This is a genomic window from Janthinobacterium lyxosi (assembly GCF_051380665.1).
Lineage (GTDB): Bacteria > Pseudomonadota > Gammaproteobacteria > Burkholderiales > Burkholderiaceae_D > Janthinobacterium.
On the sequence record NZ_JBNYXM010000033.1, the window covers coordinates 1 to 53,737 of the forward strand.

The following is a 53,737-nucleotide window of genomic DNA, read 5'->3' on the forward strand; positions in this document are numbered from 1 at the left end:
GTAGGAGATGACACTACCTAATGGATCCGTCTCGCTCAGCAACCGGTGACTGGCGTCATACACATACAGCGTGAGATTGCCTTTGTCGTCCTTGCGGCTAACAAGATTGCCGAAGGCGTCGTAGGCATACGTGTGGGTGCCACCGTCTGGGGTGACTTCCTGGATCATGTGGCCGGCGGCATCGTAAAGCGCAGTGCTGAGCTGCCCCGATGGCGGCGCGGCATATACCAGATGACCGGTGTTCGATACGGTGGTTTTTTTACCCAGCGCATCCGTCACCACATCAAGCCGGTGGCTTGGGGTGTACTGATAGGTCGTCGCATTGCCATTGCCATCACGCAGCGCAATCAGACTGCCGACATTATCGTAGGTATAGGTAGTGATGCCGCCGAGCGCATCACTTTTGCTGGCCAGGCGGTTGTCCGCATCATACGCGTAGCGCGTGATGCTGCCCCGGCCATCGATTACCGCAGTGCGGTTGCCAGCGGCATCATAGGTATAGCTGGTCGTGATACCGGATGGATCGGTGACACTAAGCAGGCGGTTACCGCCGTCATAGGTGTAACGGGTCACGTTGCCCGCTGGATCGGTGGCGTTGCTGCGGTTGCCCACGCCATCGTAGGCAGTCAGGACGGTATTGCCCAGCGCATCGGTCTCAGCGATAACCCGGTTATTGATATCGTAGCTGTAAGTGGTGGCATGGCCATTGGCATCGGTGACAGAGGTACGGTTGCCGGCTGCATCATAACCATAGCTGGTGACATTGCCCAGCGCATCGGTCTGGCTGACCAGGCGGTTGGCGGCATCATATGCATAGGTGGTAATGCGGCCGCTGCCTTCACTCATCGTAGTGCGGTTGCCTACAGCATCATAGGTGTAAGTGAATACCTGGCCGGTTGGTCCGGTTTCACTAAGGCGCCGGTTGCCCGCGTCGTAGGTATAGCTGGTCGTTCCATAAGGCGATCTGCCGAGGCTAATCAAATTGCCGACGGCATCGTAACCATATGAAAATGACCCTCCACCTATTATGTCTTCGTAGAGAAGACTGCCATTCTCGGCATATTTCTTTTCGAATGTAGCCCCGTTCCCCTCGGTCATGCGATCCAAAAGCCGCGTCTGCAGGAACTGCGTCGTGCTGCCCAGCGCATCGGTCGTACTGACCAGCGCATGGTCAGAATACGTATGCTGGGTGATGTTGCCCAAGCCATCGGTTTCCGTGATGCGGTTACCCACGGTATCGTAGCCGTACATAACTACATTTCCCAAGGGATCGGTCTGGCTCACCAGACGATTGTCCGCATCGTAGCCGTAAGTGGTCACCTTGCCGTTGCCGTCGGTGGCCGTGGCCTGGTTACCGGCCGCGTCAAACGTATAGGCGACCGTCTTGCCCGATGGATCGGTGATTAGCACCAGGCGATTGCGTGCATCGTAGGCATAGCGCGTGGTATTGCCGTTCGGGTCCGTGACGCTGCTGCGGTTGCCGCGCGCATCGTAGCCATACGAAATGACATGGCCCATCGCATCGGTCTGCGACAGCAGACGGTTGTTGGCGTCGTAGGCAAAGGTGGTAACGTGGCCATTGGCGTCGGTCAGCGTGGTGCGGTTACCGGCATGGTCGTAGGCATAGCGGATGACATGGCCAAGCGCGTCGGTCTCGCTGATCAGCTGGTCGTCTATATCATAGGCATAGGTGGTGACACGGCCCAGCGCATCTGTACTGCTGACGCGGTTGCCGTCGGCATCATAGCGATACGTGACTTTGTTGGTGTCGCCCTTCCGTTCAGTTAAGAGATTGCCTGCAGCATCATAGGTATTACTGACGTAACCACCAAACCCGCTCATGGCAGTAAGCTTGCCAAGCGTGTCATAGCTATACGAGGTGGCGCGGCCACCCGACCCGGACTGGAGCGTCAGGTGATGGTAACCGTCATATTCGTAACGCGTGACTTCGCCATTGGCCTCGGTCATGCTGGTGCGGTCACCGTTAGTGTTGTAGGCATAGGTGGTGACATTGCCCAGGGCATCGGTTTGGCTCAGCAGCAGGTTGCCGGGGCCATATGCATACGTTGTCGACCGATCCTTGCCGACGGTTTTTTGCGTGACGTTACCCGCCGCGTCATACACATAGCTGGTGCTCGTGCCGAGCGCGTCGGTTTCGCTCAGTAGGCGGTTACGCTGGTCATAGGTATAGCGAGTGATGTTGCCATCGGCATCGCGCACGCTGATGCGGTTACCGGCCGCATCGTAGGCATAGCTGGTGACATTGCCGGCCGCATCCGTTTTCGCACTCAGGCGGCCATTCTGGTCATAGGACGAGGTGGTGGCATGACCATTCCCATCGGTGACCGAGGTGCGACGGCCGGCAGCGTCATAGGTGTAGCCGGTGACATTACCCAGCGGATCGGTTTCACTGACCAGGCGGTTTACCGCGTCATAGGCATATTGCGTGACATGGCCATTGCCATCGGTGATGCTGGTGCGGTTGCCTGCCCCATCATAGCCGTAGGAGATGACACTACCTAATGGATCCGTCTCGCTCAGCAACCGGTGACTGGCGTCATACACATACAGCGTGAGATTGCCTTTGTCGTCCTTGCGGCTAACAAGATTGCCGAAGGCATCGTAGGCATACGTGTGGGTGCCACCGTCTGGGGTGACTTCCTGGATCATGTGGCCGGCGGCATCGTAAAGCGCAGTGCTGAGCTGCCCCGATGGCGGCGCGGTATATACCAGATGACCGGTGTTCGATACGGTGGTTTTTTTACCCAGCGCGTCCACTATCGTGTCGAGCCGGTGGCTTGGCGTGTACCCATAGGAGATGGCATTGCCATTGCCATCACGAACCGCAATCAGATTGCCAACATTGTTGTAGGTATAGGTAGTCACCCCCCCGAGCGCATCGCTCACACTGGCCAGGCGGTTGTCCGCATCATACGCATAGCGCGTGACGCTGCCCCGACCATCAATCACCGCAGTGCGATTGCCGGCGGCGTCATAGGTATAGCTGGTCGTGCTGCCGGACGGATCGGTGATGCTGGACAGCCGATTCCCGCCGTCGTAGGCGTACTCGGTGACATTGCCCGCCGCATCGGTGACCCTGCTGCGGTTGCCGGAACCATCGTAAGTCGTCAGGATGGTATTGCCCAGCGCATCCGTTTCGGTAACGATCTTGTTATTTATATCGTAGGTGTAGGTGGTGGCGTGACCATTGGCATCCGTGACCGAAGTACGGTTGCCCGCCGCATCATAGCCATAACGGATGACATTGCCCAGCGCATCGGTCTGGCTGACCAGACGGTTGGCAGCATCATACGCATAGGTGACCGTGCGGCCGCTGCCTTCACTCGCCGTAGCAAGATTGCCGGCGGCATCATAGGTGTAGGTGAGGACTTGGCCGGTGGCACCGGTTTCACTGATGCGGCGGTTGGCCACATCGTATACATAACTGACCGTGCCGCCCTGTGAACTCCTGGTGCTGGTCAGGTTACCCGCCGCGTCATACTGATAGGTAAGGAAACCGCCGACTACGTCACGATACTGCGGTCTGCCATCATAGAAACGCACCTGGTCAAACACCTGGTCGCTAGCATCGATAATACGGTTTCGTCCTGGCGTGTCGACAAACGAGGTCTTGTTGCCCAGCGCATCGCTGGTGCTGGTCAGTGCATGGTCCGAATAGGTGTGCCGCGTCACGTTGCCCAAGCCATCGGTTTCCGTGATGCGGTTACCCACGGTATCGTAGCCGTACATAACTACATTTCCCAAGGGATCGGTCTGGCTCACCAGACGATTGTCCGCATCGTAGGCGTAGGTCGTCACCTTGCCATTGCCGTCGGTGGCCGTGGCCTGGTTACCGGCCGCGTCGAACGTATAGGCGATCGTCTTGCCCGATGGATCGGTGATCAGCGCCAGGCGATTGCGCGCATCGTAGGCATAGCGCGTGGTATTGCCGTTCGGGTCGGTGACACTGCTGCGGTTACCACGCGCATCGTAACCATAGGAAATGACGTTACCCAGCGCATCGGTCTGCGACAGCAGACGGTTGTTGGCGTCGTACGCGAAGGAAGTAGTATTGCCGTTGGCGTCAGTCATGCCGGTGCGGTTGCCGGCATGATCGTAGGCATAGCCGATGACATGGCCGAGCGCATCGGTTTCGCTGACCAGCTGATTGTCGGCATCATACGCATAGCGGGTCACCTGGCCGAGCGCATCAGTACGGCTGATGCGGTTGCCTGCCGCATCGTATGCATAACTGACCTGGCGCGTGTCGCCACGCTGCTCGGTCAGCAGATTTCCCGCCATATCGTAGGTATTGGTGATGGAATCGGCATAGCCGTAGGTACTGGTCAGCCCGCCCAGCACATCATAGTTGAAGTACGTCGCATTGCCATGTACATCAGTCTGCGCGGTTAAATAGTGGTACGAGTCGTAGCTGTATTGGGTAACCTCACCATTGGCCTCGGTCATGCTCTTGCGGTCGCCATTAGTGTTATAGGTATAGGTCGTCGTATTACCTGAAGCGTCCGTCTGGCTGAGCAAAAGGTTTCCGGCGCCATACACATACGTCGTCGCATGCTCGTTAGCATCGGTGGCCTGCGTGACGTTACCCGCCGCGTCATACGCATAGCTGGTCGTGTTGCCAGCAGCATCCGTTTCACTCAGCAGACGATTGCGCTGGTCATAAGCATAGCGGGTGACATTGCCATCGGCATCGCGCACGCTGATGCGGTTACCGGCCGCATCGTAGGCATAGCTGGTAACGTTCCCAGCACCATCCGTTTGCGAAGCCAGGCGGCCGTTCTGATCATAAGCTGAGCTAGCGGTATGGCCATTGCCATCGGTGACCGAGGTGCGGCGGCCCACAGCGTCATACGTGTAGCGAGTAATATTGCCCAACGGATCTGTCTCGCTCACCAGGCGCTTCGCGGCATCGTACGCATACTGGGTAACATGGCCATTGGCATCGGTCACGCTGGTGCGGTTTCCCGCACCGTCATAGCCATACTTGACGACATTGGCGAGTTGATCAGTCTGGCTCAGCAGGTGGTGACTGACATCATAAGCAAAGGTACTTGCTGCGCGATAACCGATTTGTTCACTCGCCACGTTTCCAAAAGCATCATACGTGTAATTGGTCGTCACACCCGCGCTGTCGGGTCCACTCAGTGTGCGGCCAAGGTTATCAGAATAATATGAGTCGAACTGTCCGCTAGCGTATACCGCGTGCAACACGTTCCCGCCATCGATAAACTGCGCTGAATTGCCCTTCGCATCAGCGAACGATGCCAGCCGATGATTTCGCGCATATGTGTACGCGGTGACGTTGCCATTACCGTCAGTTTCGCGAGCACGATTACCCACGGTATCGTAGAGGTAAGAAACAATGATGCCGAGCGCATCGGCCACGCTGGTCAGCCGATTGTCCGCATCATAGGCATAGCGGGTGATGCTGCCCCGGCCATCGATTACCGCAGTGCGGTTGCCAGCGGCATCATAGGTATAGCTGGTCGTGATACCGGATGGATCGGTGACACTAAGCAGGCGGTTACCGCCGTCATAGGTGTAATGGGTCACGTTGCCCGCTGGATCGGTGGCGTTGCTGCGGTTGCCCACGCCATCGTAGGCAGTCAGGACGGTATTGCCCAGCGCATCGGTCTCAGCGATAACCCGGTTATTGATATCGTAGCTGTAAGTGGTGGCATGGCCATTGGCATCGGTGACAGAGGTACGGTTGCCGGCTGCATCGTAACCATAGCTGGTGACATTGCCCAGCGCATCGGTCTGGCTGACCAGGCGGTTGGCGGCATCATATGCATAGGTGGTAATGCGGCCGCTGCCTTCACTCATCGTAGTGCGGTTGCCTGCAGCATCATAGGTGTAAGTGAATACCTGGCCGGTTGGTCCGGTTTCACTAAGGCGCCGGTTTCCCGCGTCGTAGGTATAGCTGGTCGTTCCATAAGGCGATCTGCCGAGGCTAATCAAATTGCCGATGGCATCGTAACCATATGAAAATGACCCTCCACCTATTATGTCTTCGTAGAGAGGACTGCCATTCTCGGCATATTTCTTTTCGAATGTAGCCCCGTTCCCCTCGGTCATGCGATCCAAAAGCCGCGTCTGCAGGAACTGCGTAGTGCCGCCCAGCGCATCGGTCGTACTGACCAGCGCATGGTCAGAATACGTATGCTGGGTGATGTTGCCCAGGCCGTCGGTTTCCGTGATGCGGTTGCCGACCGCATCGTAGCCGTACATAATGACATTGCCCAGCGGATCCGTCTGGCTCAGCAAACGGTTATCCGCATCATAGGCATAGGCCGTCACCTGGCCATTGCCATCGGTGGCGGTGATCTGGTTGCCGGCTGCATCAAAGGTATACGAAACTGTCTTGCCGGACGGGTCTGTGATCAGCGCCAGGCGATTGCGTGCATCGTAGGCATAGCGCGTGGTATTGCCCTTCGGGTCCGTGACGCTGCTGCGGTTGCCGCGTGCGTCGTAGCCATAGGAAATCACATTTCCCAGCGCATCGGTTTGCGACAGCAGGCGGTTGTTGGCGTCGTAGGCAAAGGTGGTAACGTGGCCATTGGCGTCGGTCAGCGTGGTGCGGTTGCCGGCATGGTCGTAGGCATAGCGAATGACATGGCCAAGCGCGTCGGTCTCGCTGATCAGCTGGTCGTCTATATCATAGGCATAGGTGGTGACACGGCCCAGCGCATCTGTACTGCTGACGCGGTTGCCGTCGGCATCATAGCGATACGTGACTTTGTTGGTGTCGCCCTTCTGTTCAGTTAAGAGATTGCCTGCAGCATCATAGGTATTGCTGACGTAACCAGCAAACCCACTGACGGCAGTGACCTTGCCAAGCGTGTCATAGCTGTACGAGGTAGCGCGACTACCAGCTCCGGACTGAAGAGTCAGGTGGTGGTAACCGTCATATTCGTAACGCGTGACTTCGCCATTGGCCTCGGTCATGCTGGTGCGGTCACCGTTAGTGTTGTAGGCATAGGTGGTGACATTGCCCAGGCCATCGGTTTGGCTCAGCAGCAGGTTGCCGGGGCCATATACATACGTGGTCGCCTGGTCCTTGCCGTCAGTTTTTTGCGTAACGTTGCCAGCCGCGTCATATACATAACTGATGCTCGTGCCGAGCGCGTCGGCTTCGCTCAGCAGGCGGTTGCGCTGGTCATAGGTATAGCGAGTGATGTTGCCATCGGCAGTGCGCATGCTGATCCGGTTACCGGCAGCATCGTAGGCATAGCTGGTGACATTGCCGGCCGCATCCGTTTCCGCACTCAGGCGGCCATTCTGGTCATAAGACGAGGTGGTGGCGTGACCATTGCCATCGGTGACCGTGGTGCGCCGGCCGACAGCGTCATAGGTGTAGCCGGTGACATTGCCCAGCGGATCGGTTTCGCTGATCAGGCGGTTCGCCGCGTCATACGCATACTGCGTGACATGGCCATTGCCATCGATGACGCTGGTGCGGTTGCCAACAGCGTCATAGATGTAACTGGTAACGTTGCCAAGCGGATCCGTCTCGCTCAACAGCCGATGGCTGGCATCATAGCCATACAGCGTGAGATTGCCCTTGTCGTCCTTGCGGCTCACAAGATTGCCGAAGCCATCGTAGGCATAGATGTTGGTGCCACCGTCCGAGGTGACTTCCTGGATCAGATGGCCGGCGGCGTCATGCAGCGCGGTGCTGACCGGTCCCGATGGCGGCGTAGTATAGATCAGCTGCCCGCTGCTCGATACCGTGTTTTTTTTGCCCAGCGCATCCACTATCGTGTCGAGCCGATGGCTCGACGTGTACTCATAGGCGATGGCATTGCCATTGCCATCACGAACCGCAATCAGATTGCCGACGCTATTATAGGTGTAGGCGGCAACCCCTCCGAGTGCGTCGCTGACGCTGACCAGACGGTTGTCGGCATCATAGGCATAGCGCGTGACGCTACCCCGGCCATCGATCACGGCAGTGCGATTTCCAGCGGCATCATAGGTATAGGTAGTCGTGCTGCCAGAGGGATCGGTGATGCCGAGCAAGCGGTTCAGGCCATCGTACGCGTAGCGGGTTGTATTGCCTGCCGCATCCGTGACACTGCTGCGGTTGCCTGCCCCGTCATAAGTAGTCTGGGTAGTACTGCCCAGCGCATCAGTCTCGGCAACGAGTCGGTTATTGATATCGTAGGCATAAGTAGTGGTATGGCCGTTGGCATCGCTGACGGAAATGCGGTTGCCAGCAGCATCATAGCAATAACTGGTGACATTACCCAGTGCATCGGTCTGGCTGACCAGGCGGTTGGCGGCATCATACGCATAGGTGACGGTACGGCCACTACCTTCGCTGCTAGTCGCGAGGTTGCCGGCGGCGTCGTAGGTGTAAGTGAGTACCTGGCCGGTCACACCCATTTCGCCAATGCGGCGGTTGACTGCATCGTATATGTATTTGTACGTGTCTACATATGCGAATTTTCGCGAATCCCAAGCGCTGATCAGGTTACCGACTGCATCATAACTATAAGTAAGATATCCGCCACCGACCATGTCTTCATACCGCAGATTCCCGCCCTCCGAATAGGACTTCAGGAATGTCGCGCCATTTGCCTCCGTCATTCGCTGCGATATTGGCGTATGGAGGAATTGAATTGTTGTTCCCAGCGCGTCAGTCGTGCTCGTGAGCGTGTGATCGGAATACGTATGCCGGGTTACGTTACCGAGGCCGTCCGTTTCGGAGATGCGATTGCCCACCGCGTCATAGCCGTAAGTAAGGACATTGCCGAGCGGGTCGGTCTGGCTGGCCAGGCGGTTATTTGCGTCGTAGCCGAACGTGGTCACATTGCCGTTGCCATCGGTGGAAGTACTCCAGTTGCCAGCCCCGTCAAAGGTATACATGACTGTCTTGCCGGAAGGATCGGTGACCAACACCAGGCGATTGCGCGCATCGTAGCCATAGCGCGTGGTATTGCCGTTCGGGTCGGTGACGCTGCTGCGGTTGCCGCGTGCATCATAGCCATAGGAAATGACGTGACCCAGCGCATCGGTCTGCGACAGCAGGCGGTTGTTGGCGTCATACGCGAAGGTGGTGATGTGGCCGTTGGCGTCGATCAGCGCGGTGCGGTTGCCGGCATGATCATACACAAAGCGGATGATATGGCCAAGCGCGTCGGTTTCACTAAGCAGCTGGTCTTCTGCATCATAGGCGTAAGTGGTGACCTGGCCCAGCGCATCGGTGCGGCTGGTACGGTTGCCATTGGCATCATAGCCATAGGTCATTTTTCCGCCAGGGCCACCGGTTTCCGTCAGCAGGCGGCCTGCTGCATCATAGGTATACGCTGCAACAGCTGCATAGCCGCTGATATCAACCAGATTGCCCAGCGTGTTATAGCTGTAGAACGTATAATTGCCGCGCGCATCAATCTGGTAATTCAAATGATGGTAGTGATCATATCGGTACTGCGTGACCTCGCCGTTGGCCTCGGTCATGCTGATGCGGTCACCGTGAAGGTTATAGGCGTAGCTGGTAATGTTTCCTGCAGCATCAGTCTGGTTGAGGAGCACGTTGCCAGGGCCATAGGTATATTTCGTTGCCTGATGATTGCCGTCGGTTATTTGTGCGACGTTGCCAACCGCGTCATATGCATAGGTGGTCATACTGCCCAGCGAATCGGTTTCGCTCAGCAAACGGTTGCGCTGGTCATACGTATAGCGGGTCACATAGCCGGCGGCATCGCGCACGCTGACCCGGTTGCCGGCCGCATCATAGGCATAGCTGGTGACATTGCCAACCGCATCCGCTTCGGAACTCAGACGGCCAATGCTGTCATAGCTGTAGCGCGTCACATGGCCATTGCCATCCATAACCGTGGTGCGCTGGCCTGCCGCATCATAGCTGTATTCAGTGATATTGCCCAGCGGATCGGTTTCGCTGACCAAGCGGTTGGCCGCGTCATAGGCATACCGCGTGACATGCCCATTACCGTCTGTGATGCTAGTACGATTGCCGACCGCGTCATAGCCGTAGGAGGTGATGGCGCCAAGCGGATCGGTTTGGTTCAGCAAGTGATGACTGGCATCATACGCATACAGTGTGACATTGCCTTTTCCATCCGTCATGCTGACGCGATCGCCAAACAGGTCGTAACTGTAGCTGGCAACAGCACCATCTATCGTCGTTTCCTTGACGATATGGCCTGCGCTGTCGAAATACGTATCGGTGTTCCCAAATCCGTCAGGGCCACGGAAGTCGACTTCGAGCGTATAGTAGTTAAAACTGCTACGGTTCCCTTGAGGATCGATCATGGTGATGACCCGGTACTTCGCGTCGTAAGAATAGGTCGTTACGTTTCTGCCGCTGTCCGTTACCCGGACACGATTCCCGGCAGCATCGTAAGCATAAGCTGCAACCTGGCCGATGGCGTCACTGACGCTGACCACCCGATTTTCAGCATCGTATTGAAAGACCCTGATTTGGCCGTTGGGATCGATGACACCGGTGCGGTTGCCCGCGGCATCATATGTATAAGACGTTGAATTTCCTGCTCCGTCAGTTTCAGTGACTAACCGGCTGTTCTGGTCATACAGATATGTGGTTGTATTGCCGTTCGCGTCGGTTTCTCCCACCTTATTGCCAGCAGCGTCGTAGCTGTACCGGGTCGTTTGACCAAGGGCATTGGTCTGGCCAGTCAACCGCCCGAGATCATCGTAAACATAGGTGATAGCATGGCCATTTGCATCAGTCAGCGAGGTACGATTACCTGCCGCATCATAGGTAAACGAAGTGACATTGCCCTGCGAGTCCGTCTGACTGACCAGTTGGTTGGCTGCGTCATAGGCAAACGTCGTCGTGCGAAGAGCGTTCTCGGTGGTCGATGTACGATTCCCTTCCAGGTCGTAGGTATGGACGAAATCTCCCTGCACGCCTTTTTCCCGGATCAGGCGATTGGCGGCATCATAGGTGAACTCGGTCGTCGCGATATTGTTGCTGCTCTTGACGCGATTTCCGGCAGCATCATAGACATACGTATTGGTCTCGCCTTTGCCATCAGGTTCGGTCAGAACACGGCCCGCCGTATCATAGGTATAGCTGAATGTCGTGCCCAGGGCATCCTTGACCGAGGCGAGATTGCCGGACTTGTCGTAACTGAACACGGTGAAATTACCAAGCGCATCGGTTCTTGTGATCAGGCGATTCGCACCATCATAGGTGTGGTTCGTGGTATGACCATTCTCATCCGTCTCGCTGACAGTATTTCCCGCCGCATCGAGTATCCGCGAGACGCTGTTGCCAAGCGCATCCGTCTGGCCGACCTGGCGGCCTGCGGCATCATAAGCATAACTCGTGCGGTAACCATTCGCATCTGTCATGCCGGTACGATTGCCGGCGCCATCGTACTCGTAGCTGACGGTTGCACCATCAGCACTGGTTTCCGAGATCAGACGGTTCGCGGCATCAAACTGGTAGCGGGTAACATGACCCGCCGCATCGGTCACCGCGGTACGGTTGCCATTGCCATCGTAAGAGTACGCCAGGGTATGGCCAAGAGCGTTCGTCTCTGTTATCACGCGATTGGCACTATCGTAAGTATAGACGGTGGTATTGCCGTTAGCATCGGTGCTGGCCGCAAGATTGCCGTTAGCGTCATACGTATGGTCGGCCCGAGCGCCCAGCGGCGTTGCCACCGCCACCAGACGCCCATCGGCATCATATGACGAAACAATGCTGTTTCCCTTGGGGTCTGTTGTACTGGTCAGCTTGCCATTGGAGTCATAGGTGTAGGAGAATTTTTCTCCCTCATAATTTATGCTGGCCAACAGATGCTGAGTGGCATCGTAGGTGTACTTCGTTGCATGACCGCGCGGATCGGTCACGGTTGCAACATTGCTGTTCAAGTCATATGCATACGTCGTGACAAGGGCCAGTCCGAGCGGATCAGCGATCTCCCTGATCCGGCGGCCCAGCGCGTCATAGTCGTATTGGGTTGTCGTGACAGTAGTGCCATGGCTGCCCTGCGTAACACTCAGCGTGCGCCCTTGGCCATCGAATGTGTACTGCGTCCACAGATTCTGGCCCGCCGGATCGATGGTGACCCGGGTGGCGTTGCCGTTCAGATCAAATGCCGTTACTGTCTTGACGCCATTGGGATCCGTGGCGGAAATCGCTCTGCCCAGAGCATCATATTCATAGCTCGTGCGCAAAGCCAGCCCATCGGCATCGACTGTTTCGGCCAGCAGGCGGTTTGCCACATCATATGAATACTCAGTCCGCACGCCATTGCGGTCGGTGCTGCTCATCAGACGATGTTCCGTATCGAACGCCCTGCTCTGCGTCTGTCCGGCCGCGTCCCGGATGGTGACCAGATTCCCATCCAGATCATAATCGTAGCGCGTCGACTGGCCGTTGCCGTCTTTGACGACAACGACCTGACCATGCAGATTGGTCTGCGTCGCTGACTGCACGCCGCCAGGGGTGGTCATGGTTGTCGTTCGCGTGACCTCGTCGTATGTATAGGTGGTGAGATTGCCCAAGCTGTCGCGGCGGGTCAGGATGTGATCGAAAGCATCGTAGCCCGTGCGGCTGACAGCACCGAGCGCATCGCGCGTGACCACCACGCGGCCGGCCCGGTCATATTCGGTAAGAAACTGCTGCCCTTTGGGATTCGTAGTGGAGACCATGCGTCCAAACGCATCGTACTGGATGGTATCTGATACCAAGGCATAGTCCACCTCACCGCCGCGGCTGGTCTGTAAACCACGCTTGTCATAGGCAAATCGCGAGGTTTCAAGACTGCTGCCGCTGCCGGCGCGAACCTCTTTCGTAAGGTTGCCGAAGGCATCATAGGTAAGGGTGGCCGTCTTGCCCAGTGCATCGGTCAAGGCGATCGCCTGTCCGCTCAGATTGTAGCGGGCCGCCGTGCTAGCGTCGGCCAGCGGATTGGCAAGCGCGGCGAACAGCGTCGCCAGCGCGGCATTGTCGCCGCCTGACAGCGACGAGACCGCGATCCGGCCCGCGTAACGTGTCGTGCCCACCGCATCTCCGAACGCATCATACGTGGTTCCTTGTACTTCGCCCATGGCGTTGACGCTATGCGTCAACCGGCTCGCGGCGTCATAGAAATACAAGGTCGTATTGCCGGCGCTATCTTTTGATGTGGTCATGCGACCGTCAGCGTCGTAGGTGTAGCTTTGCGCGTGCGCAGCCCAGACCGCAGCATCATGTGCAGCGTCACCATCGAGCAGCACCACCGCGCTACCCGACAATCTTCCGATGATGCGCCCGAGCAGGTCAACCCGGATATGCTCGCTGCGCTGCTCTTCGCTTTGGGCCGCCGTCGTGACGGCAATCAGCGCACCTGACTCATCGTAGGCATAACGTGTAACCGCACCGCTGGCGTCGCTCTGCGCAACGAGTTGATTGCGCGCCGTATAGCTGAACGTGACAAGTTGGTCGCCGGCTGCCGCAACGGGACGTACCTCATCCAATGCCGCGCCTTGCACATAGTCGCGTGCAGGATTGCTATAGCGAATGACCGCCGTCACATTGCCGTTGTCATCGTAGCGTGTTTCGGTCAGGTAGCCGTTACCGTCGAGCCTGCCCGTCTGCTGTCCACGCACATTGTAGAAAAACCGCACCTGGATGTCATTTACCGATTCGATTGGAATCAGCATGTCCAGCGTATCGGTGGTGACCGATCCGGCAGTAGCCGCTTGCGTGGCATAGGCCAGTTGGCCTACCTGGTGCCCCGCAGCGTCATACTGATAGCGGATCAGATACGATTCAGCATCCAGCGTGGCGTTTACCAGGCCGTCGCCGTCGTAAAAGATACGGCTGTAGCGGTCGCTTTCAGATCCGTAGGGATAAATGAAGGCATCGGCATCGGAATAGAATAAGACGTAGGGTGGCGTTCCGGTTTTGAAGATGCCAGTCAGCCGTGACGCCGCATCATAGGTATTTCTGATGCCGTTGCCGGCTGCGTCAAAGCTCCACTGCAAGCGGTTATCGGCATCATATAGATTGCGAGTGAGGCGGTCCGCGCTGCTGGCGGCCGGGCGGACCGATGCCAATGATGGATTCAACGGCGTCCCGGCGCTGTCAGCCAGCAGGGACGGTGCCACCAGGGTCGCATACGCAATCTGCCGCACCAGGTTACCATTCCTGTCGAACGCTTTCTCCGTCAGCGCGCCAGTGGGATCCACTTCGCCGACTTGCCGTCCGGCTGCGTCATACAAGTAGTGCGTGGTCAGGCCCAGCGGATCTTGCCGAGCAATCAGATGGTCTGCGGCGTCGTAGGTATAGCGTGTGGTGCCAAGCACGGTATTATTACGGGTATCATTTTCAATCACGCTGGCCAGCCGGCCGTCGGCCGTGTAGGTGGAAATCGATTGCAGGCCGTTGGTCAGCAAGGAAATCGTCCTGCCGTGCGCGTCATCGTACTGGATCACGCTCTGCTGCCCGAGGCTGTCTGTTGTTGTCAGCAGCCGGTTCAGGCCATCATACGTATAACTCGTTGTTGCACCACGCGCATCAATCGATTGCAGCAGGTTGCCGCGCTGATCCCTTACATAGATCGTATTGGCTTGCGTGGCATCGGTCTGGCTCGCAAGCTGGCCGCGGAAATCGTAGGAATAGTCGATCCGCTCTACACGGGATGGGTCCTGCTCATCGCTCCACTGCGCCATTTGCGCCAGTGTCGGCGACGTTGTGGCATCCAGACCGCCAACAGCATAAGCGGTATATGGATAGTGGATCTGTGCCGTGCGCTGGCCCAGGCTGTTGTAGCGGTATTCGCTTACTCGGCCCGCCGGGCTGATATCAAAGCGCAGGTTGCCGGCCGCATCATGCACATACCGGCTGGTCTGGCTCAGTGAGGCCGATTGCAGTGTATAGGTTTCCGATGGCCGCAAGGTGCGGGTCATTAGTTGATTGGCGCCGTCATAGGTACTGACGGTGGTATTGCCCAAGCCATCAGACTGCAGAATCTGGTTGCCATTGACGTCATATGCCATCGTCACGCTGTTCAGGTTGGCGTCGACAATCCGGATTACATTGCCATGCGCATCATAGGTATAGCTGGTGCGTGCCGTCGTTCCGTTCACTGCGGGCGCGGTAACGCTCAGTAATTGGCCTGCGGTATCGTAAGCAAACAGCGTCACCGCGCCCAGTGCATCGGTCATGGCGGTGGTGCGCGCCTCGGTATCATATGACCATCTGGTGGTCTGCCCCGACGCATCCGTTATGCTCGCCAGGCGGTACTGCCCTGCCGCCAGCACATAGGTGAACGCCTGACTGCTGCCGTCGCTCTGGCTGATGCCGGTGAGACGGATGCTGTCGCCATCGTAACCATAACTGGTGAGGTAGACATTGCCATCGGCAATACTATTGTCTTCCGGCGTGAGATCGACACTGACGCTGGTCAGGCGGTTGGCGCTGTCGTAGGCATAACGAGTTGCCGTCTGGGTGACTCCCTGGCTCACAACGCGGATGCTGGTAAGATTGGTACCGGCATAGTCAAACAAGGTCGTATCGCCAGAGGCGGCGACCATGCTGTTGATCAGGCCTGCGGCATCGTAAGTGAAACCGGTGAGATTACCGTTCGCATCCTGAGCCGACACCAGGCGTCCGTCTGCATCGTAGGTTTCGCGTGCAAGGTTAGTCCCGTCTATCCATGTCCAGCGCGCCGGCGCGGCGCCACCCGCTTCGTACGACAGCGAGCTATAAGCGCCTGCACCTGCCGTGCCGACATACTGCCCTTTTTCCGGATCATAAGTATAAAGTTCGGTGGCGCCATCGCCGCCAACCCGCGTAACGGTGCTGCCAGCACTGTTGATTTCGCCTGTCAGCTGAAACACTTTGGCGTAGGCGCTCATGCGCCAGTTATCGCCATTGTCGCCATCGCCGGCAGCACCACTGCCATCCGTTGCCTGCCCCTGGCTGTTGTAGGTGCGCAGCAGATACGCGTCAATGCCCGCTGCGGCCAGGAACTCGTCCTGCGATTGCAGCATCAGATTGCCCGTGGCGGCATTCAGGTAAGCGCGCGAACCATCATGGCCCACAACGGCAGTGCCTATCAAGCCGCCTGGTCCCAGATTATGCAGGGAGCCATTGCTTAGTCCAAGTCCGTTGCCGCTTACGATTCCTACCATGGAAAATCTCTCGAGTTGATCATATAAAAGGAAAGCGCAGCCGGCCAAGCTGTGCGCTACGGCCAATACTGCGCGTGCCTGGCGGTATCCAGGCTGTTCTGTGAAATGTATCCACGCCCTTTTTGAATTGTTTAGCCCGACTGCGTATTTTTCTTTTCCTGAAAATTAAATCGATAAAATATTAATCAACGGCTCAACAATTTATCTTGTGATAACATTAATCAATATACACCTATTTAGTTACAATTAGTTAGAATTAACAATTCTAAATTAATTTCCAGAAGTCGCATATTTTTGATAAAGAAGGATGAAAATAAAAATTGGTGAAATTTCTATGTATTTTATTTATTATTATGAAATAATATGTATCCCGTGCGAATTAGAGGTGTGAGCAAGATGGATGTGATGGCGATTGCTGCGACGGCGATGCAGCAGGATATTCTCAAGCTCGATGGCATTAGCCATAATCTGGCCAATGCACTGACACCTGGCTATAAAAGGCAAGTGATGGTAACGCAGCAGTTTGCAAGTCAAATGGACGACGTCCGCGCATCTGGCGTGGCGCTGCGGTCCGTTGCAGAAGGCGCAAAAACGTCGATTGATACGACCGCCGCCACGCTGCGCTACACAGCGAAAATGCAGGATGTCGCCATTGAGGGTGACGGTTTTTTTGAGCTCGCCGGTCCCAACGGGACGCAATATACGCGCCAGGGCAGTTTTCATACCGATGTGAATGGACGGCTGGTGGGCGCCCAAGGACTGCCTATGATGGGAGTCGGCGGCGAACTGGTATTGAGCGATGCGCCATTTTCTATTGAGGCAAATGGCGATGTGCGGCAAGGCGATAACCTGATCGGCCGCCTGAAGCTCGTTCAATTCACCCACCCGGATGCCTTGCTGCCAAGCGGTGGCGGCATGTACCGCCAAGGCGATACGCAAATTGATTTCACCGCCCGTGAACCAAGGCTGAAAGCGGGATTCGAAGAAAACTCCAACGTCGATTCGGCACAGGAGATGGTGCACTTGACGGCAACCATGCGCCATTTTGAGTCGTTGCAAAAGGTGATGCAGGGTTATGACGAGGTGCTTGGCAAAGCATTTACCAAGCTTGGAGAATTTTAACAGCCATGAGTGACGCCTTATTTATCGCCGCAACCGGCATGCATACTCAACAGAAAAGTGTGGATACGATCGCCAACAATTTGGCGAATGTGAATACGCCAGGTTTCAAGAAGGGTCGTGTCAGCTTTGAGGATCTGGTATCGAATGAAGTGAGCCGCGTCAACCGCAAGGACGATACCGACAGTGCTAGTCGCATATGGCGCGGAAATGGTGTCGGTATTTTTTCCCTGGCCCAGATATTTACTGCGGGCGAGCTAAAAAAAACCGACATGCCAATGGATATCGCCATCCAAGGCAATGGTTTCATTGAAATGACAGGCGTCGATGGTAGCAGCGTATTTGGCCGCGGTGGCACTATGCGCATCAATGCGGACGGCTTCCTGACCAATGCGGACGGCCTGCTCGTCAAACCCAATATCCATATCGGAAAAGACGCCAAATCAGTCACCATCCAGGCCGACGGCAGGGTAATGGTGCAGGGGCAGGACCAGGCAACTGCCAGAGAGGCAGGGCGCCTGGAACTGACCCATTTTTCCGATCCGTCAGCTTTATTGGCACTGGGCAACAGTTTATACCAGCCGACCGTGCGCTCCGGCGATGCCATGTTTGGCAAACCCGGCGAAGATGGTCTGGGAACACTGGCCCAAGGTTTCATCGAAGCATCCAATGTCAATCTGATCGAGGAAATGGTCGGTCTGATGGCAGCCCAGCGTGCGTATGAAAGCAATGTCAAAGTAATCCAGGCAGCCGATGAGATGCTTGCGATGAGCAACAATCTGCGCAAGTAAGGTCAATCACGTGTCTACTTTAGTATCTCTGGTGCGCACGGTTATCGCTTTGCTCTGCCTGCTGGCAACTTCCGCGGAGGCAGAGCAATCGATGAGCGACTCTGCCAAGACAGTCCACCTTGTATTGCATGCCAGCGCCATGCTCGATCAGCCCCACGTGCGGCTTGCCGAGCTTGCCAACATCAGCTCCCCGGACAGTACACTGCAGCAGCAGCTTGCTGCCTGCGTGGTGACGCGTGCCCCGCTGGTGGGACAGGCTACGCAAATGACACGGCCCGAACTGGAAAACATCCTGCGTTCGCGGGTGCCGGCGCTCACCCAACTCAGCTGGAGCGGCGCGCAGGCTGTACAAATGCATCGACGCGGCCAGCCACTCGATGCCGGCCAGGTCGCCGACACGGCCGTGCAATTTTTGCGCAATGCGCTCACGCAACAATACCCGCAGGCGCAGGTTGAGGTCGCGCTCGCCACCGCCCTGCCGCTGGTCGATGTGCCAACCGGCTCCGTCATGCTGCGTCCCAGGCCGCTGGCGCAGCCACCTTTGCAGGCACGGATGGTGGTGTGGATCGACGTCATTGCGAATGGCGCCGTGTACCGCTCGGTGCTGGTGCCGCTCACCGTGAGTGCGCGCCAGACGGTACATATTGCGCGGCATCCGATGGCGGACGGCGACGTCATTACCCTGGCCGACGTGGCTGCCAGCGTGGAAGAAATTACCGGTTTGCGGGACACCGTCGCGGCAGCGCCATCGCTGGCGGCAGCGCCGCGCCTGCGCCAGCCGCTCGCCGCGGGACAGATCGTGATGGCAGCGCAATTGGCCCCGCAGGATATGGTGCTTCGCGGCGACCGCGTCCGGTTGATCGTGGGCGTGCCGGGAATTCTGATCGAAAAAATCGCCTATGCGCAGGCCGATGCTGGCATGGGCCAGCACGTCCTGGTGCAACCTGGCCAGGGCAGGGAAACCGTTTCAGCGCGCGTTGTCGCTGCAGGCATTGTCGAAATCGATGGAAAGTAAACTCATCATGTCGTTTGTTGCAACGCTCTACCTGCTTGCCGTCGTCTCGGCTGCTGCCAGTGCTACCGAAGCGGGCAACAGCCTGTATTCGCCGGCCACCTACCAGCCGATGACGTCCGATTTGCGTCCGCGCCATATCGGCGATCTGATTACGGTGATGGTGTATGAAAATGCCAGTGCCAGCAGCAGCGCCAATACCAGTGCGGCACGCGACGCCTCGGTGGGGTTGTCAGTACAAGGGCCGCATGTGGCGAACAGCGTAGGCATCAAGGCAGCCAATCAGATGGACGGGCGTGGCCGCACCGTGCGCGAAGGACGGGTACTGGCGCAAATCACGGTGGCGATACGCGAGGTGACGGATCACGGCGATCTGCTGATCGCCGGCGAACAGCTGCTCGATATCAACAACGAACGCCAGCAAATCAAGGTGGAAGGACGGATACGCCAGCAGGACATCAGCGACACCAATACCGTCCTGTCGACACGCATCGCGAATGCCCGGATCAGCTACGCGGGAGAGGGAGACCTCGCCAATACGCAGCGCCCGGCATGGTGGCAGCGTTTCCTAACCTTCTTCGGGCTGTAATGATGGCCAGACAATTGTGGTGGGCAGCGCTGCTGCTGGGAGTGTCATGCGCGTGCGCGGCGGCGCCTGCCGAGACGATACGCATCAAGGACATCGGCAAAATGGCGGGATGGCGGGCCAATGCGCTGACAGGTTATGGCCTGGTCACCGGCCTGGCGGGTACCGGCGACTCGAGCCGCAACAAGACCACCCGTCAGTCGATTGCCAACATGTTGTCGCGCTATGACCTTACCGTAGTGGCAGATGACGTTCAAAGTCGCAACGTAGCGGCGGTCATGGTCACCGCCAGCTTGTCGCCGTTTGCCCGGCCGGGCGACGCGTTCGATGTCACGATTACCTCGATCGGCGATGCGCGCAGCCTGGTGGGCGGAGCGCTGATGCTCGCTCCGCTGAAGGCGGCAAACGGCCAGATCTATGCCCTGGCGCAGGGGGCGCTCTCGGTCGGAGGCTATAAGTACGACATGAACGGCAATGTGGTGCAGAAAAACCATCCCACCGTCGCGTCGATCCCTGGCGGCGCCACGGTCGAACAGGGCGTGGCCACCGATGTCACCAATGCCGGCACAAGCGTCACGTTTGTGCTGGCAGACCCTGATTACACGACGGCCAGCCGGGTCGCGCATGCGATCAACCAGAGCCTCGGCCTGGGCATCGAGCTGGCGGTAGCGCAAGATGCCTCCGGCATCGCAATCCAGATCCCCGAGTCGCGGCGCAGCCGGGTCACGGATTTTCTGACGGCAATCGAAAATGTCGCAGTAGAGCCGGACCGCCGCGCCAAGGTGGTGATCAATGAACGTACTGGCACTGTGGTTTCTGGCGGCGACGTGCGCATTTCGAAAGTCGCCGTGTCACAAGGCGACCTGAAGGTCACCATCATGACCGAAAACACGGTATCGCAGCCGCTGCTACTGATCCGCGTGAATCAGGGGCGCTATGGCACCCCTGTCAGCAACACCCAGGTCGAGGTCAGTGAAGGGGCCGAAACTGGATTCGTTGCAGCGACCAATAACACCGTGGCCGATCTGGTACAGGCACTCACACGCACCAAGACTAATACACGCGACATCATTTCCATACTGCGGGCTGTCAAGGCCGCTGGCGCGCTGCATGCTGAACTGATTGTGCAATAACAGGCACGATCCCGGCCATATCACTTTGACGAAACAGGAGTATCCCATGGCAGCACCCATCATCCATGACAGCACTATCGGCATGCTGTCCCTGGCGCTCAATGCCAGTAACATGCGCCAGCAGGCGATCGCCAACAATATCGCCAATGCCAATACACCCGGCTACCAGCGTATCGGTGTCAATTTTGAAAGCCGCATGAGCGAAGTAAAAAGCGGCTTGCGCGATGGGCGCACCCCGGCACTGGCTGACCTTCAATACTACCAGCCGCTGTTTGAGGCGGCACCCGACAGCATCGCTGGCGATCCCGTGCAACTCGATATGGAAGTTGCCGGCTTGTCTGAAAATACGCTGCACCAGCAGGCGTTAATCAAGGCATTGAACAAACATCTGTCGATTCTCTCGACTGCCATCAATGAAGGGAAACGCTAATGGACTATAACGCTGCATTCCATATCAGCGCCAGCGGCATGGCGGTGGAAAAGCTGCGGCTTGACGTCACCGCCGCCAATCTGGCGCACATGCATACCGCCGCAACCAGTGCGGCCGAGGCATATCAGCCGCTCAGCGTGGTGGCGCGGGAAGCGCGCGCCTCGTTCGGGCAGCAATTTGGCCAGCTCTACGCAAGTGGCGGCAGTGGCGTGCAGGCCGTTGCGGTACCGCAGGCGCTCGCCGCGCGCATGGCCTACGAGCCTGGACACCCCTATGCGGACGCAAAAGGCATGGTGGCCTATCCTGCGGTCAATCAGACGGCGGAGATGGTCAACCTGAGTACTGCGTTACGGTCTTACGAAGCCAATGTGGTCGCCATGAACGCCGCGCGCACGATGGCCGCGCGCGCGCTCGACATCGGAGGCCAGTAATGGCGATCGAATCCATTGCGGCGGCAGCGGCCATTCCAGAAGCCATGGCAACTATCGCCACCCCACCCTCGCCGGCCGGCGGCTTTGGCCACTGGTTCAGCACGGAATTGCAGGCAGTCAACACGCGCCTGGTCAACGCTGATCATCAGATACAGCAGCTGGCGGTGGGCGACGTGGAGAACCTGCACGAGGTAATGATTCACCTCGAAGAAGCGAAATTGTCGTTCCAGTTGCTCGCACAGGTGAGAAATCACCTGCTCGAGGCGTATCAAGAAGTAATGCGGATGCAGGTCTAGGAGTCTGATAGTGACATCAATTGTAGAAACATGGGAACAGCTGCCCGCACGCGCACGCATCGGCATGCTGGCCGGCGCGCTGCTGATCATTGCACTGGTGACGGCGGTCGGCATCTGGGCCTACCGCGCCGATTACCAGGTACTGTTCTCCGACGTGGCGCCGGCCGATGCCGCCGCCATGACCAGCGAGCTTGACCGCCTGAAAACCCCGTATCAGTTGACCGATGGCGGCAACACTATCCTGGTCCCAAAGGATCTGGTCTACAAGACCCGCCTCAAGCTGATGGGCAAGGAGCTGCCGCTGCATGGTGCAGTCGGCTTCGAGGTCTTCAACAATGCCGACTTTGGCATGACCGAGTTCGTGCAGAAAGTCAATTATCTGCGCGCCATCCAGGGTGAACTCACCCGCACCATCTTGTCGATCGAGGAGATTCAGGCTGCCCGCGTGCATCTGGCACTGCCAGAGCAAAGCCTGTTCAAGACCGCAGTGGCCAAGCCGAAAGCATCGGTCACGCTGACTACCAAGCCCGGCAAGGTGCTCGCGTCACAACAAATTGCCGGGATTCAGCGCCTGGTTGCGGCCTCGGTGGCCGATATCGTCAGCAGCGACGTTACCGTGCTCGACCAGCACGGTGTTGCACTGACGCGTGTCGCTCAGTCCGATGGCGGCTTAGATCTCGGCCTGTCGCAGCTCGATTCCAAGCGCGGCACCGAAGATTATCTGGTCAAAAAGGTCACCGAAGTCCTCGACCGTACGTTCGGTGCGGGGCAAGCCGTCGCCAGCGTCGACGTGTTGCTCAATCTGGACCAGAGCAAGGTGACGACCGAAGAAGTATTGCCCGCCAAGGGGATTGCGCCCGATGGCATCGCCACCGGCGTGGTGGTGCACGAGCGCCAGGTCAATACGGACAGCACGGCCTCGGCCCCTGCCAAACCCAGCGGCAGCACGGTCGAATCGGACTATCAGGTCGGGCGACGGGTGGAGCAGACAGTCACGGCGGCCGGCACCGTGAAACGCATGACGATCGCGGTGCTGGTCAAGCAGCCGCTGAGTGACGCCCAGCTCGACAAACTGAAAGAGGTCGTGACACTGGCGGTGGGTTTCAACAGCCAGCGCGGCGATGCGGTCGTGGTATACGCCATGGATCAATTCGCTAATCCGGCCGCCGCCAAAGCGCCGGCTGCGGCATCGCCGGAGTTGCCAGACTTGCCATCAGCGATGGCCCCACCCGGACCAGTTACAGCACGCATGTCCAGCACAGTGATCACCATGCTGGCCGCGCTGGCTGGCCTGGGTGTCGTGCTATTGCTGTATCTGTTCCTGCGCGCCAGGCGGCATGCGCCTGTGGCGCGTCTGGATGCGGCCCAGCGTGCACGCCTGCTGGAAGACGTACGCCAGTGGATCACACCGGCGGCAGAGCCCGTGGCGGGTGCGTCAGCGCCTGGCGTGGTGCGCAAATGAGCGGGCATCGGCGGGCGGCGCTTGCCTTGCATGCGCTTGAGGATGCAGACCGCGCCCTGATCCTGGGCCAACTGGAACCGCATGATCAGCACCGGCTGGAAGCGCATCTGCGGGAGCTGCACGAGCTGGGTTTCCAGCGTGGTGGCGACGCCGCGGAAGTCATGCAGAGTGCAGCGGCCAGCAAGGAAGAATCAGGCGACCGACTGGCCTCGGCATCGGCGCAGCAGATGTTCGCCCTGCTCCGGCATGAGCCGGCAGCCCTGGTCGCGCGCGTGATATCCCTGCAGGAGTGGCGCTGGAGCGCTGATTTACTCACATTGTTTGATGCGCTGCGGCGTCAGCAGATTGCCACGCTGCAGGCTCAATTCAGTACCGCTGCTCCCGAACTGGATCGTGCCTTGCTCGAGCAACTGCAGCAGCAATTGCGCATGTGGGAAAACGATGAGCGAACCAAGCCGCCTTCGGCCAAGCCAGTCGGACTTTTGCAGCGGATATGCCCATGGATCCGATAATTCGCGCAGCCGCCGTTTCTGGCGAAACACGGCGTCTGGGCCAGGCGCCGCGGCGCCAGGAGCCGCGCAGCAAACCCGCGCCGCCACCGGCTGCCGCGCCGGCCCAGCCAACGATGGCGTCCATGGTGTCCGTATCGGCGCCGATCGCCCCGCGCACGGCCGCCGCACCTGCTCCTGCACCCATTGTGCAAGCCATTGTTGCAGAACCTGCTGGCCCGCCAGCGGCTGAATTGGCGGCGCAAGCGAGCGAACGCGAACGCCAGCGCCTGGCAGACGTCGCCGCCAGGGAAGCCGAAGCATTGGCCAATGCCGAGCGGCGTGGCTATCTGCAGGGGCAGGAAAAGGCCGCGGCCGAAACCAAGGCGGAACTGGCGGCGCTGTCGGCGCTGGTGGCCAATCTCACCCAAACCCGCCACACGCTGCTGGCGGAACAGGAAGACATGCTGGTCGACATCGCCTACACCGCCGCATGCCGCATCATCGGCGAGCACGGCATCACGCGCGCGGGCATCACGGCCATGGTGAATCGTCTGGTACAGGCGGCAGGGGGCGCGGATCAAATCTGCGTGCGCATGCATCCGCAGGATATCGATGTGTTGCAAGCGCATGAAGGCCTGCTTGATGCGCGCTTGCTGCTGCAAGGCGATGCCGCTGTCGAATTTGGCGGCTGTATTGTGGAAACAGCGCGCGGTACGCTCGATGCCCGCTTGGACACCCAGCTGGAGCGCCTGCGTGAGGTGTTGCGCGAGGTGCGGCAGACGCACCGGCAAGCGGAAAGCAGGCTGTGATGCGCGACTATCTGGAAGCGGTGCGCAGCAGCGCCCTGACACGCCGCACCGGCAGGGTAACCGGTATTTCCGGCAACAGCATTGAGGCCAGCGGCCCGGATGCGACGCTCGGTGAAGTGTGCGAAGTCGTGCTGCCCTACCCTGCTGCCCCCTTGCTGGCCGAAGTGGTCGGCATGCGCCCTGGCCGCGTGATCCTGATGCCTTATGGTGACGCACGCGGCGTCGGTGCCGGCAACGAGATCGTCGCCAGTGGCCAGCCGCCAGGCATTGCGGTTGGCCAGGCACTGCTGGGCCGCGTGATCGATGCCTTCGGCCTGCCACTGGACGGTGCGCCTGCGCCGCACACGGACAGCATGCGCAGCCTGTATGCGGCCCCTATCAATCCGCTGAGCCGGCCACGCATCAAGGATGTGCTGCACACCGGTGTGCGCGCGATCGATGGCTTGCTGCCGCTTGGCCGTGGACAGCGTGTCGGCATTTTTGCCGGCAGTGGCGTGGGCAAAAGCACCCTGCTCGGCATGCTGGCGCGGGACGTGCAAGCCGATGTGAACGTGATCGCCCTGATCGGCGAACGCGGCCGCGAAGTACGCGAGTTCATCGAAAGCCAGCTTGGCCCGGAGGGACTGCGGCGCAGTGTCGTGGTGGTCGCCACGTCGGATCAGCCGGCGCTGGTGCGCACGCGTGCCGCGCACGCCGCCACTGCGATCGCCGAGTACTTCCGCGAGCAGGGGCAACAGGTGTTGCTAATGATGGATTCGATCACGCGTTTCGCCATGGCACGCCGTGAGATCGGCCTGGCTGCCGGCGAACCGCCGACAGCGCGCGGCTATACCCCTTCCGTATTCGCCGAACTTCCCGCCCTGTGCGAGCGCTGCGGCACGATTGACACGGGCGGCTCCATCACCGCGCTCTATACCGTTCTGGTGGAGGGCGATGATTTCAATGAACCGATTTCCGATATCGTGCGTGCCACGCTGGACGGCCACATCATGTTGTCGCGCGATCTGGCGCATGAGGGCCATTTTCCTGCCATCGATGTGCTGCAAAGCAGCAGCCGCCTGGCCTCGGAGTTGGCCAGCAAGCAGGAGCGCGAAGTCATGGGAGCTGCAGTTGAATTGCTTGCCACCTACGAGCGCAATCGCCAGATGGTCGACATGGGTGCGTATCGCGCCGGCAGCAATCCTGCCCTGGACCGCGCCATCGCCGCATTTCCGGCGCTGCGTGCCGTCTTGCGGCAACCGGTGCAGGAATCGAGCACACGCAACGATGCGCTCGACGGCCTGCGCCGCGCGATTGGTACGGCAGCATGAGACCGCCACGCTTCCGGTATGCCCTGCAGCCAGTGCTGCTGACGCGCCAGTGGGAACTCGACGCCCTGTTGCGCGACCTGGGCCAGCTGAATGCGGAAATCGGCGCGCAGCGCCTGCAACTGCGCCACGCCGATTCGCGCCGCGCCCAGGCGAGCCAAGAGTGGTTGCAGCTCGCCGGCACGCCACAGGCGATGCCGGTGGAGCGCCTCAGTACGTTGTCGCGGTACATGGACAGCCTGGCCAGGCAGGCGGCCGCAACCAGTAATGCCCTCAGCCTGCTTGAAGAACAGCAAACAGTGCTGGCTGACAAGGTGGTGCTCGCGCAGCGGTCACTGGAAGCAGTGCAGGATCACCGCGATGAGGAACAGGGAAAGTTTCTTCAGGAACAAAGCAGCAGCGACTTCAAATCGTCCGACGAGCTGTGGAGCATGACATTAGGCAGGAGCGACAACCATGAGCATTAGCCTGAACTCGGCATCATTCGCCGACTCGGCAGCGATACCACGGCAGGAACATCCGGGCAGCAATTGCGGCCAGGCCGGCTGGCTGTACCAGCTCGAACACGCCATGCTGGAGCAGTCGGGCAGCGCCGGCAGTCAGCCGGGCCGTTCCAGCCAGCAGGCGGCAGCGGTGAGAACCGATGCAACAGCCGATGTAGCTGCGGGGAATCGTGGACTCGTTCCAGGTGACGGCGCCGTGGAAACAGGCGTTGCCTGGAGCGCGCACGCCGCCTTCGCCACCCCGTTGCCCGAGCTGCCGCCCCAGGGATATGGGGCCACCGTGGCCGGCAGGACGCTCGCGCCTGAGGGCAACACTGCCAGCAATGAAACCTTGCTCAGCGTACCGCTAGCGCAGGCCAGGCTGCCGGACAGCGCTCTCGTGCCGGGCCGCCTTGGCCAGCACAAAGCAGCCGATCCGGCGGCATGCCGTTCAGGCGAGATGCATCGACCGCAAGCTGGCGCAGGTAATCAATATACCTCTGCAAAACTGCATCTGTATCAGGACGCAAGCGGCGTGCAGGCCTGGATACGCGATGCGGCACTTCTGCCGGCGCGGGCAGAACTGGTCGCCCTCGGCATGGCCCGTGAGCTGGGCATGAGCGGCGCCAGGCTCAATGCCGTCACCCTGAACGGGAAAAGAATTGTCTTCGATACGGCATCGGATACCGTGGCGCCAGCGCCGGCATGTTCAGCAGCAAACACTTTTAAAGGAGCAGTTTAATTGGCGATCACTTCTACCGCCGCCGTCGGCGCGAACACGGCATCGCAGTCCGCAAATATCGGCATCGAGGATTTCCTGAAAATCCTGACCGCGCAGCTCAATAGCCAGGATCCGTTAAAACCGGTGGACAATCAGGAGTTCGTGGCCCAGATCGCCCAGTTTGCCTCGCTGGAGCAGGGCCGGCAAATCAACGACAAAATCGAGTCGCTGCTGGGTGTGCAATCGGCTGTCCAGTCGGTGGGCTTGCTGGGCAAAACAGTCGACATCAGTCTGGCCAGCGGGAGCATGACCGGTACTGTTTCCGCGCTCGATGTCAGCAGTGGCACGCCATTGCTGACAGTATCCAATAGCACCAGTGGCGCCGTCAGCAGCAATGTCACGCTGGCACAAATCCTGCGCATCCGCTAACCGAATACAAGGTTCATTATGTTCGATACCATTTATATCGGCACTTCCGGCCTGATGGGCCACGCAAAAGGATTGAGCCTGGTCGGCAACAACCTGGCCAACGTGAATACCCCGGGATTCAAAAGTGCGCAGCTGCAGTTTTCCGACCTATTCAGCCAGAACACCGACGGCGGTGACCAGCAGCGCAACGGGGCCCAGGGATCGCTCGGCGCCGGACTCGATACACTCGGCAGCAAGATCAATTTCAAGCCGGGAGCCGACCAGAGTACGGGCGATGCGCTCGACCTGAGCATCAACGGCAACGGCATGTACACCATCCGGCGCGGCGAAGACCTCCTGTATACACGCGCGGGCGACTTCCAGTTCGATGCCAGCAACGTCCTGACCAATTCGCGCGGAGACCATGTGCTCAGCCTCGACAGCGCTGGCAAGCTGGCCGATATCAACCTCGACGGCCTGGGCACCAGCGCGCCGAAGGCCACCAGCAGCGTCAAGATTACAGGCAATCTGACCTCGACCGTCGCCGTTCCTCCGGTCAATGCCAGCCTGAACAATGTCACGATATTCGACCCGAACGGTGTGCGCCACACGGTCAACCTGTCGTTCAAGAACATGGGGGACCACTCCTATACGGTGACCGTGACCGACGGCGTCACCAATGGGGCGGTACTCGGCAGCGGCACGTTGCAGTTTGCCGCCGGCACACCGCTGGCAGGAGCGGGCATGGTCAATTTTGACTATGCCTCCACTGGTGTCGAGCCGTTCACTGTCGCCCTTGATTTTTCCAGCAATGTCACGTCCCAGACCACCGTGTCGACGCTCTCCATGGCGTCGCAGAACGGCTATGGCACGGGTGTGCGCACCAACCAGACCATTTCCAGCGATGGGACGGTTGAAGTGGCGTATTCCAACGGCCAGACTGTGAAGGGCGCACGTCTCGCGCTGGCGCAGTTTGACAGCGAACAGGACCTGGTGCAGGTCGGTGGCAGCGCTTTCGCCAAGCAGGGAACGAGCCTCGTCCATTACGGCTTTGCCGGTGCAGATGCCTACGGCACGCTGGTGGCCGGACACTTGGAAGGGTCGAACGTCGACTTGGCATCCGAGTTCAGCAATCTGATCCTGATGCAGCGTGGCTACCAGGCATCGTCGCATGTGATCAGTACCGCCAACGACATGATCCAGCAATTGTTCGACATGAAGGGACGTACCTGATGGTCGTGCACGCCTATACGCTGCTGGGCAACGCGACCCTGGCGCGCCTGCAGGACCTGCTTGCGCAGGCTGCCCGCCAGTGGTGCGCGGCATGGGGCGTGTCACGCGAGGCACTGCAGGTCGATTGCGGCCGCGCCTGGGAGATGAACGCCAGGGTGCGCGCCGTCCTGGTTGCCACCGAGCGGCATGGGGGAAGCTGGATGGCGTGGCCGGGCGATAGCCTGTCGCATCTCCAGGACGCCATGTTTCTACCGCAGAGCGGCGCCTTTACATCGGCAGAGACGGCATGTGCCATCGCCAGCGGCGTTGCACTGGAGGCCGCCACAGCGTTGCGTGCCTGCATGGCCAAGGCGCTTGCGCCAGGCGTGCCGGATGCGGCAGTCCTGCGCGAAGCCCCGCCGCCATCCTTGTTCCAGGCGGGCAGCGGAGCGGTATGCATCGCACTGAGTGTTGGCAAGTTCACGCTGCGCTGTGTGCTGGACGCCGCAACCGTACGCACTCTTGCTACGTCCGTACCGGCAGCCAGGCTGGCGCCACTGCAGCGGATCGACTACCGCAAGGCACTGCAGCAGGTGGCCGTCAGCCTGCCGGTCGATATCGGCCGCGCCGACGTGGGGCTGGGCAGTCTGATGACGCTCGGTGTCGGCGATGTCATCCGCCTTGACCGTTCCGCCGAGTTGCCGCTTGCAGTGCGCGGCGCGCAAGGCAGCATCCTGTTCAGCGGCTACCTGGGCAGCGACAACGGCCAGCTCGCGCTCACAATTGCGCAGCCTCAATCTTCATCAACGGAGTCACCTTGAACAGCAACATGCATACCAATTTGAATATGTCTACAGAAAAGCTAGAGCCAGCAAGCAATGCACCGGCCACCCAGGCTCACCTCGTCAGCGTGCCGGAGATCCAGCCACAGGCTCCGTTTGGCCCTGCTGTGCTGGGTGGCAATATGCGGCTGCTCGACAGCGTGAAGGTGAGCCTGAATGTGATGGTGGGCCAGATACAAACCAGCGTCGGCGAACTGATGGACCTGAAGGAATCGTCGGTACTGAAAATCGACCGGGCCGTGGACTTTCCGGTCGACGTGATGCTCAACGGGAGTGTCGTGGCGCGCGGGCACCTGGTCGCGGTCGATGATAACTTCGGCGTGCGCATCACGGAAATCGCCCCGGGCGGCCAGTCATGAGAGTATGGTTGCGGCTGGCATTGCTGGCCATGCTCTGTGCGGGATGGATCGCAACCTCGGCGGCATCCCAGCCCCCCGCCGGCGATGCCGTCGCGATCCCGTTCAGGCACGATGACGCCGCCGGCTCGCTTGCGCTATCGGACGGCAGCGCCTGGGCGGTGCTGCTGATCTCCGCTGCGGCAATCGGCGCGGTTGTCATCATACGGAAAAAGCTGAAAATGCCGATACTGTTAGGCAGCCAGCCGCGCCTGGTGCGCGTCCTCGACACGCAGCGCCTGGGTCCGCGCTCCCTGCTGTCGGTGGTGGAATTTGCCGGCAACCAGTATCTGATCGCCCAGAGCGAACACGGCATTACCACGCTGGCCGTTGCGCCGCGGGAGCCGGCGGCCATCCCCGGGGAGCAAGCCTGATGCGGCTGTCGCCCCCTGTCATCGGTGTTGGCGTGGCAATCGCCTGCGCGCTCGCCTGCGGCGCGGCGATCGCCGCCGAACCCACGCTGGCATTGCCAGGCCTGCAGATCCGCCTGGGCAGTGCCGGGGCGGCGCCGACCGAGGTATCCTCGGCCATCCGTATCCTGCTTGGACTGACCGTTCTGAGCCTGGCACCCGCGATCCTGATGTCGATGACCGCTTTCGTCCGCATCGTGATTGTGCTGTCGATGCTGCGCCATGCACTGGGGATGCCGGAAACCCCGCCCAACACGGTGATCATCAGTCTGTCACTGTTTCTGACCTTGTTTACCATGGCGCCGACCATGCAGGAGATCAACACCAACGCCGTGCAACCGTATATGCAAGGCAGCATGGCAACCGAGGAGGCGCTGGCCAAGGCGGTGTTGCCTTTGCGCGAATTCATGGTGCGACAAACCCGTGAGCAGGATCTGGCCCTGATGGTGGAGCTGGCGAAGGCGCAGCAGCCGCGCAGCATGGCTGACATCAGCATGGTGCAGCTGATTCCCGCCTTTATGCTGTCCGAGCTGCGGACAGCATTTCAGGTCGGCTTCGTGGTATTTTTACCCTTCCTGCTGGTGGACTTGGTCGTATCCAGTGCCCTGATGTCGCTGGGCATGATGATGGTGCCGCCGGCGTCGATCTCGCTACCCTTGAAGATCCTGCTGTTCGTGCTGATCGATGGCTGGAATCTGGTGGTGCGCGCGCTGTTGGGTACGTTTTCCTAGACAGCAATGAAGCAGACTGTTCTTTTGACGCAGGGATCTCCGGCACTCGACCCGGCAGCACTGTGGCCGGCCTATGTCGCAGACCGGGACAGCGCCGTGCGGGAGCGCATCGTGCGCTGCTATTTGCAGTTTGCGCGGATGCTGGCAGCGAAAATGTACGCCGGACGCAGCAACTCGGATATCGAGTTTGCCGACTACCTGCAGTATGCCCGCGTCGGCCTGCTGGAAGCGATTGACCGCTTCGATCCGGACCGCGGCGTCAAATTCGAAACCTTTGCGGGAAGCAGGATCAATGGTGCGATGCTCAACGGCCTGGCATCCTTTACAGAAATTCAGGAGCAGATCGCGGCCCGCAAACGCACCGTTGCCGAACGCATGCAGTCGCTCGGCGACGCCGCTCCCGGCCGCGACAAGCCGGAAATGCTGTTCGGCTACCTGGCGCAGCTGGCACTCGGCCTGGCGGTTGGATTTGTCCTCGACGACACGGGATCGGAGCAGTATAGCGAACCGCAGTACCTGGACAACACCTATACCAGCGTGGAATTGAAACAGCTACGGGCAAGGATGAAGGACATGCTGGCCACCCTGCCGGACAATCAGAAAAAAGTCATCACCTATCATTACCTGCAACAGATTCAGTTTGAGGAAATCGCCAAGATGCTCGATCTGTCGAAAGGCCGCATAGCCCAGCTGCACCGCGAAGCGCTCGGCACGCTGAAGGTGACCATCAACCGTAGCGGTACACTGCATTGGAGCACATGAAGGCAACCATCAGGGTGTCCCGGCATGGACGGGACGACGCAGCAGCATCATCGTTTAACGCGACAAGGACTGGAATATTTTATGACGAACTCGACATTATCACTGCTTGACCAGGGCGAACTGCTGCAATTGGCGATCAATGCCAGCGAAACGGGCGATGCGGCAAGCGCCATTGCTTATCTGAAAGAGGCCGCAGGACGCGCTGATGCGTCGGCGGCGACGCATTATTTACTGGGGGCGGAATACGCGCAGAGCAAGCTGTATTCGCGCGCAATTGACCAGATGGAGGCCGCGCTGGCGCTCGATCCCGCGTTGCATACGGCACGGCTGCAGCTCGGTCTACTTTGGCTGGGCACCGCCCAGGGCGATCGCAGCCTGGCCGTGCTGGCGCCGCTCGAGGGGCTGCCAGCCGGCGAGGCACTGCACCATTTCGGCCTCGGCTTGCGCTACCTGATCGGTGACCAGATGGCGCAGGCAACGGCCAGCCTGCAGCAAGGCGTCGAACTCAATACGGGCAATCAGGCGCTCAACAGCGACATGCAAAAAATCATCGGCGGCATCGCCGCCCTGGCAACGGCGGCGGCCGAAGCACCGCCCGCAGTGGAGGAGCATGCGGGCCATCATATTTTGCTGTCTGCCTACATGGGCAACGAAAGCCATGGCCCACGCTGATGCGTGGCAACCTAATCTCCTCCCGAGGACTTGCCCATGACTTCCCCCATCGCGTCCGTCAGCCAGCTTGTCGCCGTGCTGCAATCACAGCTGTCAGCCAGAAATGGCGCCACCCCGGCGCAGGCAGGGCGCGCGAAAGCCGCCAGAGCTGCGGCGCCGGCGACCTATGCCGATTCGCAGCTGGCATCGTTGATCGATATCCGCATCCGGCAGATCGGGCCGGACGATCCGCGCCGGGGCCGCCAGGCATTCCGTATCTTCCTCGAAGTCGTGCTGCTCTCGCAGCTGGGCGAGGAACTGGTGAATGACCCCAAGTTCTATCAATTGATTGACGACATTCAGGCGGCCATGGAAAACGATCCGGCCTGCCGCCCGCTGGTCGATGAAGCGATCGCGCATTTACTGCAAGCCAGCTGAGGCGGCGTCGCCCCTGCTCAATTTTAATGAAGAGTGTTATGTTGCCCCACTATTTACACGCCGCCGCCTGCCAGCGTCCGCAGAAAACGGAATCCCCGCATGCGGCCTGATCTGGCTCTCCAATTGCTTGCCGACCTGTTGTGGAATGCACTGTTAATCTCGGCACCGCTGCTGGCAACGACGCTGGTTGTCGGTTTGCTCGTCAGCGTGGTGCAGGTCGTCACGCAGGTACAGGAAGCGTCGCTGACGTTCATCCCGAAAATTATCGCCGCAGTGGTCGTGCTGGTGGTATGCGGTCCCTGGATGCTGAAACGCCTGATCGCCTTCTCGGTCACGCTGATCGCCAACATTCCGACCTATTTTTAAGATGCAGGTCACTATTGATCCCGCATGGGCGATGGCGGTTTTTTTCACCTCACTGCGGCTGAGCGTGCTGCTGGTCATGACGCCTATTTTCTCCAGCCTGTCGGGGCTGGTAACAGTGCGTGTGCTGTTTACGCTGGCCATGAGCATGGTACTGGTTACCGGCCTGGGTACGCCTGCCACCCTGGTGCTCGAGCCGGGGCCGGTGCTGCTGGCGGCGGTAGCCGAACTGGTGCTCGGCGCGGTCCTGGCGTTTGGCGTCTTTGCCGCATTTGGCGCCTTTTCGGTGGCGGGGAAGATCCTGGATATTCAAAGCGGCTTCGGTATCGGCACGGTCTACGATCCGGTGACCCGCGCCGGCGCGCCCCTCTTTGCGTCGATGCTCAATGTGCTGGCCGTCGTGGTGTTTTTCGGCATGAACGGCCATCATGCCTTCTTGCGCGGCATTGCCTTTTCATTGACCCGCTTCGCGCCGGGCTCCGGCTTCACCCAGTTGCCGGTGGATGAGGTCCTGCGCCAGTTCGGCCTCATGTTTTCGCTCGGTGTCGCACTGATCGTGCCGGTCATGTTTGCTCTGCTGCTCATCGAGGCGGCGCTGGCCGTGGTATCGCGTGTCTTGCCGCAAATGAATGTGTTCGTCGTGGGCGTGCCTGTCAAGCTGGTTGCCGGGCTCGCGGTGTTCGGCCTGACAGTTGGCACCATGGGCCCCGTCATGACGCGCGTCTACGGAACGATTTTTCTTTTTTGGCAGGAGGCATTGCGTCATGGCTGAACAGGATGCCGACCGATCCGAGCAGGCCACCCAGCACAAGCTCAGCGAAGCGCGCAACAAAGGATCGGTCGCCCGCAGCAGCGACCTGAACGCGATGGCAGTCATGGCCGCGCTAATGATGACCGTCTACGGTAGCGGCTGGGATGCACTGCGCCAGACACTGCGGCTACAGCAAAGGATCCTGGCCCACGCCACCGTGCTTGAGTGGAGCGCCGATGACATGGCGGCGTGGATGGGCCAGTTGCTGATCGCCATGCTGCATATCCTGGCGCCGTTGTTCATGACGCTGGCGGTAGTGGCAGTACTGATCAACGTGGCCCAGACCGGACCGGTATTCAGCTTCCATCCGCTGGCACCTGATTTGAACCGGCTTAACCCGGCCACTGGCCTGAAGCGCCTGTTTTCGCTGCGCATCCTGTACGAAACGGCAAAGAGCGTGGTCAAACTGGTGATTTTATCGGCCGTTGCCTATCACGTGTTGCGCGATACGGTACCCGGACTGATGGGGCTTTCAGCGGTGGCACCTGCCCTGTATGCCAAGGTGCTGCTGTCGCTGATCGGCGCCCTGCTGGTCAAACTGGTTTTGGCGCTGTTCCTGATCGCGGCTGTAGACCTGGGTTACACGCGTTGGGATTTTGCCAAACGCATGCGCATGAGCAAGCGCGACATCCGTGACGAATCGAAGAACCGCGAAGGCGATCCGCGTATCCGGTCGCGCATCCGGCAATTGCGCTTTGAAATGCTCAAGCGCAGCAAGGCTATGCAGCAGCTGCCAGGCGCCGATGTGCTGATTACCAACCCTACCCGCCTGGCAGTGGCCTTGCGCTATCAGCACGGCGAAACGGGCGCACCGCAGGTGGTCGCCAAAGGCGCCGGTGAGCTGGCACGCTCGATGCGCGAGATCGCGGGTAAGCATCACATCCCGATCGTGCAAAACAAGTTGCTGGCGCGCGCGCTGTTTCGCGAAGTTGATTACGACGGCTACGTGCCGGAAAAGCTGTATCCACAAATTGCCAAGATCATGGTCTGGGTGTACACGATGCGCGAAAGCAAGCGCACTAATGAAGGGTAGTCTGATGTTGTCTCTGCGTCGAATTTTTAATAACAATGCCGATCTGGTGATGGTGTTGCTGGTAGTCGGTATTCTGACAGTGCTGTTTGTCCCGATTCCCTCGGCACTGCTCGATTTCCTGATACTGACCAATGTGAGCTTTGCGCTGCTGATCCTGCTGCTCACGTTTTACATCGCCAGGCCGGTCGAGTTCTCGACTTTTCCGTCGCTGCTGCTGATCGCCACCCTGTTCCGCCTGTCGCTTAATGTGGCGGCCACGCGTCTGATTCTGGCCGATGCGGACGCGGGACGCGTGATCGGCGCCATCGGCGCCTATGTCGTCGGCGGCAACTATGTGATCGGCCTGATTGTCTTCCTGATCCTGGTGGTGGTGCAATATGTGGTGGTCACCAACGGCGCCCAGCGCGTCTCGGAAGTGGCGGCGCGCTTTACCCTCGACAGCATGCCAGGGCAACAAATGAGCATCGATGCCGATCTGAACATGGGTTTCATCGACCAGGAAGAAGCAAAAAAGCGCCGCAAGCTGCTGGAAAAAGAAACCGGGTTTTATGGTGCCATGGACGGCGCCAGCAAATTCGTCAAAGGCGACGCCATCGCCGGCATCGTCATCCTGCTCATTAATATCATCGGCGGGCTGGTGATCGGCGTCATGCAGATGGGAATGCGCTGGGACCAGGCGCTGCAGACCTTCACCCTGCTAACTGTGGGCGATGGCATTGTCACGCAGGTGCCGGCGCTGGTCATCGCGGTCGGTACCGGCATTATCGTGACGCGCTCGGCATCGGATGGCAACCTGAGCGCGGAAGTGCTGCGCCAGCTGACATCGTTCCCGAAAACCTTGTTCGTGGTCGCGGCCGCGCTGTCGATCCTGGTATTCCTGCCAGGAATTCCAACGGTACCGGTGCTGGTCATTGTTGCCGTGCTGCTGGCAGTCGGCCTGCTCGTGCTCAAGCGCGGGCCGGCAGAAGCTGCCGCGGCGGAGGAAGCAAGCACGGCGAGCGCCAAAGATGCTGCCGAACAAGACGCGTACGATATGTTGAAAGTCGAGCCGATTGAAGTGCTGGTCGGGGTCAACCTGGCGCCCCTGGTCAGCGGCGAGCAGACCATTTTCATGGAGCGCATCAGCGCCATTCGCAAGCAGTATGCACTGGACTCGGGCATGGTGCTGCCGCGCGTGCTGTTTCGCGATGCTGCGCACATGAGCGCCAATGCGTACGAGCTGCAGGTGTTCGGCGTCATGTCCGGCAAAGGCGAAATCATGACGGACCGTACACTGGCCATTCATGCTGGCGGCGAGGTCAAGCCGATCAAGGGCATCGAAACGCGCGAACCCACCTACGGCCTGCCCGCCGTATGGATTGCCGATAGCGACAAGGAAGTCGCGCGCGCCGCCCGCTACACGCTGATCGACCCGACCACGGTCTTCATCACGCATCTGAGCGAAGTGTTGAAACGCCAGTCCGCGATGCTGCTCACCCGTACCGAAACCGACAAGCTGATCGGACGCATCCGTCGCGAGCAGCCCGGCTTGGTGGAAGAACTGGTACCGACGATATTGTCGGTGAGCGACATACAGAAAGTGCTGCAGAATCTGTTGCGGGAAAAAGTATCGATCCGCAACCTGGAAGTCATTCTTGAAACCCTGGTCGACGTTGGCCGCACCAGCAAGGATCTTAACTACCTGACCGAACTGGTACGGCAGAAGCTGGGGGCGGCGATCTGCCAGGCATTGCTCGGCGACATGCCGGTACTCAATGTACTGACCCTGGAGCCAGCGATCGAGCATTCGCTGATGCAAAGCGTGCGTGCCGCTACTGCCGACGGTGGCGCGCTCGTTCTCGAGCCGCAGTTTGCCGAGCAGCTGCTAAGCAGGCTGGCGGCGCAAGCCGAACGCATGATGAAAAATAATATGCTGCCCGTTTTGATGTGTTCGCCGGATCTGCGGCGCCATGTGCGCGCCCTGGCAGAACGCGTCATCCCGCACATGCGCATTCTGTCACTGGCGGAAATCCCCGGCACGGTCAGCCTCAAATCCTACGGCGTCGTCACACTGGCGGCCGCATAAAGCATTTAAGCCAATTTGTGCATTTTTTGCATATTTTCCTAAACTTTTACAGTTTGCAGTGGATACGCTGTCATGCAGGACAAAACCTTTTCAAACGGCTGGCAGTGCATCCATCGAATGCAGCGGCATGCAAGGCGACGCCGGGCGCATACCTGAATTCATTCGACATTCCAACCTGGCGCAGTAAAATACTGCGCTCTACCTGGCGAGATACCTTTTCATGCTCAACCTAAGTGACCTGCAATCCAAAATCGCGCGCTTCGAGTCCTATCTGGCATCCGATCCTGACAACTGCAATTTGTTGATTGACTTGGCCGACGCTTACCACGGCACCGGCGATTTTCCGAAGGCGCTGTCCTGCTTCGAGCGTGTCATCATGCTCAAGCCGGATTCAGCCGTCGGCCGCAGCCGGCGTGCCGCAGTCTATCTGTCACAGCACCGCTTTGCCGACGCAGAACTGGAGCTGGCTGGCATCATTGCTGGCGGCGTCACTGATCCGGCGATACACCACAATCTCGGGCTTGCGCTGTACCATCAGCGCAATTTTGATGCGGCACAGCAGCATTTTCTCTCTGCCGCACAGTCAGGTTTTTCCTATGCGGGCAACTGGAAATATTTGGCGTACAGCCTGCATCATCTCGGCCAGCTTGACGAAGCCATCGGTGCCACGGAAAAATGGGCCGCAACGGACGGCTCCACCGACAGCAGGGGATTTCTGGCGCTCCTCCACTTCGACCTCGGAGATCAGGCTCGGGCCAGTGTGATCGCGCAGCAAGTGTTGCAGGAAGACCCGGACAATACCGATGCTAACGAAGTCATCGCCTCGCTGGCGATGGAAAAGCAGGATATGGCGCTGGCGCGCGACACTTATGCGCGCATGATTATGCAGGCCCCCGATTACGGTCGCGGTTGGCTTGGACATGGCCTGTCATTGCTGCATGGAGAAGACAGAACTGGGGCCGTCGCGGCGCTCTCTACCGCTGCGGAAAAAATGCCTGGCCACGCTGGCACGCTGGTCGCATTGGGTTGGTCTCACTTCATTGCCGAGAATTTCAGCAAGGCTGAGCAGGTGTTTCGCGACGCTATTGCGCTTGACCGGAATTTCGCCGAATCGCACGGTGGCCTGGCCTCGGCGCTGGTCCATCTGCATCGCATGGAAGAGGCGAAACAGGCAATCTTGCTTGCCGACAAGCTTGATCCTGCCAACTTCGGCGCAGTCTATGCCAAGGCCGCGCTGTTGCAACTGGAGGGACGAAGTGCGCTTGCCGACCGCCTGATCGACCGCGCCCTGCATAGCACGCCTGTCGCCGGCGGTAAGCCGTTGATCGAATCGCTGGCGAGATTGAAGTTTGGCCGATAACACTAAGCAGCCTATTCGGTTCTTTCCTTTGGCACAGCCCCCCTTTGACTTGCGGAATGCTAACTCAGCCAGGCGTCAGTCAAAGTAATCTTGTGAAAAAAACGAAGTAAAACTGTGAACAAATTTCACTTGTGGCGAATTTCAGAACAACACAGTGTTTAAATACAAGCACTTAGACGTATTTGCGAATTAATTATGTGAAATTATTAGTAGAGCGTTTTCGTTGCTCTCCCAGCAATGAAATATAGGTGCCTGGATGGGTGCGCAAACGCTAGGTTTGACGCTCCAATTCCGTGACGCCAAGCAGGTCGATGCAATCGACCCAATCATTCCATGATGCATCCAACGCGGCGGTAAAACCGATCAGTGTGAAGTCGAAATTGTCCTCTTCAAGCGCCGGCTGTCCGACTTCCCATTCGGCAACGCCATACAAGGGCAAACGATGACCGCGCCGGAGCAGATACGGGGATTCTGTCGCATTAGCGCTCGCCAGCGGGTCGATCAGGAAAACTACGGTGTTTGAACGCTGGACGAATCGACATGCTCAACTTCAAAGGGATGCGCTTTCCGATCGACGTGATCTTGGTTTGCATCCGCTGGTATGTAGCTTACCCGCTGAGCTACCGACACTTGGAAGAGATGATGAAAGAGCGCCGCGTGTCGGCCGACCATTCGTCGATCAATCGGTGGGCGATTCGTTTCCTGCCCTTGGTCGATAAGATGGCCCGTAAACACAAGCGCCCAGTCGGTGGCAACTGGCGCATGGATGAGACCTACATTAAGGTCAAAGGCGTCTGGAAATACCTGTACCGCGCCGTCGATAAGGAGGGAAAGACCGTCGACTTCCTGCTCACAGCCAAACGCGATATGGCTGCGGCGAAGCGCTTCTTCGACAAGGCCATGGGAGCGAACGGCGATCCGGAGCAGGTCGCGATGGACAAGAGCGGCGCCAACAAGGCGGCGATCGATGCGATCAACGCTGGCCGCGACGTGCCGATCGTGGTGCGCCAAGTCAAATACCTCAACAACATCGTCGAACAGGACCATCGCGCCATCAAGCGGGTGACCAGACCGATGCTCAACTTTAAATCGTTCCGCGCCGCCCACTGCGTGCTCGCCGGCGTCGAGCTCATGCACATGATCCGCAAGGGGCAGTTCGCAATCAGCGGAGCCGATGCGATGTCATTCGCCGACCAATTTTACGCGCTGGCGGGTAAGGTCCGTCCGCAATGATATGGACAATGCCCTTCAAGGGAAATTCCGCCGTTTGATCAACAACGCGACACAACCGGCGGCGGGCTATCATGCCTTGCTTGAGCGAACCGCTCTTCTATTTCCTCATCCACATGAGACAGGTACTTGGATCGCGTATACGTCGAAGCCACGCTCGTGGCATGCAGCGTCGGCTTTATTAGCGTCGCCCCTTTAACTACCGTCATCCAGTATCCACGCGGAGGCAAAGGAATATCTAATGTTAGGCAGATTTTCCGCAAGGCGACATCCGACAGGGCGTAGAACTTGGCGACTTTGGTCATCGGTTCCGCCCAGACCTGATCAAAAAGCGCTTGCCTCTCTATCGTCTGGTGTTGCCAGGCCATCTCACCTCCACGGGCTGCGTCTAGCGGCGGCAATCGATCAAGATCGGCAAGCGAACATGGCAATTCTGCAAAAAATCAAATCCGATCGATTGACTCAACTTACCAAGCTCCGAGCCCAAGACGAAGCACCGTCGGCGGCCAATCATTTTCCACGGTAGCTGAACTGGATCATCTACCGTGGAAGGGTTACACTTTTGCTTGATCCAGAGCCTTACCCGAATCAACCCAATCTTTAACCCATTTCGGCTGGCGGCCACGGCCACTCCACTGTTGCGAGGCATCATTCGGATTACGATACTTTACTGCAACCGTTTGGGTTTTTACCCGGACACCATCACCGACCAACTCTTTGACCGATTTTCCAAGGCTCTGCGCAATTTGCAGAATTTTTGCCCGCGCTTCATCCAGATCCTTTTGCTCGCGGACCTTCAACTGCTTTTTGATGTCGTCCTGTAATGCACGCAATTCCGCAATGCTCAGATTTTCCAGATTCATAGAATTCACCTATTAAAACGTTTGAATGACTGGGAAATTAACACATTTACCTCCCCCATCATCCGTTCAGTTGCAAACTTTTTCAAAAAATTCCAAGCCTGCACCCAATTTGTGGCACCAGTCCTGGCCATCGCTTATTTTCTAGCGCACAACCCTAGCGGTAGCATCACGACAGATCGGACGTTAAGGCAATTGGCCAAATCCATTCCAGACTACCCTATCGCAGCGGCGGCCCGAAAAACTCCAGTGATGCATCACCTAGCGGATCGCCAGCCGCTACATTGGGCGCTTCCACGGCGTGTAGACGCTCGGACTCAGCATGGCGCGACCGTACTTCCGACGCCATCAGGCCAGCATACGCGAGAATACGCAGCCGGTTAATTCTCCTTGGACCTTTCGGAAAGCGCTGAAGATCATCAAAGAGGGCTGGAATATCCTCGCTCATCAGGACAAAGCTCATTCGCATTACCGCGCTCATAAAGCACTACTGGGTAACACGTGCGGTACCTCTGGGTTTTCCAGCTCCGGTCCGACACCAGCATGATGTGTTTTGGAAAATGCAGTCCCAGCATATTGAAAGCCTTTGACATTGGCAAAGATCGGATCTTTCAGCTCGGTGATCATATGTCTCGGAAAAGCTGCCTTGAGCGCCTTCCTGTAAAAGAACGCGGCACCGCCAACCAAAATGATATTTTTGAGATCGGCGGCATCTCCGACATAGCGAGTCATTTCGGCGACAGCTTGCTGCGGTATCTTGAGCGCCATGGCCAAATGGGGCGCAATATCGTAGTCGGACTGAAATATCACCGGCTTCTTGCCTTCCCGTAGCGCCCGGTCAATCACATCGTAGTCTCGGTATTGTGATGCAGTAGTCCGACTAATGCCATCGGAGATCGACTGCAACACGTCGAACATGCCACGGTTGACTGAATGGCTGCGCTTTTCCACTTGTTGCATCCCGTGAGAGACAATCCAATCGAAAGTACGCCGGCCAGGATCCACAATGAGACGGCGCTCCTTGCGTAACTCGGCGACCCGGTTATACGCAAGGCCGTAATACATGAGAGCGCCAGTCGGCTGCGCCACTGCCTTGACCCGCGCGATAGTGACCCGCTTGCCGTTCCCTAGCTGATGCTCACCCTGCACCTTTTTTTCTAATGCCGCTACCCAGCGCCGCTGCTTGAAGGTGGCGACAGGAAGACCAACGACGAGAAGATCGATATGCTCCAGTTGCATGTAATGCACAGCCCCCAGCAATAACGCCATGTATTCATGGGGTAAGGCAATAGTGATCGTTTTGCAACATATTCACTGAGAAAACATCTGCTGCCAAATGGACATCGGGACCAACTTCGTAAAACAGGCCCTCGATCGGCACAGTCGTCGTCTTGCGCTTTGCGCCCCAGGCATCCTGGTCACGCAATGACTCGGATGGCGCTGCCTGTGAAGGAAACATGTCGCATTGCGGGGCCCTATCCTCTTTGATACCGATAATAAATTTCGTGTTCCCACGTCCCACATCGACCGCCCGTACCACTGGATTCATGATCCTCTCCTGCCGAACTCATTTCAAAAATGTACTGCCAAACAGCATGCCCTGAGAACAAACAGAATGCGTTTTATGCGCCTCTTTTCAATTTGCCGCATCCCCAATGCATTTGCAGTGCGACTGGAATGGTTTTCGCACCGAGGCGGCGCCCATCTTGGCCTTAAGACCTGCTCTCCATCTGTTCCCCACTCGTTGTGGAAACGTTTTCCACCCAATGTGCCGAGCTCCGCATCGACATTCGTCAATACGATTTACAATCAGAGGTATCACTCTCCGTTCACTTCTCAAGTGAAAAAAACGTTTTTTGGGGTCTTACAATTTAAATTGGGGTTCAATTACAATTTTTCGCGGTCAAAAATCCCCTTGACTTCGATTTTCGCGCCGCCTAATCTGGGAGCACTGTCTGGACCTGCGTCCATGACCATCGCGGTCTCAATGCAGCGCCCGTGAGCGAAATCACCGTCGCAGTCGTAACCTGCCACTGTCGACTGGATCACCAGTCCGTTATGAAGGAGCCATGGAACCATGGCCCACTGTTCTCTGTATCCGATCCTCGAGATCGACGTCCGTATCCAATCATTCCTGCACCGCCGTGAGCCGTCGGGAGCATCATCGCCTGCTGAACGCGATGCATGCAGATAGCCCATAGACATGATCTGGGGCGTGTCGGCACGACCGGCATCTCAGCAATTCCCATTACACATTTCCCCTCGTGCGACCATCCTCGGATGTCGACATGCCGCCGTTGCCCGTGAGGCTTCGAGCATATCGGTATGCACGTAGCGCCAGGAGGTCCGGTGGTAGGACCTTGGATATCGGCGTGGGAGATGGACTCCTTGACATTCAATAGTTGGGCCTGGCAGTCAACCAGGCAGCCTTTGCTACGCACTGTGCGTGGCACTGCCCGCCCTTGAGGCGGGGGTAGTCGGGCAAGGCGAAATCCACCCGTCTTCGGCATGCGCATTTTTAAGAGACCATTCGCTCGCGCGATAGACCCTATCCAAGAAAGCAGTGCGCCCAGGGCACACGCATTGCCTGCAATTCCTCGCCCGCAGGACGAACGCACATTGGCCGCGTCTCGCCGCACCTGGAAAATGGCCAAGCATTCGACGTGGTACTGACAGCGCCACGTCGGTAAATTGTTTCAACGGGACTGCACAGCTTCGTGATACCACATCCGAGGAGCAGGAGGACGAGCGTGCAACGGGACTATCCGTCTGCGCCAGATGGCATGCGGCTGCGCGGTGAGGGTGCCTGAACAAGGAGATTGGTGATGACGAACAACAGCAACTGGAAAACCCAACTGGACATGATTTTGTTGGAACATAACGGCAAGCATGCGTATCGCAACAAAGTGGTGTCCCACAACACCATGGAAGCGCGCAAGCTGGGCCTGGAACGCGCATTTACCACCCTGCGTGCACTGGGATTCAAACCGACGCCCGATAACCTAAGCAGCAAACACCTCTGCGCACTCATGCTGCACTGGACGGGAAAGACCATCGGTTCCCCGCGGCAAGGGGTGGCGAAGACGGTGCGCCAGCCGTTCAGCCCCGCCTACATCCAGCAGCAAATGAGTTTTCTGCGGGTGTTTGCACGTTGGATCGGCAAACCCGGACTGGTTCAGAGTGCTGAGCAATATGTCCATGATGTGCACCTGGTGACTCGGCACTACAGTGCAGACAGCGACAAGAGCTGGACCGGGAATGGCGTCAATGTCGACACGATAATTGATGCTGTGACGGCCATGGACGACAGGGTCGGTACGCAACTGCGCATGCTGCTGGCATTCGGACTGCGGCGTAAGGAAGCGGTGATGTTCTGCCCGCACGCCGCCGAGGTACCAGCCTACGCATTGCCGGCCGGTTACACGCAGCACGGCACTGACGGTTTCATTAGTTTCTTGCGCATCAAACGCGGCACCAAGGGAGGCCGCTTGCGTTTCGCGGCAGTACGTAACGATGCACAGCGCAGGGCGTTGAGCGAAGCCTGTCGCCTCGCCCGCTTCCGGCACTCGCATATCGGGCACCCGGATTTGACACTGAAACAGTCGCTCGACCTGTTTTCCAACGTCGTGCGCAAGGCTGGCTTGACTAAAACCGACCTTGGCGTCACTCCGCATGGACTACGCCACGAATTCGCGGGGGATCTCTTCTTTGACATTGCCGACTGCCAGGCACCGGTGCGCGCCGGGCAACTGTGCCTGGACACGGAAGCACTACGCGCGCTCTACCATCAGGTGGCATTGCAACTTGGGCACAACCGCCCACAGATCAGCAATGCCTATCTCGGCTCCCCCATGCAGAAAAAACCAGTACAGGAGGCTGATTGTGACCTTGTCCCGTGATGATAGAACTCACCGCCCTATTCCGCGGCGTGATCAGTCGCGTACGTCCGATGAAAGGCGGCGTCGCATGCCGCTGTCTTCCATCGTCTGCCGCCTTGCATCGCGCTGTATCAATGCCTGGCGACTGCGCCACAGACCACGTCACCGCCACAACGTTGCCAAATCCCGCGCTGTGCTGCGGCAATTGCGCTCCTGGGACGGCCCGTATCTGAACCCCAGATGCATCGCCTTCCTGCGCAAGGTAGATCCGCTGATATTCGAGGAAATAGTACTGACGGCGCTGGAAGACTGCGGCCTGTTTGTCTGGCGCAATGTGCGCTACACCGGCGATGGCGGCATCGATGGCAAGGCATGGCATCCGCGCCATGGATGGTGCGCGGTACAGGTAAAGCGGTATTGCCAGCATGTGTCAGCCGACCATGTGCGGAAATTTGCTGAGTTGGTGGCAACATATCGGTATCCCGCCGGCCTGTTCGTCCACTCGGGACGCAGCGGCGCGGCGCTTTACCAGCACTTGGGGAATAGTCGGCTCACTCTGATCAGTGGCGAACGGCTACTGGAACTTCTGTTACAACGCCAACTGGGCCGCCTATGGTAGTAACGGCCTTCTAAAACCGAAGTAAGCAGTTCCGAATGTAAAGAAATGGATCGCCGCCAGATGCCTATACGCGGCGATCTCATTGTCCGTTTCAACCTGGAACGGTGACGCGGAAGCCAATTTCTGGCTCAACGCGATCCACCTCATGCGCGCGCAGATGAAAGACTCCCGCGACATCCCCCGAAAACCAGTGGCCGCCCCGGATCAGGGCCTCGCCACTATAATCTTCTCCAGCCGATAGGCCGTCGCCAGCTCCGCTCTGATACAGCAACTCCTCAATGCGATCTACCGTGGGCGAGTTAATGGGGAATGGCCCAGCAACAATACCATCCGCATCCCCCTGCACGTCGTCGAAAATCCATGTATAGGCATTTCCAGATACGTCATGAATCACTTCACCGTTGGAGAGAACATGCCAACGGCGTTCAGACAGACACGTTGAGCGGTGAATACCTGGCTGTGGCCCCTCGCATGTCCCCTTGTGCAGCCCTTGATACAGCCGACCATGTCCCACTGCGCCGCCAGTCCAGTTGATGGGCTGGCGCATGATGTTGCAGGCGATGGCCAATGCCTGCCGCTCTGTCAGCAGTGCCATGCCACTTTCGACACTGATCCTTTTCGCGCCCCAGAACGAGATCGACGTCCAGGGAGCTGTCCACGGGTCAATCTGAATGGTTTTGAATGCCCCCTCACCACACAGAAATGCACCAACACGGAATGCCGGCACCACCTCGCCGCCGACAACGGTATCTGGCACGGTCACCAGACAGTTGTTTTGCAGAGTACGGGCGATGACCGCATCACGAATGGCGCCGGACCGCGACGGCGCCTCAACCTCGCAGGAGACAGCATATGCAGCCAAGGCCGCCAACACATGACGGTCACTTGCAGCTTCCAACAAAAGCCGCTCGGCCAAGCCGGCCTGTGATTCCCGCGAAGTATGGTGGCATGAGATAGTCGAAGCCGCAGTGGTACGTAATAAACCATGCAGCGCGACTAAGGAAGATGCATTGTTCGACATGCTAGCCTCCGATAAATAAGAATGTAGGAGGTTCAGTGTAAAAGCGTAAGACGGCTTCTCAAGTCGCCGCCACGCCATTACTGCATAGAGGAATGGACATCGATGCGATGACGCCGTCAAGGCTATCAATGGCTTGAGCAGAATCCCGGTACACGCCGCCTGCGATGCAGCTGCGGCTCTGAAGGAAATAAATGGCCCGGTGCGTGTCGTGCCATCAAGCCTTCACGGCAAACCGCTGCGCCCTATCGCAATACACCTAACAAAAACGCCTGTGCCAGTTGAGGCGCGGCAGGAAGACGACGGCCACGGCTTGAAGTTTCACCAGGTGCGTCTAAAATGAGCATGCTTTTTGTGGGAATCGTTCTCACATTGCTCTTGTGTTCGCCAATCGCTGGCAACACAAGATCTTGCAAAATAGGTCTATCTTGCAGGCGTAGCGGTCGTTACCCGCCACCATACATGTCGGCTCACGCCGACGACGTGTTGTTCAACGTCATATCCAACGTACGGTATTTTTCTCCGCACGCATTTCGCTCTCCCATCTGGAGAACGACAGCAATGGTGCGATGCCGTTGCCATCCAAGGCCCAACTTTCGAGTTCCGGGCCTTCTTTTGTCCGCGCGCGGTATAAGCAAAAATACCTGCGTTTTCATGCTTAGTCGGGGACCAGCGTACCCGATACAGGGCACAGCTGTCTCCACGCATTTCTGGAGGCTTCTCATGTCCACACCACTTTTCTTTTCTTCCAGCTCTTTTCACTGTCTGCTTGTCGGTGGCAAGTGCAGGAAAAGTCCATGGCTGCAACCTAGCACGGCCTGTCTCTTGCTGGACGTCAGCGCTATCGCCGGTGGCGGGGAGACATCTACGACACCAGGCTCTATCGCAGTGAATCGGAGAAACAGGCGATTCCGTGTATGGCGCCCCCGGTAAAGGTCGCGGAAATGGCGCCGTTCTGTGTCCTGACCTCGTTTTTTTTTGCGGGAACGTTGTGGTTCCCGCCTGGGATCTGCCGTTCCCATTTTTCATTAAGGGGAACATCATGTCCAATAAAGCATACCGTGGCAATACCCAGCAAAGCGATCGCGATGACCAACCGTCAGGGCGTGATACTTGGCAATTGCCAAACGATGAACAGTCAAAAACGGTGCATCGTCCAACCTCGACATATCCACATCGCCCTGCCAAACGGAAAATAACAGCTTTGGAAGAGTGCGAGCAGCGGGCATGGATCAACTTTTACCGGAACATTGGTGATCCACTCGTGGCGGCGGAAGTACTCCGTCTACTCGACAGCAATGGCGAGATCAGATCAGACCATCTCGGTCTGTATCTTCAAGCGAAACGATCGATTCGCATGCATAAGCAACGTCAACTGCGTGCGGAACATCTCGCGGCTGCCCTGCGTTTCTGTGGGCGTATGCTGTTCATCTTGCCGCTTACCGCGCTGTACAGTCTGATGCGACGTTTTGTCGGGCTCATCGGCAGCGTCCTGGTTGCGTGCGCACAGCAGCGTATCACTGAGCCAGCTGCCGAACGCCTGCGCGATGTGGCGCGGAAAGGGAAACCTGCCAAGCCAGCTGGAACGGATGGTGTCACGTCTCCGGACGACACCAAGGCGACCAGTGCTCAGCCAGCGGGCAGATAGCTGGGACAAGTTAGCATGACTTGCAAATGCTTGCGACGGTATCGTCGATCAGCCGATGAAACTTCCGCGAGTCGGGTGATGTGCCCCAGTAGTATTGTTTGCAGCGTTCGACATAGACGTCGAGATCGTCGATGCTTTTCACCCCCTCAGGCTGAATCAAAGTCAGGTGTGTCAAGCGTTCGACGTCTCTCGACGTCAGTCGAATAGAGTTTCCCAGTCTTAGCATAAGAATCCTGCCCCTCCATGCATATGCGCGCAACGTAGCGACCGCTGACAAGGCAATGCCAATACGGAAGCACCGCTCATCATAGATACGGTCAGACCGCAATTCAAGCCTCCGTATGTCATTGGAGGTACTTTTGGCTGTTCCTCTACATAGAGGATCGCCCTAAGTAAATTGAGGTCGCCTGTGTTCATCCATAGGGTGCGTCCTGCGTACGCGTCGGCCTGTTCAGGCGCGTCAATTTTGTTGTTCCTTTTGTACGAAATGCCTATCCCCCTGCCGGGAAAACCGTTCCCGAATGGGACACCGTTTTCCCTTTCTTGAATCCATTTTGGGAGAACGTGATGACCTCTCTACATCTCATGTCGCGCGAAGAACTCGCTCGTGAACTCGTCGCTGCGCCAAAAGCCCGCAGAAACACAGCAACAACAGATGCCACCTCGACGCCCAATTGCCTGAGGACACCTGCATATGATCAAAAGGTGCGGCGCAAATTGGATCTCGCAAGGGAAATCCTCCTCCGAGATCTGGCTGAGCCATTGAAACGTACCTGGAGTTTGACGTCGCCAAAAACAGTGCGCGAATGGCTCACCATCCGCTACTGCGGCGTTGAGCGGGAGATTTTCCTGGCTCTCTATCTGGATGTCAAAATGCGTCTAATCGATACGGAGGACCTGTCGGCAGGCACACTAACAACCACCAGCGTCTATCCGCGCGAACTGGTCAAATCGGCACTCCGCCACAACGCCTGCTTCATCCTTTTTGCACACAATCATCCATCTGGCTGCCCCGATCCCAGTGACGCCGATGTGAACTTGACGCGAACGCTTCGCAAAGCGATGGCGCTGATCGATATTGAGGTGCTCGACCACGTCATTGTCGGCTCCGGTGATTTTTTTTCGTTTGCTGAGAAAGGTCTGATGTAGGAGGGTGAGGTGCCTGGAAGTGCATTCGGGATCGCAATACCCAAGATCCTGCCATGGATCGACATGAGCGCTGGATATTCGTCTTTTCAAAGGAGAAAGCCATGCGTAGCTTCTTTACCCGGGTCAGTTATGCCCTGGCCAAGACCCACCGGCTGTTCAACCTAACCACAGCACGCCATGCAATGGATGCTGCGGCCGCTCATGCCGAAGCTGATGGCATGGTCGATGCGGTACGCGGCCACATGCAGCCGCCGCTCATGTTGCTCGGAGCGCCTGCACTATGTCATGCCTGGCTGGATGGCCATCATTTTGCGCGATGGTTGCGTGAATGCATTGCCATGGATACCGGCCTCCACGGAGTTCAGCTGCTGGCAGATAGGGGCCTGTTTCCCGGCCCCGAACGCAGAACTCACGACGGCAATTCCAGTCATCTTTTGGAAGAACAACAAACGCCGTCTGGCACATGATCTGATGGCTGAATGACTACCTCACGCCGGTATCTTGCCGGCATCCAGCCTGACCTGGACTGCCTCCTGCTAAGGAGGATATGTGTCCCGGTCAGGCGGGCCACGTTTTTTCAATGGAGGCATTGAAAATGCGTTTTACGTTCAATAAGAAAGCCCAACAAACCGCCCTGCAGGCACTCAAACATCTGGAAACCGGATCGTTCGCCAGCGCCGTCCTGGGCGCATTTAGCGCCAGTCCTCGTACCACCGCCTTGGTCGCCCTTGGCTTGTTTGTCGTTTGCCGTGTCTGTACGACCATTATCGTCGGCATCGAAGACACGGAGAAAAAAATAGAACAAGGATCCAGGCCAATGCCAGAACAGCCCGGCAGCCGCAGCGAAGAAAATACAACCAATTAGGCTTGCCGCCACGCGCAAATGAACTACACTTTCGTCACAGAGAAAGAACTGGAGGAATAGCATGTCATTCGCCAACATAATTATATCGGTCGACATTGCTGCTGCGGTGGCGGCAGTGGCTATTACCTGGCACTACGTTCGACAGACGAAGAAACAACGCAATGTGAAAACATCACAGCCCGACCGCCCTTACAGAATCGCCGACGTGTTTGTCGGCGATATTTTCAACGATCGTTTTCTGCACGGCTCCGCTCATAGGTCATCAAGGCAACTAGTTTTGCGCCATATCCCATCGATTACACCAAGCCAATCACCGCCTCGATCTGATCTTTCAACCCTTCCGGGTGATTCGTATGACGCCTCAGCTCGTCATACACGCGTGCACGGCCACGCGGGTTGATATGCCAGCCCCTACCCCACTTTTTAGCGGCGTAGCTCTTAAAGTCACTTCGAGCAATCCCCATCTCACCCAGCAACATCCACATTGCGCCCAGGTCGGTAGGTTCTACGCTCCCCTCCCCGGCCCCTGCATTCGACGCGACCCTATTCTGTACCTTCGCGCCGCCATCGTCATCTGCTGCTATGTGCGCGGCGGAATCAGGCAGTTCGCCAGGCTCATCGCCAGCGACGCTAGCCGGCTCAAACTCGACAGGACCCGTACCATTCAACAGCGTTGCCGATGGATCCGTCAGGCGCAATGCATCCCCATTGCACTGATTCGTTAGCAGCATGGCGACATCAATGGGGGCCTGGAGCTCGATGATCCAGTGAGCGGTTTTCACAGGACGTCCATCATCACCAATACGCGACACCTCGCGCAACATCTTCGTGATGTAGAAAGTAGATCGATTTGAATCCAGATACCCTCCAATTTTCCCTCCGCGCAGACAGGACACTGCTTCCAACCGCTCAATGGCACGACTCATTGCATAGATGCTGTTGGTCGCCAGTTCAAAGGCATCGATCGATTGAACGCCAGGAACGTAGAACACAAAACGCCCGGAGAGATTGCATTGCCGAGCCTGGAATTGCGGACAGCATTCAGGATCACAAATGCCGTGATTGTCGGGCCGCAGTTGCTTCGCTCGTCCGCCGAAGGTACGGATGATCCGCGTGCTGCCCGCCGCTACTTTGGCCGGCGCGAACATCATGCAATGCCGTGTCCGGCCGTCGGCGGAATACTCGCTCCAGTACCGCTTCTCGTTTGCACTCCATGTCGCCAGCTCATGCGGCATGATCAGCTGCCATATGTCGGTCGGAAAAATAACCGGGAATCGGTACAGACGCCGCCCTTCGCCACGGTCCTCCCCGTACAAATGCATGATCTGTTCGGGTATGTCACGATTGGGAAAGTCTTCTGGACGGACAGTAAACCAGGGAACATTTTTCGGTATCAAGGGTTTCTTAATCTGAGGAAACTGTTCCAGTATCCGATGAGAGATTTTCTGAAACGAGATGTTCTGCGCCACACCCTGCTCATAAATGGCAACAATATCCCAGTGCTGCGCCGCATCGGGTGTCAGGATCTGGATGCCGGCATGAATTTTCCCAGCGGTAGGGATACGTTTTATGCGGTGCCCCAGCACGGTGACGGGAGCAGCTTGGGCATTACGCAACGCTATTTCGCCATGGTTCATATTCCACTCCTTTACGGTTGCACGAGTTGGTATGTGCTTCCATGGTCGCCTGCACAGCATCCAAGTCAACCCTGGTCTTTCACACGGCGCGGCAATAGACATATAGGGAAAGGAACCACGTGATCGCCCTGTCCGGCGTCATAGGAAAATGAACCAGCGTAGGAGCCTGGATCGGGTTAGTTGGCGGACAAGGCATCTATCCGCACACTTGCGGATGTGGACACGACGTAGAGATCCTCTTCCAAATAACATTTTCTGGCTCATTGGTTAGCAATACCAACTCAAATACCCCGTCAAAACGGCAGTTTATTGGTCAACAACATGCCGGGAAATGGACCAACATGGGGCTACGCAGTGGCAAACGAGTGAGGGAAAGATGATGAATCCGACAAACGGCAACGTCAGCGTGATCCGTCAGGATCACGGCGAGATGAATCAAAAATTGCTGCAACGCCAGGCGCTGGCGTCACTCGCCCCGGTCGAGTCAGCCGGTCGCATCGTCAAAATGAGCCTTTCCAGCCCAGAGGGAAAGCGTCTGTTCCTCCGTTATTTTGATATTACGCAGCTCCACATGCACTACATCTCCAAAATTGCGCGCCTTTCTTTACCGTATGCCGATATCGAACAGGTTGAAAAGCAAGTACTTGAGCTTGTCGAGGAGAAAATAGACAGCATCGACAAGGAAATGGTCAGGGTAGAGCAGGAACTTCACAAGAACAACATCGATTCCCTGGCAACCTATGTGATTGAACCGCTCACGCTTGAGGTACGTATGCTTGGAAAGATTGGTCGCCGACTACTCGAGCTCATTGCCAAAGTCGATCAGTTGATGCCCATGCTGGAAACGTTGGCCATTGATGAACTAATCTCAGAAAGCCAGCTCAGTATCAAGAAGAACCTTTTTAAAAGAATGGTGCGTAGCGTTGGCGGCATCGTCCGTACGCTCAAGATTGGCCTGCAGAAGAAAAGTGCGGCGCTTGCCAATATAGACAAAACCGCTGCAGATAAAAAAAATGGAACTGACCAGATCGGCCATCCCGCAGCCAATGCATTGAGTTCTGATGATTCGGTTGCAAGCGATACGATTGTCGATGAAAATCCGTCAACCGACGCAAAGGTCATGACGATGCAATCGGGGGATGCACACAATTCCGATACCACTGAGGCCGGAGAACCAGTCAGCACGGCCGCTTCCAATACTGCACACATACCGGGGTCTACACACGGCCACAGTCGCCGAGACCATATCGATATGTCCTAAATGGAGCCCCTTTCTTGCTATGGGATGCGAGTTGCTATGAAGTTATCATGCGATCCTGTTGCAACATGGAAACTCCTTGAAAATCGCCAGTGCAAACAGCGAACACCATTGGCGCAGTATGCCTGGTATCAGAGCCCCGGCGATAAACAGTATTAGGCAACCACTGATTTATTCATTAAACGCCGTTCCTTGCGGCGGACCTACCAGATGCAATAACTGCATCCTGACTGTTCGCCATCAATCATGCAAAAGGGCTTTTCTGACCTTGAATACGCCGCCAAGAAGAAGCCGACGCGGCGCGACCGCTTCCTGGCCAAGATCGACAGCGTGACGCCGTGGGGCAGACTGCACAAACTGATCGAGCCGTTCTATCCGACGGTCTAAGGCGCCGGGCACCCGCCGATCGGGCTGGAGCGCATGCTGCGCCTGAACGTCGCCCAGCAGTACTTTCGCACTCGTCTTAAACCTGTTCCACGCTAAATATCACCATAAATCGAAGAGTGATAAGTAGGATTATCACGGAAGGGCAGGCCCATCCGATGCGTTGTTTTGCTTTCTACAGCGGCTTGCCGAGCGCCTGGCGGGTATGGTGGTCCTCGATCTGGTGCTCGTCCACTCCGCCTTCGGTGACGGGCGCCCTCCTCTGCCCTGGCCATCCACCGCCGGCGCCCCCCGCGCTATCGTCCACGCCAAGGCAGCTGCACGGCATGCCGGCACTCCCGCCTGGTGTGACAGCCTGCCGCAGGTGCCAGTGCCACCACTACTGGGTATTCCGGTCTATCGTGACCAGCGATTCCGGCCTATCGTGACCGGTCATTTCGGTCCATCGTGACCACCCATTGCGGTCTATCGTGACCGATTTCGGCCGCCACCGGAATCGG

45 protein-coding genes and 1 pseudogene are annotated in these 53,737 nt (G+C 58.0%); 37 read left to right on the plus strand and 9 right to left on the minus strand.

Translation table 11 applies throughout. The features are described from left to right. The coding region (locus ACQ4WP_RS24380) for a hypothetical protein (RefSeq protein WP_436525154.1) at positions 1 to 16,140 on the minus strand (16,140 nt) is incomplete at its 3' end. A 396-nt stretch (positions 16,141 to 16,536) separates the two neighbouring features. Here ACQ4WP_RS24380 and ACQ4WP_RS24385 point away from each other — a divergent pair. The 28 genes from ACQ4WP_RS24385 to ACQ4WP_RS24520 all read left to right on the plus strand — a co-directional run bounded on the left by ACQ4WP_RS24385 (position 16,537) and on the right by ACQ4WP_RS24520 (position 38,691). Further along, positions 16,537 to 17,262: a flagellar hook-basal body protein gene (locus tag ACQ4WP_RS24385; protein WP_436525156.1), complete on the plus strand. Its 726-nt coding sequence runs from the start codon at positions 16,537 to 16,539 to the stop codon at positions 17,260 to 17,262. Between the two features lie 5 nt (positions 17,263 to 17,267). After that, complete coding sequence (gene flgG, locus ACQ4WP_RS24390) at positions 17,268 to 18,050, plus strand: flagellar basal-body rod protein FlgG (protein ID WP_436525158.1); 783 nt, start codon at positions 17,268 to 17,270, stop codon at positions 18,048 to 18,050. Positions 18,051 to 18,141: 91 nt separating this feature from the next. Then, on the plus strand, positions 18,142 to 19,065 hold the full coding sequence (gene flgA, locus ACQ4WP_RS24395) for a flagellar basal body P-ring formation chaperone FlgA (RefSeq protein ID WP_436525159.1): 924 nt from the start codon (positions 18,142 to 18,144) through the stop codon (positions 19,063 to 19,065). Positions 19,066 to 19,072: 7 nt separating this feature from the next. Then, entirely contained in the window at positions 19,073 to 19,651 is a 579-nt protein-coding gene (locus ACQ4WP_RS24400; RefSeq protein WP_436525161.1) for a flagellar basal body L-ring protein FlgH, read from the plus strand. Further along, on the plus strand, positions 19,651 to 20,781 hold the full coding sequence (locus ACQ4WP_RS24405) for a flagellar basal body P-ring protein FlgI (protein ID WP_436525163.1): 1,131 nt from the start codon (positions 19,651 to 19,653) through the stop codon (positions 20,779 to 20,781). The genes ACQ4WP_RS24400 and ACQ4WP_RS24405 overlap by 1 nt, the downstream gene beginning before the upstream one ends. 46 nt (positions 20,782 to 20,827) lie before the next feature. Next, positions 20,828 to 21,211, plus strand: coding sequence for a flagellar basal body rod protein FlgB (gene flgB, locus ACQ4WP_RS24410; RefSeq protein ID WP_436525165.1), 384 nt, complete (start codon positions 20,828 to 20,830; stop codon positions 21,209 to 21,211). Next, positions 21,211 to 21,642, plus strand: a complete 432-nt coding sequence (gene flgC, locus ACQ4WP_RS24415; protein ID WP_436525166.1) for a flagellar basal body rod protein FlgC — start codon at positions 21,211 to 21,213, stop codon at positions 21,640 to 21,642. The genes flgB and flgC overlap by 1 nt, the downstream gene beginning before the upstream one ends. After that, positions 21,642 to 21,938, plus strand: a complete 297-nt coding sequence (gene fliE / locus ACQ4WP_RS24420) for a flagellar hook-basal body complex protein FliE (protein WP_436525168.1) — start codon at positions 21,642 to 21,644, stop codon at positions 21,936 to 21,938. The genes flgC and fliE overlap by 1 nt, the downstream gene beginning before the upstream one ends. A gap of 10 nt (positions 21,939 to 21,948) precedes the next feature. Beyond that, positions 21,949 to 23,400, plus strand: coding sequence for a flagellar basal-body MS-ring/collar protein FliF (gene fliF, locus ACQ4WP_RS24425; RefSeq protein ID WP_436525170.1), 1,452 nt, complete (start codon positions 21,949 to 21,951; stop codon positions 23,398 to 23,400). Then, positions 23,397 to 23,912, plus strand: a complete 516-nt coding sequence (locus ACQ4WP_RS24430) for a hypothetical protein (protein ID WP_436525172.1) — start codon at positions 23,397 to 23,399, stop codon at positions 23,910 to 23,912. The genes fliF and ACQ4WP_RS24430 overlap by 4 nt, the downstream gene beginning before the upstream one ends. Continuing rightward, positions 23,900 to 24,700, plus strand: coding sequence for a FliH/SctL family protein (locus ACQ4WP_RS24435; protein WP_436525174.1), 801 nt, complete (start codon positions 23,900 to 23,902; stop codon positions 24,698 to 24,700). Before ACQ4WP_RS24430 ends, ACQ4WP_RS24435 begins: the two co-directional genes overlap by 13 nt. Then, the gene (locus ACQ4WP_RS24440; RefSeq protein WP_436525176.1) at positions 24,700 to 26,010 is read left to right on the plus strand and encodes a FliI/YscN family ATPase; all 1,311 of its coding nucleotides are present in this window, start codon (positions 24,700 to 24,702) and stop codon (positions 26,008 to 26,010) included. Before ACQ4WP_RS24435 ends, ACQ4WP_RS24440 begins: the two co-directional genes overlap by 1 nt. Before the next feature lie 32 nt (positions 26,011 to 26,042). Then, positions 26,043 to 26,474 (plus strand): flagellar FliJ family protein, encoded by a 432-nt coding sequence (locus tag ACQ4WP_RS24445; protein WP_436525178.1) that lies wholly within the window; start codon positions 26,043 to 26,045, stop codon positions 26,472 to 26,474. After that, the gene (locus ACQ4WP_RS24450) at positions 26,464 to 27,231 is read left to right on the plus strand and encodes a hypothetical protein (protein ID WP_436525180.1); all 768 of its coding nucleotides are present in this window, start codon (positions 26,464 to 26,466) and stop codon (positions 27,229 to 27,231) included. Before ACQ4WP_RS24445 ends, ACQ4WP_RS24450 begins: the two co-directional genes overlap by 11 nt. Next, positions 27,232 to 27,639 (plus strand): flagellar hook capping FlgD N-terminal domain-containing protein, encoded by a 408-nt coding sequence (locus ACQ4WP_RS24455; RefSeq protein WP_436525182.1) that lies wholly within the window; start codon positions 27,232 to 27,234, stop codon positions 27,637 to 27,639. Between the two features lie 18 nt (positions 27,640 to 27,657). Continuing rightward, positions 27,658 to 28,851, plus strand: coding sequence for a flagellar hook protein FlgE (locus ACQ4WP_RS24460; RefSeq protein ID WP_436525184.1), 1,194 nt, complete (start codon positions 27,658 to 27,660; stop codon positions 28,849 to 28,851). Further along, positions 28,851 to 29,651: a FliM/FliN family flagellar motor switch protein gene (locus tag ACQ4WP_RS24465; protein ID WP_436525186.1), complete on the plus strand. Its 801-nt coding sequence runs from the start codon at positions 28,851 to 28,853 to the stop codon at positions 29,649 to 29,651. Before ACQ4WP_RS24460 ends, ACQ4WP_RS24465 begins: the two co-directional genes overlap by 1 nt. Further along, positions 29,648 to 30,031, plus strand: coding sequence for a FliM/FliN family flagellar motor switch protein (locus ACQ4WP_RS24470; RefSeq protein WP_436525188.1), 384 nt, complete (start codon positions 29,648 to 29,650; stop codon positions 30,029 to 30,031). The genes ACQ4WP_RS24465 and ACQ4WP_RS24470 overlap by 4 nt, the downstream gene beginning before the upstream one ends. After that, positions 30,028 to 30,441 carry a flagellar biosynthetic protein FliO gene (locus ACQ4WP_RS24475; protein ID WP_436525190.1) on the plus strand — a complete coding sequence of 138 codons (414 nt, stop codon included), beginning with the start codon at positions 30,028 to 30,030 and terminating at the stop codon, positions 30,439 to 30,441. The genes ACQ4WP_RS24470 and ACQ4WP_RS24475 overlap by 4 nt, the downstream gene beginning before the upstream one ends. After that, positions 30,441 to 31,208 (plus strand): flagellar type III secretion system pore protein FliP, encoded by a 768-nt coding sequence (fliP, locus tag ACQ4WP_RS24480; protein ID WP_436525192.1) that lies wholly within the window; start codon positions 30,441 to 30,443, stop codon positions 31,206 to 31,208. The genes ACQ4WP_RS24475 and fliP overlap by 1 nt, the downstream gene beginning before the upstream one ends. A 6-nt stretch (positions 31,209 to 31,214) precedes the next feature. Next, complete coding sequence (locus ACQ4WP_RS24485; protein ID WP_436525194.1) at positions 31,215 to 31,970, plus strand: sigma-70 family RNA polymerase sigma factor; 756 nt, start codon at positions 31,215 to 31,217, stop codon at positions 31,968 to 31,970. A 24-nt stretch (positions 31,971 to 31,994) separates the two neighbouring features. Continuing rightward, positions 31,995 to 32,642, plus strand: a complete 648-nt coding sequence (locus tag ACQ4WP_RS24490; protein ID WP_436525196.1) for a tetratricopeptide repeat protein — start codon at positions 31,995 to 31,997, stop codon at positions 32,640 to 32,642. Positions 32,643 to 32,678: 36 nt separating this feature from the next. Further along, positions 32,679 to 33,059, plus strand: a complete 381-nt coding sequence (locus ACQ4WP_RS24495) for a hypothetical protein (RefSeq protein ID WP_436525198.1) — start codon at positions 32,679 to 32,681, stop codon at positions 33,057 to 33,059. A 99-nt stretch (positions 33,060 to 33,158) separates the two neighbouring features. Beyond that, on the plus strand, positions 33,159 to 33,425 hold the full coding sequence (gene fliQ / locus ACQ4WP_RS24500) for a flagellar biosynthesis protein FliQ (protein ID WP_436525200.1): 267 nt from the start codon (positions 33,159 to 33,161) through the stop codon (positions 33,423 to 33,425). Position 33,426: 1 nt separating this feature from the next. Further along, a complete protein-coding gene (locus tag ACQ4WP_RS24505) occupies positions 33,427 to 34,194 on the plus strand; it encodes a flagellar biosynthetic protein FliR (RefSeq protein ID WP_436525202.1) in 768 nt (255 codons plus the stop codon). Continuing rightward, the gene (gene flhB / locus ACQ4WP_RS24510) at positions 34,187 to 35,266 is read left to right on the plus strand and encodes a flagellar biosynthesis protein FlhB (RefSeq protein ID WP_436525204.1); all 1,080 of its coding nucleotides are present in this window, start codon (positions 34,187 to 34,189) and stop codon (positions 35,264 to 35,266) included. Before ACQ4WP_RS24505 ends, flhB begins: the two co-directional genes overlap by 8 nt. 4 nt (positions 35,267 to 35,270) lie before the next feature. Further along, positions 35,271 to 37,331, plus strand: a complete 2,061-nt coding sequence (gene flhA / locus ACQ4WP_RS24515; protein WP_436525206.1) for a flagellar biosynthesis protein FlhA — start codon at positions 35,271 to 35,273, stop codon at positions 37,329 to 37,331. A gap of 220 nt (positions 37,332 to 37,551) precedes the next feature. After that, positions 37,552 to 38,691, plus strand: a complete 1,140-nt coding sequence (locus ACQ4WP_RS24520) for a tetratricopeptide repeat protein (protein ID WP_436525208.1) — start codon at positions 37,552 to 37,554, stop codon at positions 38,689 to 38,691. A gap of 271 nt (positions 38,692 to 38,962) precedes the next feature. Here the strand turns inward: ACQ4WP_RS24520 and ACQ4WP_RS24525 are convergent, their stop codons facing one another. After that, positions 38,963 to 39,124 carry a hypothetical protein gene (locus ACQ4WP_RS24525; protein ID WP_436525210.1) on the minus strand — a complete coding sequence of 54 codons (162 nt, stop codon included), beginning with the start codon at positions 39,122 to 39,124 and terminating at the stop codon, positions 38,963 to 38,965. Between the two features lie 107 nt (positions 39,125 to 39,231). On the opposite strand from ACQ4WP_RS24525, the gene ACQ4WP_RS24530 reads away from it, so the two are divergent. Further along, on the plus strand, positions 39,232 to 39,924 hold the full coding sequence (locus ACQ4WP_RS24530; RefSeq protein WP_436525212.1) for an IS6 family transposase: 693 nt from the start codon (positions 39,232 to 39,234) through the stop codon (positions 39,922 to 39,924). A gap of 38 nt (positions 39,925 to 39,962) precedes the next feature. Here ACQ4WP_RS24530 and ACQ4WP_RS24535 read toward each other — a convergent pair whose 3' ends face one another. The 5 genes from ACQ4WP_RS24535 to ACQ4WP_RS24555 all read right to left on the minus strand — a co-directional run bounded on the left by ACQ4WP_RS24535 (position 39,963) and on the right by ACQ4WP_RS24555 (position 42,330). Then, entirely contained in the window at positions 39,963 to 40,289 is a 327-nt protein-coding gene (locus ACQ4WP_RS24535) for a cyclin family protein (RefSeq protein WP_436525214.1), read from the minus strand. 186 nt (positions 40,290 to 40,475) lie between these two features. After that, positions 40,476 to 40,784, minus strand: a complete 309-nt coding sequence (locus ACQ4WP_RS24540) for an H-NS histone family protein (protein WP_100876957.1) — start codon at positions 40,782 to 40,784, stop codon at positions 40,476 to 40,478. A gap of 217 nt (positions 40,785 to 41,001) precedes the next feature. Next, on the minus strand, positions 41,002 to 41,244 hold the full coding sequence (locus ACQ4WP_RS24545; RefSeq protein WP_436525216.1) for a hypothetical protein: 243 nt from the start codon (positions 41,242 to 41,244) through the stop codon (positions 41,002 to 41,004). A gap of 14 nt (positions 41,245 to 41,258) precedes the next feature. Further along, the gene (locus ACQ4WP_RS24550; protein WP_436525218.1) at positions 41,259 to 42,050 is read right to left on the minus strand and encodes a PRTRC system protein D; all 792 of its coding nucleotides are present in this window, start codon (positions 42,048 to 42,050) and stop codon (positions 41,259 to 41,261) included. Positions 42,051 to 42,054: 4 nt separating this feature from the next. Further along, the gene (locus ACQ4WP_RS24555; protein WP_436525220.1) at positions 42,055 to 42,330 is read right to left on the minus strand and encodes a ParM/StbA family protein; all 276 of its coding nucleotides are present in this window, start codon (positions 42,328 to 42,330) and stop codon (positions 42,055 to 42,057) included. Between the two features lie 1,276 nt (positions 42,331 to 43,606). Here ACQ4WP_RS24555 and ACQ4WP_RS24560 point away from each other — a divergent pair. Next, positions 43,607 to 44,680 carry an integrase domain-containing protein gene (locus tag ACQ4WP_RS24560; RefSeq protein ID WP_436525222.1) on the plus strand — a complete coding sequence of 358 codons (1,074 nt, stop codon included), beginning with the start codon at positions 43,607 to 43,609 and terminating at the stop codon, positions 44,678 to 44,680. 67 nt (positions 44,681 to 44,747) lie between these two features. Continuing rightward, positions 44,748 to 45,278, plus strand: coding sequence for a restriction endonuclease (locus ACQ4WP_RS24565; RefSeq protein WP_436525224.1), 531 nt, complete (start codon positions 44,748 to 44,750; stop codon positions 45,276 to 45,278). A 91-nt stretch (positions 45,279 to 45,369) separates the two neighbouring features. On the opposite strand, the gene ACQ4WP_RS24570 is transcribed toward ACQ4WP_RS24565, so the two are convergent. Further along, positions 45,370 to 46,299, minus strand: coding sequence for a hypothetical protein (locus ACQ4WP_RS24570; protein ID WP_436525226.1), 930 nt, complete (start codon positions 46,297 to 46,299; stop codon positions 45,370 to 45,372). Between the two features lie 1,039 nt (positions 46,300 to 47,338). Between ACQ4WP_RS24570 and ACQ4WP_RS24575 the strand changes: the two genes are divergently transcribed. The 4 genes from ACQ4WP_RS24575 (at position 47,339) to ACQ4WP_RS24590 (ending at position 49,958) form a co-directional block, all read left to right on the plus strand. Further along, on the plus strand, positions 47,339 to 47,944 hold the full coding sequence (locus tag ACQ4WP_RS24575) for a hypothetical protein (protein WP_436525228.1): 606 nt from the start codon (positions 47,339 to 47,341) through the stop codon (positions 47,942 to 47,944). Positions 47,945 to 48,511: 567 nt separating this feature from the next. After that, a complete protein-coding gene (locus ACQ4WP_RS24580; protein WP_436525230.1) occupies positions 48,512 to 49,093 on the plus strand; it encodes a JAB domain-containing protein in 582 nt (193 codons plus the stop codon). Between the two features lie 53 nt (positions 49,094 to 49,146). After that, positions 49,147 to 49,560, plus strand: coding sequence for a hypothetical protein (locus ACQ4WP_RS24585; protein WP_436525232.1), 414 nt, complete (start codon positions 49,147 to 49,149; stop codon positions 49,558 to 49,560). Positions 49,561 to 49,688: 128 nt separating this feature from the next. After that, a complete protein-coding gene (locus ACQ4WP_RS24590) occupies positions 49,689 to 49,958 on the plus strand; it encodes a hypothetical protein (protein ID WP_436525234.1) in 270 nt (89 codons plus the stop codon). Positions 49,959 to 50,254: 296 nt separating this feature from the next. Here ACQ4WP_RS24590 and ACQ4WP_RS24595 read toward each other — a convergent pair whose 3' ends face one another. Then, a complete protein-coding gene (locus ACQ4WP_RS24595; RefSeq protein ID WP_436525236.1) occupies positions 50,255 to 51,595 on the minus strand; it encodes a recombination directionality factor in 1,341 nt (446 codons plus the stop codon). A 376-nt stretch (positions 51,596 to 51,971) separates the two neighbouring features. On the opposite strand from ACQ4WP_RS24595, the gene ACQ4WP_RS24600 reads away from it, so the two are divergent. After that, entirely contained in the window at positions 51,972 to 52,856 is an 885-nt protein-coding gene (locus ACQ4WP_RS24600) for a hypothetical protein (RefSeq protein WP_436525238.1), read from the plus strand. Between the two features lie 243 nt (positions 52,857 to 53,099). Further along, positions 53,100 to 53,306, plus strand: a pseudogene (locus ACQ4WP_RS24605) (transposase); the annotation flags it as partial. Positions 53,307 to 53,737: the final 431 nt, after the last annotated feature.

Excerpts from the sequence above, each read along its gene's own strand:
- ACQ4WP_RS24475 (WP_436525190.1), top strand. The coding sequence starts at position 30,028 with ATGAGAGTATGGTTGCGGCTGGCATTGCTGGCCATGCTCTGTGCGGGA.
- flgB (WP_436525165.1), top strand. The coding sequence starts at position 20,828 with ATGGCAGCACCCATCATCCATGACAGCACTATCGGCATGCTGTCCCTG.
- fliQ (WP_436525200.1), top strand. The coding sequence starts at position 33,159 with ATGCGGCCTGATCTGGCTCTCCAATTGCTTGCCGACCTGTTGTGGAAT.
- fliP (WP_436525192.1), top strand. The coding sequence starts at position 30,441 with ATGCGGCTGTCGCCCCCTGTCATCGGTGTTGGCGTGGCAATCGCCTGC.
- ACQ4WP_RS24550 (WP_436525218.1), bottom strand. The coding sequence starts at position 42,050 with ATGGCGTTATTGCTGGGGGCTGTGCATTACATGCAACTGGAGCATATC.
- ACQ4WP_RS24595 (WP_436525236.1), bottom strand. The coding sequence starts at position 51,595 with ATGAACCATGGCGAAATAGCGTTGCGTAATGCCCAAGCTGCTCCCGTC.
- ACQ4WP_RS24565 (WP_436525224.1), top strand. The coding sequence starts at position 44,748 with ATGCCGCTGTCTTCCATCGTCTGCCGCCTTGCATCGCGCTGTATCAAT.
- ACQ4WP_RS24505 (WP_436525202.1), top strand. The coding sequence starts at position 33,427 with ATGCAGGTCACTATTGATCCCGCATGGGCGATGGCGGTTTTTTTCACC.
- ACQ4WP_RS24585 (WP_436525232.1), top strand. The coding sequence starts at position 49,147 with ATGGATCGACATGAGCGCTGGATATTCGTCTTTTCAAAGGAGAAAGCC.
- ACQ4WP_RS24590 (WP_436525234.1), top strand. The coding sequence starts at position 49,689 with ATGCGTTTTACGTTCAATAAGAAAGCCCAACAAACCGCCCTGCAGGCA.
- ACQ4WP_RS24440 (WP_436525176.1), top strand. The coding sequence starts at position 24,700 with ATGCGCGACTATCTGGAAGCGGTGCGCAGCAGCGCCCTGACACGCCGC.
- ACQ4WP_RS24465 (WP_436525186.1), top strand. The coding sequence starts at position 28,851 with ATGGTCGTGCACGCCTATACGCTGCTGGGCAACGCGACCCTGGCGCGC.
- ACQ4WP_RS24495 (WP_436525198.1), top strand. The coding sequence starts at position 32,679 with ATGACTTCCCCCATCGCGTCCGTCAGCCAGCTTGTCGCCGTGCTGCAA.
- ACQ4WP_RS24600 (WP_436525238.1), top strand. The coding sequence starts at position 51,972 with ATGATGAATCCGACAAACGGCAACGTCAGCGTGATCCGTCAGGATCAC.
- ACQ4WP_RS24435 (WP_436525174.1), top strand. The coding sequence starts at position 23,900 with ATGGATCCGATAATTCGCGCAGCCGCCGTTTCTGGCGAAACACGGCGT.
- flgC (WP_436525166.1), top strand. The coding sequence starts at position 21,211 with ATGGACTATAACGCTGCATTCCATATCAGCGCCAGCGGCATGGCGGTG.
- flhA (WP_436525206.1), top strand. The coding sequence starts at position 35,271 with ATGTTGTCTCTGCGTCGAATTTTTAATAACAATGCCGATCTGGTGATG.
- ACQ4WP_RS24530 (WP_436525212.1), top strand. The coding sequence starts at position 39,232 with ATGCTCAACTTCAAAGGGATGCGCTTTCCGATCGACGTGATCTTGGTT.
- ACQ4WP_RS24535 (WP_436525214.1), bottom strand. The coding sequence starts at position 40,289 with ATGGCCTGGCAACACCAGACGATAGAGAGGCAAGCGCTTTTTGATCAG.
- ACQ4WP_RS24545 (WP_436525216.1), bottom strand. The coding sequence starts at position 41,244 with ATGAGCTTTGTCCTGATGAGCGAGGATATTCCAGCCCTCTTTGATGAT.
- flgG (WP_436525158.1), top strand. The coding sequence starts at position 17,268 with ATGAGTGACGCCTTATTTATCGCCGCAACCGGCATGCATACTCAACAG.
- ACQ4WP_RS24460 (WP_436525184.1), top strand. The coding sequence starts at position 27,658 with ATGTTCGATACCATTTATATCGGCACTTCCGGCCTGATGGGCCACGCA.
- ACQ4WP_RS24385 (WP_436525156.1), top strand. The coding sequence starts at position 16,537 with ATGGATGTGATGGCGATTGCTGCGACGGCGATGCAGCAGGATATTCTC.
- fliE (WP_436525168.1), top strand. The coding sequence starts at position 21,642 with ATGGCGATCGAATCCATTGCGGCGGCAGCGGCCATTCCAGAAGCCATG.
- ACQ4WP_RS24400 (WP_436525161.1), top strand. The coding sequence starts at position 19,073 with ATGTCGTTTGTTGCAACGCTCTACCTGCTTGCCGTCGTCTCGGCTGCT.
- ACQ4WP_RS24580 (WP_436525230.1), top strand. The coding sequence starts at position 48,512 with ATGACCTCTCTACATCTCATGTCGCGCGAAGAACTCGCTCGTGAACTC.
- flhB (WP_436525204.1), top strand. The coding sequence starts at position 34,187 with ATGGCTGAACAGGATGCCGACCGATCCGAGCAGGCCACCCAGCACAAG.
- ACQ4WP_RS24560 (WP_436525222.1), top strand. The coding sequence starts at position 43,607 with ATGACGAACAACAGCAACTGGAAAACCCAACTGGACATGATTTTGTTG.
- ACQ4WP_RS24575 (WP_436525228.1), top strand. The coding sequence starts at position 47,339 with ATGTCCAATAAAGCATACCGTGGCAATACCCAGCAAAGCGATCGCGAT.
- flgA (WP_436525159.1), top strand. The coding sequence starts at position 18,142 with ATGAGCGACTCTGCCAAGACAGTCCACCTTGTATTGCATGCCAGCGCC.
- ACQ4WP_RS24555 (WP_436525220.1), bottom strand. The coding sequence starts at position 42,330 with ATGAATCCAGTGGTACGGGCGGTCGATGTGGGACGTGGGAACACGAAA.
- ACQ4WP_RS24450 (WP_436525180.1), top strand. The coding sequence starts at position 26,464 with ATGAGCATTAGCCTGAACTCGGCATCATTCGCCGACTCGGCAGCGATA.
- ACQ4WP_RS24490 (WP_436525196.1), top strand. The coding sequence starts at position 31,995 with ATGGACGGGACGACGCAGCAGCATCATCGTTTAACGCGACAAGGACTG.
- ACQ4WP_RS24520 (WP_436525208.1), top strand. The coding sequence starts at position 37,552 with ATGCTCAACCTAAGTGACCTGCAATCCAAAATCGCGCGCTTCGAGTCC.
- ACQ4WP_RS24405 (WP_436525163.1), top strand. The coding sequence starts at position 19,651 with ATGATGGCCAGACAATTGTGGTGGGCAGCGCTGCTGCTGGGAGTGTCA.
- ACQ4WP_RS24570 (WP_436525226.1), bottom strand. The coding sequence starts at position 46,299 with ATGTCGAACAATGCATCTTCCTTAGTCGCGCTGCATGGTTTATTACGT.
- ACQ4WP_RS24540 (WP_100876957.1), bottom strand. The coding sequence starts at position 40,784 with ATGAATCTGGAAAATCTGAGCATTGCGGAATTGCGTGCATTACAGGAC.
- ACQ4WP_RS24430 (WP_436525172.1), top strand. The coding sequence starts at position 23,397 with ATGAGCGGGCATCGGCGGGCGGCGCTTGCCTTGCATGCGCTTGAGGAT.
- ACQ4WP_RS24485 (WP_436525194.1), top strand. The coding sequence starts at position 31,215 with ATGAAGCAGACTGTTCTTTTGACGCAGGGATCTCCGGCACTCGACCCG.